Source organism: Allobacillus halotolerans, assembly GCF_018967645.1.
GTDB lineage: Bacteria > Bacillota > Bacilli > Bacillales > Alkalibacillaceae > Allobacillus > Allobacillus halotolerans.
On record NZ_JAHLZF010000010.1, the window covers coordinates 1 to 57,671 of the forward strand.

Annotated in this window: 56 protein-coding genes (1 of these 56 running past the window's edge); 46 read left to right on the top strand and 10 right to left on the bottom strand. The window is 38.8% G+C overall.

Annotated elements, in window-relative coordinates; genetic code table 11:
- Positions 1-263: 263 nt before the first annotated feature.
- The 10 genes from KQ486_RS07865 to KQ486_RS07910 all read left to right on the top strand — a co-directional run bounded on the left by KQ486_RS07865 (position 264) and on the right by KQ486_RS07910 (position 12,750).
- Positions 264-1,148, top strand: coding sequence for a sensor histidine kinase (locus KQ486_RS07865; RefSeq protein WP_216687282.1), 885 nt, complete (start codon positions 264-266; stop codon positions 1,146-1,148).
- Between the two features lie 366 nt (positions 1,149-1,514).
- Positions 1,515-4,505: a SpaA isopeptide-forming pilin-related protein gene (locus tag KQ486_RS07870; protein WP_216687283.1), complete on the top strand. Its 2,991-nt coding sequence runs from the start codon at positions 1,515-1,517 to the stop codon at positions 4,503-4,505.
- Between the two features lie 15 nt (positions 4,506-4,520).
- Positions 4,521-6,098 (top strand): SpaA isopeptide-forming pilin-related protein, encoded by a 1,578-nt coding sequence (locus KQ486_RS07875; RefSeq protein ID WP_216687284.1) that lies wholly within the window; start codon positions 4,521-4,523, stop codon positions 6,096-6,098.
- 298 nt (positions 6,099-6,396) lie between these two features.
- On the top strand, positions 6,397-7,245 hold the full coding sequence (locus KQ486_RS07880; protein ID WP_216687285.1) for a class C sortase: 849 nt from the start codon (positions 6,397-6,399) through the stop codon (positions 7,243-7,245).
- The gene (locus tag KQ486_RS07885) at positions 7,242-7,964 is read left to right on the top strand and encodes a class C sortase (RefSeq protein ID WP_216687286.1); all 723 of its coding nucleotides are present in this window, start codon (positions 7,242-7,244) and stop codon (positions 7,962-7,964) included. Before KQ486_RS07880 ends, KQ486_RS07885 begins: the two co-directional genes overlap by 4 nt.
- 4 nt (positions 7,965-7,968) lie before the next feature.
- The gene (locus tag KQ486_RS07890; protein WP_246569243.1) at positions 7,969-8,697 is read left to right on the top strand and encodes a response regulator transcription factor; all 729 of its coding nucleotides are present in this window, start codon (positions 7,969-7,971) and stop codon (positions 8,695-8,697) included.
- Between the two features lie 342 nt (positions 8,698-9,039).
- Positions 9,040-10,092: a nuclease-related domain-containing protein gene (locus KQ486_RS07895; protein ID WP_216687287.1), complete on the top strand. Its 1,053-nt coding sequence runs from the start codon at positions 9,040-9,042 to the stop codon at positions 10,090-10,092.
- A 396-nt stretch (positions 10,093-10,488) separates the two neighbouring features.
- Positions 10,489-11,205, top strand: a complete 717-nt coding sequence (locus KQ486_RS07900; protein WP_216687288.1) for an MOSC domain-containing protein — start codon at positions 10,489-10,491, stop codon at positions 11,203-11,205.
- Between the two features lie 159 nt (positions 11,206-11,364).
- Positions 11,365-11,868 carry a hypothetical protein gene (locus KQ486_RS07905; RefSeq protein ID WP_216687289.1) on the top strand — a complete coding sequence of 168 codons (504 nt, stop codon included), beginning with the start codon at positions 11,365-11,367 and terminating at the stop codon, positions 11,866-11,868.
- 129 nt (positions 11,869-11,997) lie between these two features.
- On the top strand, positions 11,998-12,750 hold the full coding sequence (locus KQ486_RS07910; RefSeq protein WP_216687290.1) for a DUF6710 family protein: 753 nt from the start codon (positions 11,998-12,000) through the stop codon (positions 12,748-12,750).
- 7 nt (positions 12,751-12,757) lie between these two features.
- Here KQ486_RS07910 and KQ486_RS07915 read toward each other — a convergent pair whose 3' ends face one another.
- Entirely contained in the window at positions 12,758-13,138 is a 381-nt protein-coding gene (locus KQ486_RS07915) for a hypothetical protein (protein WP_216687291.1), read from the bottom strand.
- On the bottom strand, positions 13,122-13,496 hold the full coding sequence (locus tag KQ486_RS07920; RefSeq protein ID WP_216687292.1) for a hypothetical protein: 375 nt from the start codon (positions 13,494-13,496) through the stop codon (positions 13,122-13,124). The genes KQ486_RS07915 and KQ486_RS07920 overlap by 17 nt, the downstream gene beginning before the upstream one ends.
- Before the next feature lie 599 nt (positions 13,497-14,095).
- On the opposite strand from KQ486_RS07920, the gene KQ486_RS07925 reads away from it, so the two are divergent.
- Positions 14,096-15,829: a DUF6119 family protein gene (locus KQ486_RS07925; RefSeq protein WP_216687293.1), complete on the top strand. Its 1,734-nt coding sequence runs from the start codon at positions 14,096-14,098 to the stop codon at positions 15,827-15,829.
- Positions 15,830-15,965: 136 nt separating this feature from the next.
- Here KQ486_RS07925 and KQ486_RS07930 read toward each other — a convergent pair whose 3' ends face one another.
- Both KQ486_RS07930 and KQ486_RS07935 read right to left on the bottom strand, forming a co-directional pair.
- Positions 15,966-16,355: a type II toxin-antitoxin system death-on-curing family toxin gene (locus tag KQ486_RS07930; RefSeq protein WP_216687294.1), complete on the bottom strand. Its 390-nt coding sequence runs from the start codon at positions 16,353-16,355 to the stop codon at positions 15,966-15,968.
- A gap of 8 nt (positions 16,356-16,363) precedes the next feature.
- A complete protein-coding gene (locus KQ486_RS07935) occupies positions 16,364-16,639 on the bottom strand; it encodes an AbrB/MazE/SpoVT family DNA-binding domain-containing protein (RefSeq protein WP_186278572.1) in 276 nt (91 codons plus the stop codon).
- Positions 16,640-16,789: 150 nt separating this feature from the next.
- Between KQ486_RS07935 and recQ the strand changes: the two genes are divergently transcribed.
- Positions 16,790-18,937: a DNA helicase RecQ gene (recQ, locus tag KQ486_RS07940; protein WP_216687295.1), complete on the top strand. Its 2,148-nt coding sequence runs from the start codon at positions 16,790-16,792 to the stop codon at positions 18,935-18,937.
- 220 nt (positions 18,938-19,157) lie between these two features.
- Here the strand turns inward: recQ and KQ486_RS07945 are convergent, their stop codons facing one another.
- Entirely contained in the window at positions 19,158-19,331 is a 174-nt protein-coding gene (locus KQ486_RS07945; RefSeq protein ID WP_186278569.1) for a hypothetical protein, read from the bottom strand.
- A gap of 118 nt (positions 19,332-19,449) precedes the next feature.
- On the opposite strand from KQ486_RS07945, the gene KQ486_RS07950 reads away from it, so the two are divergent.
- Positions 19,450-20,928, top strand: a complete 1,479-nt coding sequence (locus KQ486_RS07950; protein WP_216687296.1) for an RsiV family protein — start codon at positions 19,450-19,452, stop codon at positions 20,926-20,928.
- Positions 20,929-20,974: 46 nt separating this feature from the next.
- On the opposite strand, the gene KQ486_RS07955 is transcribed toward KQ486_RS07950, so the two are convergent.
- A complete protein-coding gene (locus tag KQ486_RS07955) occupies positions 20,975-21,148 on the bottom strand; it encodes a hypothetical protein (RefSeq protein WP_186278568.1) in 174 nt (57 codons plus the stop codon).
- A 124-nt stretch (positions 21,149-21,272) separates the two neighbouring features.
- Here KQ486_RS07955 and KQ486_RS07960 point away from each other — a divergent pair, with 124 nt between their 5' ends.
- Positions 21,273-22,283, top strand: coding sequence for a dipeptidase (locus KQ486_RS07960; RefSeq protein WP_216687297.1), 1,011 nt, complete (start codon positions 21,273-21,275; stop codon positions 22,281-22,283).
- A gap of 52 nt (positions 22,284-22,335) precedes the next feature.
- On the opposite strand, the gene KQ486_RS07965 is transcribed toward KQ486_RS07960, so the two are convergent.
- The 3 genes from KQ486_RS07965 to KQ486_RS07975 are packed head-to-tail and all read right to left on the bottom strand — an operon-like array spanning position 22,336 to position 25,366.
- A complete protein-coding gene (locus tag KQ486_RS07965; RefSeq protein WP_216687298.1) occupies positions 22,336-23,850 on the bottom strand; it encodes a tripartite tricarboxylate transporter permease in 1,515 nt (504 codons plus the stop codon).
- 15 nt (positions 23,851-23,865) lie between these two features.
- Entirely contained in the window at positions 23,866-24,348 is a 483-nt protein-coding gene (locus tag KQ486_RS07970) for a tripartite tricarboxylate transporter TctB family protein (protein WP_216687299.1), read from the bottom strand.
- Between the two features lie 46 nt (positions 24,349-24,394).
- Positions 24,395-25,366, bottom strand: a complete 972-nt coding sequence (locus tag KQ486_RS07975) for a Bug family tripartite tricarboxylate transporter substrate binding protein (RefSeq protein WP_216687300.1) — start codon at positions 25,364-25,366, stop codon at positions 24,395-24,397.
- 248 nt (positions 25,367-25,614) lie between these two features.
- On the opposite strand from KQ486_RS07975, the gene KQ486_RS07980 reads away from it, so the two are divergent.
- A complete protein-coding gene (locus KQ486_RS07980; protein ID WP_216687301.1) occupies positions 25,615-25,926 on the top strand; it encodes a hypothetical protein in 312 nt (103 codons plus the stop codon).
- Between the two features lie 166 nt (positions 25,927-26,092).
- Positions 26,093-26,422, top strand: coding sequence for a hypothetical protein (locus tag KQ486_RS07985; RefSeq protein ID WP_144161794.1), 330 nt, complete (start codon positions 26,093-26,095; stop codon positions 26,420-26,422).
- Position 26,423: 1 nt separating this feature from the next.
- On the opposite strand, the gene KQ486_RS07990 is transcribed toward KQ486_RS07985, so the two are convergent.
- Entirely contained in the window at positions 26,424-27,563 is a 1,140-nt protein-coding gene (locus KQ486_RS07990) for a glycerate kinase (protein WP_216687302.1), read from the bottom strand.
- Positions 27,564-27,689: 126 nt separating this feature from the next.
- Between KQ486_RS07990 and KQ486_RS07995 the strand changes: the two genes are divergently transcribed.
- From KQ486_RS07995 to KQ486_RS08140, 30 genes are all read left to right on the top strand, one after another.
- Complete coding sequence (locus tag KQ486_RS07995; RefSeq protein WP_216687303.1) at positions 27,690-28,895, top strand: benzoate/H(+) symporter BenE family transporter; 1,206 nt, start codon at positions 27,690-27,692, stop codon at positions 28,893-28,895.
- A gap of 72 nt (positions 28,896-28,967) precedes the next feature.
- On the top strand, positions 28,968-29,723 hold the full coding sequence (locus KQ486_RS08000; protein WP_216687304.1) for an IclR family transcriptional regulator: 756 nt from the start codon (positions 28,968-28,970) through the stop codon (positions 29,721-29,723).
- Positions 29,724-29,861: 138 nt separating this feature from the next.
- Entirely contained in the window at positions 29,862-30,944 is a 1,083-nt protein-coding gene (locus KQ486_RS08005) for a TRAP transporter substrate-binding protein (protein ID WP_216687305.1), read from the top strand.
- A 52-nt stretch (positions 30,945-30,996) separates the two neighbouring features.
- Complete coding sequence (locus KQ486_RS08010) at positions 30,997-31,497, top strand: TRAP transporter small permease (protein WP_216687306.1); 501 nt, start codon at positions 30,997-30,999, stop codon at positions 31,495-31,497.
- A gap of 14 nt (positions 31,498-31,511) precedes the next feature.
- Entirely contained in the window at positions 31,512-32,816 is a 1,305-nt protein-coding gene (locus tag KQ486_RS08015) for a TRAP transporter large permease (protein WP_216687307.1), read from the top strand.
- 18 nt (positions 32,817-32,834) lie between these two features.
- Entirely contained in the window at positions 32,835-34,097 is a 1,263-nt protein-coding gene (locus KQ486_RS08020) for an acetyl-CoA hydrolase/transferase family protein (protein WP_216687308.1), read from the top strand.
- The gene (locus KQ486_RS08025; protein WP_216687309.1) at positions 34,088-35,251 is read left to right on the top strand and encodes an acyl-CoA dehydrogenase family protein; all 1,164 of its coding nucleotides are present in this window, start codon (positions 34,088-34,090) and stop codon (positions 35,249-35,251) included. The genes KQ486_RS08020 and KQ486_RS08025 overlap by 10 nt, the downstream gene beginning before the upstream one ends.
- A 14-nt stretch (positions 35,252-35,265) precedes the next feature.
- Positions 35,266-36,303, top strand: coding sequence for an acyl-CoA dehydrogenase family protein (locus tag KQ486_RS08030; protein ID WP_216687310.1), 1,038 nt, complete (start codon positions 35,266-35,268; stop codon positions 36,301-36,303).
- Positions 36,304-36,375: 72 nt separating this feature from the next.
- Positions 36,376-37,146 (top strand): enoyl-CoA hydratase/isomerase family protein, encoded by a 771-nt coding sequence (locus tag KQ486_RS08035; RefSeq protein ID WP_216687311.1) that lies wholly within the window; start codon positions 36,376-36,378, stop codon positions 37,144-37,146.
- 14 nt (positions 37,147-37,160) lie between these two features.
- Positions 37,161-38,309, top strand: coding sequence for a thiolase family protein (locus tag KQ486_RS08040; protein ID WP_216687312.1), 1,149 nt, complete (start codon positions 37,161-37,163; stop codon positions 38,307-38,309).
- Positions 38,310-38,322: 13 nt separating this feature from the next.
- Positions 38,323-39,096: an SDR family NAD(P)-dependent oxidoreductase gene (locus tag KQ486_RS08045; RefSeq protein WP_216687313.1), complete on the top strand. Its 774-nt coding sequence runs from the start codon at positions 38,323-38,325 to the stop codon at positions 39,094-39,096.
- 23 nt (positions 39,097-39,119) lie between these two features.
- Positions 39,120-39,551, top strand: coding sequence for an FAS1-like dehydratase domain-containing protein (locus KQ486_RS08050; RefSeq protein WP_246569244.1), 432 nt, complete (start codon positions 39,120-39,122; stop codon positions 39,549-39,551).
- A complete protein-coding gene (locus KQ486_RS08055) occupies positions 39,552-39,944 on the top strand; it encodes a MaoC/PaaZ C-terminal domain-containing protein (protein WP_216687314.1) in 393 nt (130 codons plus the stop codon).
- A gap of 4 nt (positions 39,945-39,948) precedes the next feature.
- Positions 39,949-42,066, top strand: a complete 2,118-nt coding sequence (locus KQ486_RS08060; protein ID WP_216687315.1) for an acetate--CoA ligase family protein — start codon at positions 39,949-39,951, stop codon at positions 42,064-42,066.
- Positions 42,067-42,078: 12 nt separating this feature from the next.
- Positions 42,079-43,059, top strand: a complete 981-nt coding sequence (locus KQ486_RS08065) for an NAD(P)H-dependent flavin oxidoreductase (RefSeq protein ID WP_216687316.1) — start codon at positions 42,079-42,081, stop codon at positions 43,057-43,059.
- Positions 43,043-44,197: an acyl-CoA dehydrogenase family protein gene (locus KQ486_RS08070; RefSeq protein WP_216687317.1), complete on the top strand. Its 1,155-nt coding sequence runs from the start codon at positions 43,043-43,045 to the stop codon at positions 44,195-44,197. Before KQ486_RS08065 ends, KQ486_RS08070 begins: the two co-directional genes overlap by 17 nt.
- Positions 44,197-45,282, top strand: coding sequence for an acyl-CoA dehydrogenase family protein (locus KQ486_RS08075; RefSeq protein WP_216687318.1), 1,086 nt, complete (start codon positions 44,197-44,199; stop codon positions 45,280-45,282). The genes KQ486_RS08070 and KQ486_RS08075 overlap by 1 nt, the downstream gene beginning before the upstream one ends.
- A 14-nt stretch (positions 45,283-45,296) precedes the next feature.
- Positions 45,297-46,103, top strand: a complete 807-nt coding sequence (locus KQ486_RS08080) for an enoyl-CoA hydratase/isomerase family protein (protein ID WP_216687319.1) — start codon at positions 45,297-45,299, stop codon at positions 46,101-46,103.
- A 902-nt stretch (positions 46,104-47,005) separates the two neighbouring features.
- Positions 47,006-47,725, top strand: a complete 720-nt coding sequence (locus KQ486_RS14615; protein WP_216687320.1) for a GntR family transcriptional regulator — start codon at positions 47,006-47,008, stop codon at positions 47,723-47,725.
- 99 nt (positions 47,726-47,824) lie between these two features.
- The gene (locus KQ486_RS08090; protein WP_216687321.1) at positions 47,825-48,076 is read left to right on the top strand and encodes a 2Fe-2S iron-sulfur cluster-binding protein; all 252 of its coding nucleotides are present in this window, start codon (positions 47,825-47,827) and stop codon (positions 48,074-48,076) included.
- Positions 48,066-48,872 (top strand): FAD-dependent oxidoreductase, encoded by an 807-nt coding sequence (locus tag KQ486_RS08095; RefSeq protein WP_216687322.1) that lies wholly within the window; start codon positions 48,066-48,068, stop codon positions 48,870-48,872. The genes KQ486_RS08090 and KQ486_RS08095 overlap by 11 nt, the downstream gene beginning before the upstream one ends.
- Entirely contained in the window at positions 48,865-49,158 is a 294-nt protein-coding gene (locus tag KQ486_RS08100; RefSeq protein WP_274236147.1) for a (2Fe-2S)-binding protein, read from the top strand. The genes KQ486_RS08095 and KQ486_RS08100 overlap by 8 nt, the downstream gene beginning before the upstream one ends.
- A complete protein-coding gene (locus tag KQ486_RS08105) occupies positions 49,158-50,255 on the top strand; it encodes an NAD(P)/FAD-dependent oxidoreductase (protein ID WP_216687323.1) in 1,098 nt (365 codons plus the stop codon). Before KQ486_RS08100 ends, KQ486_RS08105 begins: the two co-directional genes overlap by 1 nt.
- The gene (locus KQ486_RS08110) at positions 50,248-51,600 is read left to right on the top strand and encodes a M20/M25/M40 family metallo-hydrolase (RefSeq protein ID WP_216687325.1); all 1,353 of its coding nucleotides are present in this window, start codon (positions 50,248-50,250) and stop codon (positions 51,598-51,600) included. The genes KQ486_RS08105 and KQ486_RS08110 overlap by 8 nt, the downstream gene beginning before the upstream one ends.
- A gap of 249 nt (positions 51,601-51,849) precedes the next feature.
- The gene (locus tag KQ486_RS08115; protein WP_216687326.1) at positions 51,850-53,421 is read left to right on the top strand and encodes an ABC transporter substrate-binding protein; all 1,572 of its coding nucleotides are present in this window, start codon (positions 51,850-51,852) and stop codon (positions 53,419-53,421) included.
- Positions 53,422-53,630: 209 nt separating this feature from the next.
- On the top strand, positions 53,631-54,548 hold the full coding sequence (locus KQ486_RS08120; RefSeq protein WP_216687327.1) for an ABC transporter permease: 918 nt from the start codon (positions 53,631-53,633) through the stop codon (positions 54,546-54,548).
- Between the two features lie 11 nt (positions 54,549-54,559).
- Complete coding sequence (locus KQ486_RS08125) at positions 54,560-55,465, top strand: ABC transporter permease (protein ID WP_216687328.1); 906 nt, start codon at positions 54,560-54,562, stop codon at positions 55,463-55,465.
- Between the two features lie 15 nt (positions 55,466-55,480).
- Positions 55,481-56,458, top strand: coding sequence for an ABC transporter ATP-binding protein (locus tag KQ486_RS08130; protein ID WP_246569245.1), 978 nt, complete (start codon positions 55,481-55,483; stop codon positions 56,456-56,458).
- The gene (locus KQ486_RS08135; RefSeq protein ID WP_216687330.1) at positions 56,455-57,507 is read left to right on the top strand and encodes an ABC transporter ATP-binding protein; all 1,053 of its coding nucleotides are present in this window, start codon (positions 56,455-56,457) and stop codon (positions 57,505-57,507) included. Before KQ486_RS08130 ends, KQ486_RS08135 begins: the two co-directional genes overlap by 4 nt.
- On the top strand, positions 57,504-57,671 hold the 5' end (the start) of the coding sequence (locus KQ486_RS08140) for an NAD(P)/FAD-dependent oxidoreductase (protein ID WP_216687331.1). It continues 936 nt past the right edge of the window; only the first 168 of its 1,104 coding nucleotides appear in the window; the start codon lies at positions 57,504-57,506; its stop codon lies off the right edge, out of view. Before KQ486_RS08135 ends, KQ486_RS08140 begins: the two co-directional genes overlap by 4 nt.

A 57,671-nucleotide genomic window follows, 5' to 3' on the forward strand; every position in this document is an offset into this window, starting at 1 on the left:
CCTCCTTCATATCAAGATAGTTATAGTATGGAGGAGTGAGATGTGGAATTATAGGTGTGGTTATCTTTACGCTTACCTAAGAATTATGAATAAACCCTGAAGAATGGCGAATTAACACTGAACATTGACACTAGCCGTACCTGAATCGCAGAGATGTGATAACATTATTTCCTTCATAAATACAACGAGATTGGTCTATTATCATCAATCAATGCATAAAATGGGTAGGTTTCAAACGATGTATTGTGAGAGGATGCGTTGACATGAAAGACGAATCGAAGTTCAATAATCATACTGACTCTATGACTGAGATGATCAGTGAACAATATGAATTAGACATTAAAAACAAAAGGCTAATCGAAGAAAACGATCAATTAACCTCAATGGTTGATGAGCTTCAGGCGAGACTGGAGGCTCAACGTACATACCGTGCGATGTTGGCGCATGAGATCGGCACGCCTCTGACGTTGATTCAAGGGTATTTGCAGCTGGTGGAGGATGGGGCGGTTGATCCGACAACTCATCCGTATCATAAACTGGCAGTCGAGAAAGTGGGAATGTTAAGCCGGCTGGTTGGGGAGCTGCAGGAGTTATCGGTTATTGAAAAGCAAGAAGCGATGGTACGGTTGGAACGAATGAACGTATCTGATTGGTTAAAGCGTATTGAACGGTTAGGTTCGTTTATGGTCGAACAATCTGGACGAATTTTTCGTTGGAATGTATTCGGCCGGCCGCAAAACGATCTCGATGTTTTTATGGATTTTTTTCGGATGGATCAGGTGTTCCAGAATTTATTGTTTAATGCGATTAAGTTTACGGATGAGGAGAACGGTTGTATTGAATTTTACGTTTATTGGGAAGGACCGGATTCTATCAAGCTCGTTGTGAAGGATAATGGCGTTGGGATTGCAAGTGAAGATTTAGCTTATGTCTTTAAGCGTTATTACCGAGGGACGGAAGGTTCTAGTGACACGACGGCTCATGGAGTAGGTCTTGGGTTGGCAATTGTCGATGAGATTGTGCGTGCACATAGTGGTACGATAACTGTTAAAAGTCACGAAGGTCAGGGGAGTTCCTTTATCATTGAATTGCCGTTAAAGGATGAGGCTGATTACGATGATAACAACGACTATTTAGAAGGAAGATAATTGTAGAATATTTTTGGAACGAATCGAATTAAATTTCATATTATTACAAGAACCATTTACGAATTTGTAAATGGTTTTTTATTTTGCCTTTTCACGTTTTAGCTTCTTGATCAGCGTGTGGAAAGCTTGGTTATGAAGGTAAGTTATTGTTTTCGACAAAAATATACTAATTATTCAAAATAATTTAATAAAACTTAACCTTGATTTAACCTTCGCATCTTAGGATGAATATAGTGCTTTGAATACGGTTGTCTAAAAAGGAGGTCCTGCTCTTCGAATAATCCGATTTGTTCGTATGACGCTACTGTTTTTCACCGACGAACAAAAACATAAAGCAACGAAACTTTTCAGAAAGGAGGAAAGGATATGCGCTCTATTAAAGGAATTTCGATGTTGACAATCGTGGTGCTCATCTTTCATATTTTTGGGCTTAATGCAGGTATATTGGCGACTTCGGATCCATCGACCTCAAACGAAGTGATGGTCGAATATGTTACTCATTCGGATGAGGACATTCAATGGAACTTGGGTGTTGATGTCACGGGTGAGTCTGAGGAGAGCGAAGTGGAAGTCGAGGTTCACTTTTCGCCGGGGTTGAGTCGTGGGTCAATCGACGTCTCGAAATCGGTCGATGTTGAACAAACAACAAGCGGTTACGTGTTGAAGTCGGCTGAGTCGATTCAAGAAGAAGTTGAAATCACAACCGTGAGAACGGATGACCTTGTTGACACCTATCAGGTAGAGGCGGTCGCTACTTTTGATGAACAAACGATTGAAGATTTTGCTGAGAAGTCGATTGAACTGCCTGTTGTGACTCAATCAACTGAAGAAGAGTTGAACGAGCAAGCGGATGACGTATCGTTTGATTCGGATTCTGACGAAGAGGATGCTGAACAAGCGGAATCAACTGACGAAGTAGATGAGGCTGATACCGATCAAGAAGCAGGTTCATCTGAGGAGGAATCTCAATCAGAAGGAGAGGAAGAATCATCTGAAGTTTATGAAGAAACTGACGAAGATGATGATTTTGAAGAGAAAGAGGAGGGTTCTTCAGAAGAGGAGAGCCAAGATGAAGGTGAATCCGAAGAAACAGAGGAGGAGGATTCTTCTGATGCAAAAGACGTAGAAGAAGATGCTGAAGAACAAGATGAATCGAATGAGCAACTGTCTGAATCTGAGGATGTAGAAGATGAGGGCGAACCAACTGAAGAAGACACGTTAGAGAAGTCGAAGAAGGATGAAACAGCCGATGAACTGATGAAGAAAAAGAATGAGCCAAGAGGAAAGAAACACCCTCCGTTTAGGTCGACGAGTGTTTCGAATGCTTTGCCAGGGCAGCCAATGGGCAGTCAGTGGCCAGAACCAGGTACGTTGAAGTTGACAAAGGATGCGAGTGATACCGGTACTTATGCAGAGTGGGAAATTGATTTATCTGTTGAAGGTAAGAACTTACAAAACAGTTCGGATATTGTTATCGTGTTTGACCGTTCTGGAAGTATGGCTGGTGATCGACTAGCACAAGCAAAAGTAGCGGCAAAAGAGTTTGTCGATGAGTTGTTAATTGAAGGTTCATCGACCCAAATTGCATTAGTAGAATTTAGCACGTATGGTGCGCTGGTTAAAGGTTTCACCGGCTACTCAGGAAAGCAGCAATTGAAAAATGAAATCAATGCCATTTATGCAGATGGAGGCACGAATATTCAAGCGGGCATACATCAAGCGAAACTGCTATTTAAAAACAATAATGCTAGTCAAAAAACTATTGTGTTATTAAGTGATGGTGAACCGACGTACAGTTTTAAAGCAAATACAGCATCGGGCTATTCATGGCCTGATCAGAAGTATAATTTTATTTTATCGGATTTTAATTACAATGTGCAGTTAGGTTCAGGAGCTAATTATAATTATCCTGGTAACTGTTGGTTGTGGTGCAGTGGAGATATGTATAGAGTTAACGGCTATACAGTAGGCTCAAACGGCATCCCAACGATTTCCGAAGCGAAGCATATTATGAACAGCGGAATCGATATGTATTCGATTGGACTATCTGTCGGAAACAACTCAGACGCAAATTACGTACTGCAAAACAGCCAAAACAAAGGATATTTCTCAGGAGGTACGGATGACTTATCGCCGATTTTTAGTGATATCGCGGCACAACTAGCTTTTGCAGCGACAAACGCAGTGGTTACGGACCCAATGGGCGATATGTTTGATCTAGCTGAGACGGGAGCCTACCAAGGAAATCATTACACCGCTTCCCACGGAAGTGTCAACTGGGATGCTTCTACCGAAACATTCACTTGGAATATCGGAAATATCAAAGAAAATGAAACATATACTTTGACGTATCGCGTGAAAATCGACTGGAGTAAAAATCCGCTCGGTCATGTCGATTATCCGACAAATGATGTGACACCGTTGGATTACACAGATTCAAACGGCTCGCAAAGTCAGAAGTTATTTCAAGTGCCTGAAGTGGCCATTGATACAGGAATCATCGATGTTTACGGTTATCGAGTCAATATCAATGGTGATCCAATTGATTCCAATGGCAATATTGTCGCAAAGCATCAGGCCGAGTTGCTTTACTATGATGTTCACGGAATGAATTTACCGTTCGGTCAGGCAGAAAGTGTCGTCCCGGAGGCGGTTACTGATTACACGCTGTTAGTAGGTGATGACCCGACAGCTGTTACACCGACACCAAGCGAACCTTATCCGTCGGTTTGGTTTGGGTACGTGAAAACTTCTGAAATGGTTGCAGGTGACGTAACGGTCCGCCATGTCGATGAAAATGGGCAAGCGTTAGCAGCCGATGAAGTGCTTTCCGGCCTGATTGGTGAAACATATTCGTCGAATGAAGCACAGATTGAAGGGTATGAATTCAGCCATATGGATGGTTCGAGTGCACCGGCATCAGGCGAGTTCATTGCCGATGAACAAACGGTGATCTATGTGTATACGAAAAAGCTCGGTAGCTTAACGATTACGAAAGTTGATGAATCTGGCGAGCCACTAGCAGGAGCGGAATTTGAACTTTCTGGTCCGAATGGATTTTCTGAAACTGGAACATCAGATGAAAATGGCTTGATCGTTTTTGACGATTTGGATTGGGCTGAGTATACGTTAACGGAAACGAAAGCACCAGAGGGTTATCGAATGCTTGAAAGTGAGCGAACCATCACCATTTCAAGTGATCAATTGCACGTCAATGAAACCATTGAAAATACGTTACAAGATTGGGAGATTCCGAAAACAGGTGGAATAGGAACAATTGGATTTTACGGTGTCGGGGCTATTCTCATGGCATCTGCGCTGTTCCTGTTATGGAGAAGACGAAAAGAAAACGATTAGGGGAGGAATTATTTAATGAAGAAAATAGCCAAAAGTTTAATCATGCTGTTGGTTGTCAGTTTGTTACTTCCATTAAGTGTATCCGGGCAGGAAGCAGCGACACAAGAGGGATCGCTTACGATTTATAAATTTGAACAGGATCCAGTTGACGGTCCGTATGACGACGAAATGCCAGAGCTTATGAGTGCGTCTTTAGGTGACCCGCTAGAAGGAGTTACTTTTGAAATAACACAAACGCATGAATATGATGCAGCAACCGACACGTGGTCACCTGTCGGCAGCAACCCGGCATCATTCACAGAGATTACGGACTTAGATGGGAAAATTGTGATTCATAACATCCCGCTTGGCCGCTATAAAGTCCAAGAAACAGCTGGTCCGCCTCATGTTAATTTAAATGAAGAAGAATTTTTTGTAGATGTGCCGATGACTTCAGCAGATGGTACAGATGTGAATTACGATGTCGTCATTTTACCGAAAAACGAAACGATCCGAAATGACGTTGAGTTGACGAAGAAGGATGGTAGTAATGATTTCTTAGGACTGCCAGGCGTTGTATTCGAGCTTTACGGAGAAGATGACGAGTTAGTTGATGGCTCGGAACCTTTCACAACAGATCAAGACGGAAAAATAGTAGTGGAGAATTTACCTTATGGTGAATATTATTTTAAAGAGACGCATACGCTTGAAGGTTATGTCTTGGGGGATCAGCGAATCGAATTCTCAGTCAAAGATAGTGAAGAAAATATTACGGTAGAAGCGGTGAACTACCGGGAACCAGACATCGAAAAGGACGTCAGCGTCGATTCCAGCAACCGCGGGGAAGAAGTCACCTATTCGATTACCGTAGATGTACCGGGTGACATGCATGAGTATACAAACTTTGAAATTACCGATGTGTTGGATGAGGACTTAAGTTATGTCGGCAGTTGGAGTGCTACAGGTGTTGATGAGAGTGTGTTTGATTTCAATCAAAACGGTCAAACGTTGACGTGGACGGTGAATGATTTCGGAGCTTTCCAATCGGTCAATCAAGTAGTCATTGAATTTGACGTCTTGATTTCAGAGGAAGCGACGGCAAACGAGGAAATTTCAAACGACGCGACCTTAGACTTTACGAACAAACATGATCAGTCCGGCAGTAAAACGACTGACCCTGTACCACTTTTACCGACTGCGGGTTCTGTGGTCGTCATCAAGCAAGATGGAGACACGAATGAGTTCCTATCTGGAGCTGAATTTAAGTTAGTCAATGTGAATACAGAAGAAACGTTTACAGGTACAACGGACGCTAATGGTAAACATGATTTCGGCGAACTCGACTACGGAGAATATGAGTTGATCGAAACGAAAGCTCCGATGTACGAAGAAGATGGCGAAATGAAACCTTACAATAAATTGAACAATCCAATTAGCATCACGATTGACGATCAAAAAGCCCACCATGACGTAGAGGTTGATAACTATAAATCTGGTTGGGAACTGCCACAAACAGGCGGAATCGGTACGTCACTCTTCACGCTGATCGGTGCGTTGCTGATGGGAACAGCGTTAGTATTGTATATTCGTCACCGCAGAAAAGAAATGGTTTAACTAGCTTGTGATTTTCAGTTAAGGTTTAGTGTTTATTTTCGAATAATGTAGCACTGAGTTGTTGAATTGTGAGAAGCGAAGGTGGCGACTCCTGCGGGAAAAGCACGAGTCTCGAGACCCCGCAGGAAGTGCCTTTTTACCGAGGAGGCTCGAGCCGTGCCCGCGGTAAAGAAGACACTGCGATTTATCGCAGATGTCGCCCTTATGCCCTTTGGGTAAAAGCGTCCACCGGCAGCGGATCACAAGATCAACAACGGACCTTAACAAAGCCAATTTTTAAAAGAAAAAGGTGAGTGGTATGTTCCGAAAATTCATCGTGGCAGCGATATTTGTCGTTGGGCTCAGTATCTTTTTTTATCCAATTGTCAGTGATTGGTTAAATACACAGGCGCACCATTCATCGATTACCAAGCATAATGAAGCATGGGAAAAAATGTCGAGTGAGAAGAAAGTGAAAGAGAGACAGAAGGCGGAAGAATATAATGCTTCCATTCAAAAACAAACGGTATCGATTGAAGATCCGTTTGCTGAAGAAGTAAATGGCGAAGTTGAGGAAGATCAGCATTATTTAAATGTCATGGATATCGGTGAGGCGATGGGAAGTATTGAAATTCCCTCGATTGATGTCCGTATCCCGATCTATCATGGGGTGAGCGAAGATGTGCTCAGCCAAGGGATTGGTCATATGCCGAATTCATCTTTGCCCGTTGGTGGGAAAGGAAACCACGCGGCATTAACCGGACATCGCGGCTTACCGAGCTCAACGTTGTTTAGAGATTTAGATGAAATAAAAGTAAAAGATAAGTTTCAAATCCATACTTTAGGGGAAACGTTAACGTATGAAGTGGACGATATCCAAATTGTCCTGCCAACGGAAACGAGTTGGCTCGAATTCAACCCTACCGAAGACCTCGTGACGTTGATCACTTGTGAACCGTATATGATCAACACCCACCGCCTACTTGTACGAGGTAAACGTATCCCTACTGAAGAAACCAAAGAAGCAGCCGCACTAATCACTCCAGACGGACCAGCCATTGAAGCTGAAAAACCAACATTTTTACTATGGATTGTTCTATCAATTTTACTGATGGCGATTATAACGTATTGGTTTATTCGACGTCGGAAAAGGTGGAAAAGACGATGAACAAGAAAAAAGGATTCATTGTCGGCCTGTTCGCAATTGGAGTCATCATACTCATTTACCCTAACGCAGCTCAATTCATCAACAATCAAATCCAACAATCATATGCAGAAGATTTTCATGCGGAAGCGGAAACCACCCCAACAACGACAAAACAGAAAAAAATTGAAGATGCACGTGAATGCAATACAGCGATTTTTCGCAATGACGAAGGACTCAGTGACCCGTTCACGGAAGGATATAATCCACATGAAAATCCTGATTGCAGTCAGGTGCTAAAGGAGGGAAGCTTAACCGCTGATTCTCAAGGCAATACGACCAATATTGATACATTCGCAACGCTTGAAATCCCGAAACTTGGCTTACATATTCCGATTCTCCTAGGTGCGAGCGACTATACATTATCCCAAGGAATCGGCCAAGTCGAAGGCTCATCACTACCCGTTGGAGGCCTCAATTCACATACCGTACTGGCGGGCCACCGCGGAATGGGCACGAAAGAAATGTTTCGAAACTTAGACGAACTTCAACCAGGGGATGTCTTTTATATTCATACATTGGACGAACGGCTCGTCTATCAAGTTGAGAGCTCTGCCGTCATTTTACCTTATGAAACTGAATCATTACGAGTGGAGGAAGGAAAAGACCTAGCAACCTTGTTAACTTGCCATCCCTATCGTTCCAATACTCACCGGCTCGTCGTCTACGGTGTGAGACGATGAAGATTTGAAAAAGGAGGAGAATACAATCGGAAAACATAAACTGTTAATCGTTGAAGATGACCGTGATCTTCGTGAGATGACCGCGCTTTATTTGAAGCAAAAAGGATTCACCGTTTTAACCGCTGAAAACGGCGACGAAGCATTGGAAATCATATCGCACACCATCCCGCAACTCATCTTATTGGACATCGAAATGCCCGGACGTGATGGCTTCGAAGTTTGTCAGGAAATTCGCAAACAATTAATTGTCCCGATTATTTTTGTCAGTGTACGTCAGCAAATGGTCGATAAACTCACCTGCTTCGAACTCGGTGGCGACGACTACGTGACAAAACCCTTTGACTTCAACGAACTCGAAGCACGAATCCGCGCCAACATCAGACGTTACCACGTCAACCTCGCAAAAGGCGCTAAAGTATTAAAATACGGCGACCTAGAAATCCACATCGACAACAAAAAATGCTACTTAAACGGCGAAATGATTCCGTTGACAGCCAAAGAAATGAAACTACTCATCCAACTAGCCCAGTACCCCAAACGAATCTGGAGCCACGACCAACTCTATGACGACATCTGGAGCATGGACGCCACCGGCAATATCCAAACCGTTAAAGTCCACATCCGTAATTTGCGAAAAAAACTAGAGAAATCGAAAGACGTTAGATACATCCACACCGTAAGAGGCTTCGGCTATTCCTTTTCAATGGAAAAGAACGATCGCGCGAGTAAGTAGGCACTGACTTTGGTTGGTGTCTTTTTTGTTTTGGAGTGGGTTGGGCTGGAGTTTTGTAGGTTAATGCTGAAGGTTTGTGAATTAACACTGAAGACGAGCGAATTAACCCTGGAGCTTTGCAAATTAACCCTGAAGGATCGTGAATTAACCCTGAAGGTGCGCATATTAACACTGAAGCCTAGCGAATTAACCCTGAAGGATCACAAATTAACACTGAAGAAATACGAATTAACCCTAAAGCTTTACACAAATTGAAGCAACGCTAATCTAGTAACCTACTTGCCATTTAACTAGATTTAGCTATACTTAAAAGTACAACAAAATAAAAGGAGCGATTGACTCTTGTCTACGCGAAAATTAACCCTCTATCCCTCTCCCCACATTCTTATGTTGCTCGCTTTGCAACATCGATTACCGACCCGCCATGAGCGTTACCCGCAAATCCAAAAGAAGGTACGCAATGAATTCGCTGGCTTCCACGGTGAAAAACGATTGCTTTATCCACTCAGCAAATTTCCATCTTATTGTAAGGTCTTACCGAACATCCGGCTAAATTTTTATTCGAATCATTTCCAAATGGATTTTATCTTAATTTCCTCTAAATTTATACTCATTCTCGAATCTAAATATTATAGTGACGACCTATTATTTGATGAAACGGTACATCAAGTGATCCAGACAAAGGGCGAGGAATTCAAAGTTTTTGAAGACCCTGTTTTGCAAGCCGAAGAGCAAGCGTTTCAACTAACGAATTGGCTAGAGTATTTCGGGCTAAGTAACGTACCAATCGAATACTATGTTGTCATGACCAACTCCAACACGAGATTACGTATCGAATCCACCAACACCCACCACGCATCACGAGTTATCTCCCTTCAGCGGCTGCCATCATTATTTCGGGAATTATCCAATGAACACGACAACCACCTCACCGTCAAACAGATCAACCATCTGTCCAATCAAATCACACACCACAATACCCCTTATCTACCAGACATCTTAAAACAAAATCGAATCCAACCAAGTGAACTCAAACGTGGAAACTTCTGCATGAACTGCGGAAACCTTGGCATGAAAATGACTAGACGCAGATGGCAATGCCCGCGATGTAACCACCGAGATGCGTTAGCCCACGAAAATGCACTCAAAGACTATTACTTGTTATATGGAAAGGAAATAACGAACCGAGCATTCCGTAAATTTACTGGACTAGAATCAAGCCATACAGCCCGAGACATGCTGAAGAAAGTGGCTACAAGTCACGGAGATAAATATTTACGAAAATATCAGCTCGCATACAACTATCAAAGTGACGACTTCGATTACTTGTTTCATTTAAATAAGATGTTGAAGGAGGAAAGTGTAGAGCGGAGGATCCGAGCAGCTCAGCGTTAAAGATTTTTGTGTTAATGTTGAAGGAGAGCAGATTAACACTGAAGAAGTGCAGACAAACCCTGAAGCTTCGTGAATTAACCCTGAAGGAAAGCAAATTAACCCTGAAGCTTTGCGAATTAACCCTGAAGCAACGCGAATTAACGCTGAAGTTTTGCAAATTAACCCTGAAGAAATGCGAATTAACCCTGAAGAATTTTGAAATAACCCTGAAGAAATGAAAGAATTATGCCTTCAATCAAAACTATAGTTACCGTGACCAGTGCCTATTTTTTGTGCATACCAACGTTAGTGCCAAAATCATTCAAAACCTCACAGACACAGCACGGTATTTATTCGTTATAATGTAGATATACAAGGTCTTTTTGGGTAAAAAATATTTGTGAAAAGGTGAAATAAATGAGTCAGCCATACATAGATCAACTTTTTAAAGGTAAAGTCAAACAACTAGGCGACCCCAACGCCGAAAAACGAATCAATCGTCAGTGGGAGACCGGCATGTTCAAGAAGCCGACTGAAGAAAAAATATGGTTAAGCGAGACCGGATTGATCGGCGATGAAGTAGCCGATAAAAAGAATCACGGCGGTCCGGAAAAAGCGCTCTTTGCTTATCCGACAAAGCATTACGACTATTGGCAAAGAGAAATCGAGCATACAACAATGGAAGTTGGCGGCATGGGTGAAAATTTAGCCATTCAAAATGCGGATGAACAGTCAATTTGCATCGGAGACACCTATCGCTATGGAGAAACGCTCATTCAAGTCTCTCAACCACGACGTCCGTGTTGGAAACCAGCTCGCAGATATAATCAAATCGATTTGGCGCTCCGCATACAAAATAGCGGTCTAACCGGTTGGTACTTTAGAGTGCTTGAAGAAGGGTATGTTACTGGAAATACATACTTGGAATTGATCGAACGACCTTACCCTCAGTGGTCAATTGAAGCCTGCAACAACGTCATGTACAAACAGAAAGATGATTTAGACCTAGCAAGTCAGCTGGCATCATGTGAACTGCTCGCACCTAACTGGAAGCGAACGCTTGAGAAGCGGCTTGAAGGGAAACAGTCGTCGGATGTTAAGCGGGTTTATGGGCCGAATGTAAGGGATGAGTAAATTATACGAAGACTGGCTAGTCTCTTTTTTTATCGCTATTAAATCGCTTCGTTAAGCTTAAAGCTAGGCGTTACTTTAATATGCTTTCCCATCATTGCAAAATAGTTGTCCTAATTTCCAAAACAAAGAAATATATATAGAAAAAAGGAGGGAAGTAAGATGAGTGACTCTAAAATGTTTTTGATGAGTATTGCGATAGTAGTAGCATTGAGCTTACATACGTGGGCAGACCATTTAACTAAACCTATTCAGGGGAAGAATGCCGGTGATCTTTCTTCAGAGATGATGGACAGTATTGGATCGACTATTTCTGCCTTCTTTCTATCAGTATTTGATAAACCTTATGAGCTAGCAGAGACTTCATATGATTTAGTGTGGAATTTAGGTTTACCTTTAACATTATGCCTTGTGGCAACATCTATATTCGGTTATATTTTGTATTTATTAGGGGCATCAATTTTTGATGAGGAAAATACTAAATATACATATACATGGAAAGTGCCACTGTTACTTTTACTCATTTATGTTGTCTATTTATCTGCAATAAAAACCTTTGGATTATTAGTTTTAAATATTGCAGTAGCTGGGGTTATTATATTTTCCTTTGTTTTAATTGGCAGTATTCTTAGTGCTTCAGGTGAAAAAGAACAAGCGAGAAGTTAGTTGAAATACTTTCCGTCTGTAGAGTTTCTAAATTAGAAAATAGACATAGTCATTGTACATCTTTACATTGCAGAAAAATTGCGATATTCCTATTACTTCTTTCAAAGAATCTGAGGTGGGTGGGTTGAAATGCTCTTTAAGAAAAATATTAAAAAAGTAGAACAAAGATTAAATGAAATCAAGAAATCCAACAATAAAGCACAGAGCAAGAAGGATTTTGAGCAAATTATGTGGTTGGCAACCTCTATTTTAGAAAAAACAAATGAAAAATATCCTGTTGCTTCGGGTTGTGAACATCCATTGGTTGACTTGGTTAGATTAGTTGGAAGGAAACTCCAAACCGAATACTTAACTAACTTGTTGTACCAAGAAAATGAATCAGATTTGCCAGATTTGAATTATGAAAAAGTTCTTTTTAATAGTGAATGTACGCTTTCGAAAGATGGGGAATCATTAGAAGATCTTATAAAAGAAGTGAGCAATGAAGATGAACAGAGAGTTATGTTAGGTTGTGATTTAATACTACCATGGCCTTGGAAGACACAGAGGTTGATATATAGTATGGCTCGGATTGGTGAAGGAAGAGTCGGAAAAGCTTGGCGTCAAGATCGAAATCATTGGATAGAAACATGGTTGCCAATGGGAGTATCTTGGGTAAGGGGTGGAAATCATTCTATAACAACTGGTATTATCCAAGGTAAAGGTAGTATTACTCCAACAGTTATTAATGATATAAGCCCTGTCTACGATTATATTTACTGTGATGGAGTCAATTTTTATAGAATAGAGGACGGAGCAATTATTTCTGAAGTTAAAAATGTAGAATTTGCAGCTATATTTGAAATTGGAAGATTAATGCACGAGAATTCAATATGCTATTAACTCAATGTTACTTGCTATCATTCAATAATTGTCTACAACGTTTTCGAAAATGTTGTATAAGAATCTCGTCACTTTCCTTTATTATTTCGTCTAAGAATATTCGTTGTTCTTTAGGTAAAAGTCTTTCAACATCCGTGTCAACCCCCAATAGAACTGTCTTTATCTTATTCCAATCGTTCATCTTGAGGTTCTCACCTGGATAGTTACCAACAATAATATCAAGTAAGTATAATTCATTATCTTCGAATAAGATTTTATGCTTTCTAAAAAAGCGAACAACGTCTTCCACTATAGTGTGTTTTCTTTTTTTGATTGCTAGAACCCGATACTTTTTATATTGATCATCTTCGAATATTAATTTTGATATTTCACTAGGTTTTTGCAGCAATTTCCTCCATTGTCATGTATGTAAAAAGAAAATTAATAGCGGAATATTTATAACCTGTAGAGGAGCGAGCTTTGCTGAGGAGTAAGTGTTTAAGGAGCTCTAGATATCTTTCCGTGTAATTGTTAAATTCTTTTTGAATACAATCAAAAGGTACTTCAGGGTAGTGATCTTTGAAAAATTTATAGTTTTCGTGGATTGTTATCAATCTGTATTCCCCATCATTTATTTCTTCGACTACAGGTTTTCCTTCTAGGTAGCCGAATGATTTATAAAAATATCTTTGGAACTTTCTCTCATGTAAATCAGTTTCCATTAAAACATCTACAATTTGGTGAGCTTTAATCTTGATGGTATTCATAGCTGACCCTCCTATATGGATATATGCTTGGGCCAGTTTGTCCTATGACATGGTGTAAAAAAACGATTGAGATACCGAGCATCAGTCGTCTTAATTGCCATATAACCAATTTCGGTTTTAGTCAATTGATTAAGCAGTACTCTATTTATTTATAAGAAACAAGAAGTCATTGATGGGCCGAACTTTTACACATTGATCGGCTTGATTATAGTGGTTCTCGATAGTTGAGTGAGTATCACATTCACTTTTACTGGGTAAAAAACTTTAAAAATCTCTTATTAAACCTAACAAATTCACATATAGACAAATCCTCTAGGTTACTTGTTAAACGAGTGTCATGATCTAAATCGAGCGGAAAATAATATTGTGAAGTGTCAGGGGGAGTCAGAGGAATAAACTAATGTGTATAAGTTTTCTTGTCATTTTATATGGTTGAAACAAAAGTTGGCTATTATGAAAAAATAGTATTTTTGTCGTGTTTTGTTGCTTTTTAGATAATTTTAAGATGATATGAGATAAAAATCTTTCCCATTTAATAAAACTATTGTACGATATATTTACATAATATTTACAATGTTTTAAAATGGAGGAAACTATTAATGAGTGCTACACATTTCACCTTTTATAGGGTGAAAAATGAATTAGATTGGCAAGGAATCATTGATGATTTTAATGAAGGAAGGAGAAAAGATGAATGTTTCATAGAAAAAGAAAGTGCAAACTATGAATTCAACAATGTTTCACAATACAAGTTATACACAAGAAAGGCTACTTCTATTCCTGAATGGCAGAACACCTTAGATGTGCTAGTAAAAGATTTAGAACGAGATAAAAATGCTAGCCAATCTTTTGTTCTATTTATGAAAGTGAGTAATGTTACTTTTGTGGCAACAGCTGGACAAGGTTATAACGTATTATGGAAAGTGAAGGATTATGAGTTTGGATTTGAGTTACTATCAAGATTAATTGAAAAAAATGATGATGTTGTAAAAAGAGTAAATGATCGATTTTTTACAGGAAATGTTTTAGGAAGTAGTTCTATGTATAATCGACGTGTGACGATAAATACAGAAGCTGACTTCAATAACTTTTTTAAGGAAATTCAAGTCGCCATGCCCAGTGAGATAATTAAAGAAAAGCTAGGAATCGATATTAAAACAAAGAAGAAAGACTATCGGTTTCTTGCGAAAGATTCTATTAGGTTAGGTAAAGCAATTACTGTTAATGAAATGGATAAATTGTTAGGTTCAGTCGAATTATTGTTACAAGAAGAAGGATTTGACATTAATCCATTCTATAAATTAGATGATAAAGATCCGCTTCAAACAGTGTTGGATGAAAAACTAATCGACAGTTTTATTGATTTAACAAATTCTATTAATAATAGCAGGGATTTTACAATAGTACCCTATTATCAAGATTGTGATGTTCATTTTATTCACATCAATAATATCCCAGAACCATATGAAACTGAAGAGGAAATAATTGAGATATTTCAAAAACACGTAAATACTGATAAAGAATTAGATAAACTATTAAAGATAGTAAAAAGTATCAAATTAACTGGAATAGTTGAAGGAGCAGAAGTTGAATCTGCGAATTTATACCAACACTTTGATGTAAAGATAAGACATGAAGGTGAAACGTATTGGTTAATGGATGGTAATTGGTACAGAATAAAACGGATTTTTATTGAGGAAATGAACAATAAATTTAGAAACAAAATCTCAGACATAGATAAACTACACATTTATTTAGAACATATAAATTCCTGGCAGGAAGGCGAAAGTGAGGGCGATTTCAATCACGATCACAACGAAATCCCATCAGTTTATGTTCTAGATAAAATTCTTTACAAATACGTAGAATTATGTGATTTATTATTGGTCGAGGAAGATCATGTGTATTTCGTACATGTTAAAGATGGTTTAGCCGGCAACACAAGAATCCTTTCTGAACAGATTGAGCAAGCTATGCATATTATTGAAGACGCATTATTATCTGATAACACTATTTTAAAAGAATACTACAATTCAATTATTAATAAAATAAATGATGATAATAAAACTGAGTCTCAAATTTCCGAAGCGGCACGTAAGTTTAGAAATGATTTTCCAGAGTATGAAGATTTCCATGATACGTTGAAGAATAAGGATAATATTTCATTCATTTTTGCATTTAGACCTAAAGAAAGTAATGATATACGAAATCCTGAATCTATCCTGTCAACAGCGGCTAAAATGTCCATGGTTGCCTTAATTCAGTCTGTAAAAAAATTTGAAAAAAGTGATTTGAAATTTATGGAGATTGAGAGATCTACCAATAATTCATAGATAAATTTTTATTGATTGAAGAAAGGTTAAAGGTGAATTGATTGCCTATGAAATATGTTAGCAAAAAGAGGTAAGTTCGTTTCACATAATACAAAGCAACTTAGAAGCCCACCATAAGTCGGTGGGCCGGGATAAGTTATTTTAATACACTATATTTCTTAATCCAATCAGCAATTTCTTGAAGATCAGGCTTTTCAGTAACAACTTTGACGGTGAATTCTTCTGCTTCTTTTGGAGGTGCGATTAAGTTCATCCCATTTACCCACAAAAATTGTTTCATTGCAGCAAATCCAGTCCTTTTATTGGCATTATGGAAAGGATGATTTTGACAAAGACTTTCGAAAAGTGCTGCAGCTTTTAGATCGATTGTTGGGTAGGCATCTTTCCCGTAAAGGGTTTGTTTAGGCCGAGCTATTGCACTTTCAAGCAGGTTTGCATGTTTCACACCGGCTTGTTCTTTAGGTGAATATTGTTTAATCAAAAATATATTCAAGAAAACAACTTCTTTTGAAGTAAGGTATCTCATAGTAATCTCTATCTATCCTTCAAATTTCGCAAGGTTGTATGGTAATTCTCCATCAAATCTTTTACGCCATCAACGAATTCCTGATCAATTCCTTCAATTGCATCATAGTTTACCGGCTCATGTTTCTTAAGAGCAACTTTCCCATCTTCCTCTAAGATGAACCGAACTTCATCTCCTTTATTTAAATTTAAGTGCTTAATCACCTCTTGAGGTATAGTTATGCCACTGCTGTTTCCAATATTTGTAACTTTCCTTTTTAACATTTCTTTCACCACCGAAGACATCATCTTACCTCCTAGTATATTCAGTTATTCATTTTATTATAACTGTTATAACGCGTTATAACAAATTAAATGAATATTTTTTAACACGATGTACCTTCCATTCATAAATGCTACAATAAACAAAGAACAGACCACTCAAGGAGGCCCCCAATGCCAACAAAAGAACAACAAATTCTACAAACTTATTTCGGTTATGAGTCGTTTCGTCCGGGTCAGGGGGAGACGATTGACTATATATTAGATCAAAAAAATACGCTTGCTGTCATGCCGACGGGTGGCGGGAAGTCGATTTGCTATCAGATTCCGGGGTTGTCGATGGATGGGACAGCGGTCATTATTTCGCCGCTCATTTCATTGATGAAGGATCAGGTGGATGCGCTTCAGTCGCTTGGTATTGCGGCAACTTACATTAATAGTTCGCTTACCACGAGCGAAATGGCTAGTCGGATGAAAGATATTGAAAGGGGTACTTATAAATTTGTTTATGTCGCCCCGGAACGTTTTGAGTCGGATTATTTTGTTCGTACGTTGAGGAAAATATCGATTTCACTCGTTGCCTTTGATGAGGCGCATTGTATTTCACAATGGGGGCATGATTTTCGGCCGAGTTATCGTTCGATTGTCCCGAATCTAAAACGGATTCCGAATATCTCCGTGTTTGTCGCGTTAACCGCAACAGCTACGGATGAGGTCATCGCGGACATTCAAGATCTTTTACATATTGAAAATGAGCATGTGATCAATACGGGTTTTGAGCGCGAAAACTTGTCTTTCCACCTTGTGAAAGGCAAGAATAAGTCTTCCTATGTCCGTTCCTTCATTGAAGAGCGTCCGAATGACTCGGGAATTATTTACGCAGCAACAAGGAAACAGGTGGATTCGTTACATAGTGAGTTGGAGTCTCGTGGCTTTCAAGTGGCGAAGTACCATGCTGGATTGACGGAAGAAGAGCGGCAACAGGCACAGGCTGCTTTTATTCATGATGAAAAAACGATTATGGTTGCAACGAATGCGTTCGGTATGGGGATCGACAAATCGAATGTGCGTTATTGCCTGCATTATGCGATGCCGATGAACATCGAATCGTATTACCAAGAAGCGGGGCGTGCCGGTCGTGACGGTGAGCCGAGTGATTGTATTTTGCTGTTTTCACCGCAGGACGTTCAGCTGCAGAAATTTTTGATTGAACAGTCGAATGCCGATGAATCGGCGAAACAGAATGAGTACCGCAAGCTTCAGGAGATGATCAATTATTGTCATACGCACGGTTGCCTGACGTCTTTCATTTTGGATTATTTTGAGGGTGAAATGCCGAAAGAACCTTGTGGGCATTGCAGTAATTGTGTTGAGCGGAACGAGAAGGCGGATGTGACGGAAGAAGCGCAAATGATTTTGTCGTGTGTGAAGCGAATGGGCGAGCGCTTTGGCGTTGGAATGACCGCGAAAGTGTTAAAAGGCTCGCGCGACCAAAAGCTCAAAAACTTTCGACTGGATGAGCTGTCGACGTACGGAATTCTATCGGCTTATACGGAAAAAGAACTGACGGAACGCATTCATTTTCTCGTCGCCGAGCAACTGCTGACGATGGTCGAAGGGAAGTTTCCGGTACTCCGGCTCAATCAAAATTCCGTCGATGTCTTGATGGGTAGGCGAACCGTTGAAATGTTCGTTGCTCCAATTCCGACAAGTGAAGATGCGGATTATGAAGCGGATCTTTTCGAAGAACTACGAGCGCTACGAAAACAAATGGCCGATGAACGAAATGTTCCGCCGTATGTCTTGTTTTCCGATGCTACACTGAAAGAATTGAGCCGTTATTTCCCAACGACTGAGGAAGACATGCTTGAAATTAAAGGTGTCGGCGAGCGGAAATTCGAGCAATATGGCGAAGCATTCTTAGCCGTGATTAAACAATGGCGGGCGGAAAATCAGGACGTGAAGAAGCGGGTTAAAATTTCGGATACATCCACACCGAGAAAAAAAAACGCTGACCCACAAGACGACCGCCCGAGCCACATGATCAGCTATGAAATGTTCAGGTCCGGCAAAACGATCAAAGATATCGCTGTCATTCGCGGCGTCCAGGCTCGAACAATCGAAAGCCATCTGTTTAAAGCTTATAAAGAAGGCAAGCCAATTCAATGGGGAATATTTTTTACCGATGAAGAAGAAACAGCGGTGTTGCAAGCACGTGAGCAGGTTGAAGAGCCCAGATTGAAGCCACTGAAAGAAGCTCTATCGGATGATTATGATTATACGAAAATAACAGCTGTTTTGGTGAAAAATGGGTTGATGTAGAACAATCAGCACGACGGAAGCCTAGCGAATGACGTTAGGCTTCCGTTTTGCTTTGTTGAACTTCAATATTTATTCGTCTGGCTTCAGTGTTAAAAGCGTTTTCTTCAGTGTTGAGTGATGAAGCTTCAGTGTTAATTTCGATTCCTTCAGTGTTAATTGATGAAGCTTCAGGGTTAATTTGGCTTTCTTCAGTGTTAAATTGCCGGGCTTCAGGGTTAATTCAGCTTTCTTCAGTGTTAAATATCCAAGCTTCAGTGTTAAACTCGCTTTCTTCAGTGTTAAATTGCCAAGCTTCAGTGTTAAACTCGCTTCCTTCAGTGTTAATCCACAAGTTTTCAGTGCTTATCCCGATTCCTTCTACATCAACCCACCAACCTTCAACATTAATCTGCACATCTCCCACATTCCACCCGAAACTACATTCCATCCTTTCAAAAATATGTTAATATGAATGTATATTCATTAAAAATAGAAAGAAATCGGGGAAATATTTTAGGGGGTCTTTTAGATTGATGAAGAGGAAGTATTTAGTTTTGTTATTACTTTGCTTTGGACTGGTTTTGTCCGCTTGCAATAGCGAAGATAATGCTGAAGCTGAAGCGGAAGAAAAAGAAAATGAAGAAGAAACTGAAACAGTAGAACAGGAAGAAGAATCAGCTTTTGAAGAATTAACGAAAGACGAAGTGAAGGGGATTATCCAGAATAACGTTGAAGAATTAATGAATCGATTCATTGATACAAAACAACAAAACATGGACTGGTATGAATTGGATTTTTCTAATGATAGCTCTGAAGAAGTTTTGGCGGCCGTCGATGAAACGAATGAATCACTAACCGACTTGGCAACAGAGCAATACAAGGATAAATACACTTCTTACTATTTAGAAGCATTTTATTGTGATTGTGATGCTTATGAAATATTGGACCCAAGCATGGTAATCGCGGGATTTGATGTTCTTGAACAAGATGAAGATTCTTTTCAAGCCACATCGATCGTGATTGGAAATCATCTTTATCCCGGCCCTGGGTCAACATATTATTGGACGTACAAAAAAGAAAATGAAAAATGGAAAATTGATGAAGTCACAGCTGAATCTGCAGATAAGCAGCCATTAAACTTAACGACAGAAGATTTAAAGAATCTATATGGTGATTCAATCGAAATCGTGGATGAGATTGAATTGGATGGTGAGAAATTCATCGTCACAAAAGAACACGACATGGACGCTAATTATGCGTACAGTGTAGATACAGGCGCGATCAATTATGAAATATCCACTGAGTATCAAGAGAATTCCACGAATGAGAATAACGAGACAGAAGAAACAGGAACAGAAGAAGTGAAAACAAACGAACCTACGGAAAAGACTGAAAAACTGGAAGCACTAAGCAATCCGACGTTTATTCATAAATATGAAGAAACTGAGCTTGAAGGTGAGTTTGGCGGATTAGTAAAAAGTGAATTCAAGGTCCCTCAATTTGGTATTAACGTTTTAGACGACTTTTTATATGAAGAGTATGTAGCTAAAAATGAAGATATGCCGAACATAGAAGACGTAACGCCAACGGAAGATTCAACTAAATTTATTGAACAATACGTAATCGGATATCGAGATGTTTACCAGTATGGCGATTATGTTTCCATTTTAATGAGTGAATATCTATATGAAGGTGGAGTGAATGGCACCTCTGCAATCAATTCATTCCATTTCGATTTAGATCGTGATGAAATGGTCCACCTTGAGGAGGTTTTAGCAGATAAAAATATTTCATATGAGCGTTTAGACGAACTCGTTAAAACGAAGCTTCGTGATGAACAGTATCGGGAGAAGTTATTTGCAGATTATGAGTCAAACTTGACGGCGCCAGAAGAAGACTACAACACTTTTTATGCGACCGATGAACATCTCGTCATTATTTTTAATGTTTATCACATTGGTCCTAAATCAAGTGGACCGATTGAAGTTCCAATTGGTTGGAATGAGTTTTAAATGAACAAATAAACCACTATCGATTTTTCGGCGATAGTGGTTTAATTTATATTTGCTCACGAACAGCCCGCATATGCCCTTGATGATAAATCTGTTTCAGTTCCATTCGAAGTCGCTTGAGCTCTGCCGGCGATTTCGTTTCTTCAATTAATAACTTCAAAAATTCCGCTCGCTCGTATTCATCAGTGGTCAACGTTACTTTCTTTTTGTCATCACTCATGTCTAACCCCTCCGTATGTTCATATACTTTATATGTATGCTTTCTCCGTAAATTCGATGTCGCAATCACAAATTCCTTCATTATGTTATTGTTGAATTAACGAATTTGATAAAGGTGTGATGAAATGGACAAATTGATTCAAGAAATTCACGATGAAGCGTTTATTATTGATGCGCATTACGATCTACTTTTTGATGTAGCTAAACAGCGGGCACTCGGGCGGACCAAAGTTATCGAGACCGACCACTTGCCAAACTTCAAAAAAGGTGGATTCAACCTGATCGTCTCGTCTATTTTTGAGGATGATGAATTTATTCCTGAGATGGTGCTTCATAAGGCGCTGAATCAAGTGAGTGCGTTGTATGCAGAGATTGATGAGTCACCGGATGAACTGATGTTTTGTAAAAGTTACGAGGATATTTTAGAAGCGAAACACACAGGAAAAGTCGGGATCATGCTTTCGTTTGAAGGCGTGGAGCCGCTTTATCAAGATATATCTTTGTTGCGGGTCTTTTATGAATTAGGTGTTCGGTTTGTCGGGCTTACATGGAGTCGCCGGAACTTTGCAGCAGACGGTTGCCATTTTACGATGGAAGAAGAAGACCGAGGTGGTGGTTTGACGCAGTTTGGCGAGGCGCTCGTCAAAGAAGCCGAGCGGTTAGGCATGCTGCTTGATATTACGCATATCAATGACCGCGGATTCAAAGACGTGTTTCGCTTTGCCGAAGGGCCGATTATTGCCTCACATTCCAATTCGCGTGAAGTCGCCAAAACACCGCGAAACTTAACGGATGAACAATTGAAAAAAATTGCGGAGCGGGGCGGTGTTGCAGGCATCAACATCCTAAGTCGAATCGCATCTGGAAAAGCCGGTGAAGGGGATATCGATTTGATTGCTGACCATGTCGAGCATATGAAGCAGACAGTTGGTGTGGATTACATCGGACTCGGGCTGGATTGCTGCGACATGCTTCGTAAATACTTCCCGCCAAGTGATGATGAAGCCTTTGATATTCTTAAGCATCAAAACTTACAGGATTTGACGAAAAAATTGTTGGAGAGAGACTTTGAGAAAGAAGAGATTATGAAGATCTATGGTGGGAATTGGTTGAAGGTTTATGGGAAGGTGTTTTAAATTAAAAATCCCGACTGCACAAAATGCAATCGGGATTTTCCTATATCTATATCTATGCTTGAGCTTTCTTCCTCGCATTTCTCGTCTGCCAGATCGTAAACAATATCGACAAAACGGTAAGCACTAAAAATGTAAGCGAGATTGGACGGGATAGGAAAAGTGTCCAATCTGGGTCTGTCATGAATGCGCGTCGGAGGTTTAGCTCGGCAATCGGTCCGAGGATGACTCCGATGATCGCTGGTGCAAGAGCGTATTTATATTTCGTAAATAAGTAGCCGATGATGCCCATCGCAAGTAAAATGTATAGGTCTGTTGTCCGGTTGTTCAAGACGAATGTACCGACGACGCATAGTACTAAGATAATCGGCACTAAAATATGCGTTGGTACTTGGGTGATTTTTACAAAGAATCGCATGCCGGCGAATTGTGTGATCAGCATCGCGAATGATGCGATGAAGAACGCGACGAATATGCCACCGACGATGTTTGGCTCGTCTACAATCAGTAGTGGACCGGGTGTTATGCCGTGTACCATCAATGCGGATAACAATACGGCTGTTACAGCTGAACCTGGGATGCCTAATGCGACGGTAGGGATCAAGTCACCACCGACGGTTGAGTTGTTCCCGGCTTCCGATGCGACGACGCCTTCTTCACAGCCTGTTCCGAATTTTTTCGGTTCTTTGGACCATTTCTTCGCTTGGTCATAGGCGACGATGTTGGCGATACTTCCGCCAGCTCCCGGAATGGCGCCGATAATCGATCCAATCACAGAAGAGCCGATCAACGTCATCGGTTTTGAAATGACTTTTTTCAAGGTTTGAAAAGGTTTTAGTGTGAATTTCATTTCTGCAGCATCTTCATTCAAGCGTTCAAGTCGGTCTTTTTCCAATTGGCTTTTTTCCAATGATTGCATCAATCGGGAAATCGCGAACATTCCGATCAATACGACCAAAAATGGAATGCCTGCACGAAGGACATCGAGGTCGAATGTGAATCGAGCGAAGCCCATAATCGGATCGGCACCGACCGTTGAAATGAGTAAGCCGAACAGTCCTGCAATCAATCCTTTGATAATGGAATCTCCTGTGACACTTGCGATAATCGTCAATGCCAAACAAATGAGCGCGAACATTTCCCATGGTCCGAATTTCAAGGCGAATTGGGAAACCTGTGGTGCAATGGTCACTAAAATGAACAAACTAACGATTGAACTTAAAAAAGATGCCCAAATGCCGATCGATAACGCTTTTCCGGGTTCTCCTTTTTTAGCCATCGGGTAAGCGTCAAAGGTGGTCGCGACCGAGGAGGGCGTTCCTGGTATGCCGAGTAATGCCGCACTGATCAATCCACCGGACATCCCGCCGACGAATACGCCGATCATTGCAGCAATTCCTGTGACTGGTTCCATCCCGAATGTAAGCGGCAAAGTTAGCACAATCGCCATGGCGACGGTAAACCCTGGAATCAAGCCGGCGACGACTCCGACGACAACCCCGATAAAGATAACGAGCAATATTTTTACTGTGAAAATTTCACCGAATCCTAAGAATAGTAAATCGAACATTGTTTGAGCCTCCTCTTAGAAGAAAACGCCTGTTGGGAATCTGACTTGAAGAACGTTTTGGAAAAAGAAATATAAGCTGAGTGTCAAAATTACCGCAATACTGGAAACTGTTACGATACTCTTTTTCGTCCGCGGTCCAATGACCAAAGCCGTGACAATCATAAATATAATAGAAGATAGAATAAACCCGAGTATTTGGATTGCTAGAATATATAAGAATAAAAGAGCCAACGTGATGAAAACGAGTTTGTGTTCTTTCACTATGTAAAGCAATTGTTCTTTGATTGATGTTTCGTTATTTTGTTGACGTGCTTTTACTAAGACGATTGTTTGTTTGATCGCTAAAATGAGCGACAGCCCACCAAGTATAATCGCCACAAACTGAGGGAAAGATCCTGCATCCAATTGCGATTCGTTCATGGATGGTAGGTCGTCGGTTTGTGTGTAAATCAATACGGATAAGACGATAAGTGCAATGGCAACGATTAATTCACCCAAAATTCTTCCTCCTAACAAAGATAGAGGGAGAGGCTCCCTCTATGATTTATTCTGCTGCTACTTCTTCGATGACGTCACTGATGATCTTGTCTTGCTTGTCTAAATACTCTTTGTATTCATCCGTGCCCATGAAGTTAACACTTGAGCCAGCATTTTGAACGGCTTCGACGTAATCTTCATCTTTTGATGTTTCTTCAAGAGCTTTTTCGAGTTGCTCAACGATTTCTTCAGGTGTTCCTTCTGGTGCAACATATCCACGGTTGATTCCCATCGTGATGTCATAGCCTTTTTCTTGGAAAGTTGGTAGATCTGGCGCTGTTTCAATTCGTTCTGTTGTACCAATCGCAACGAAGTTAATCTCGTCTGCTTTTACAAAATCAATACCAGATTTATAGTCGACGATTGCTGCGTCGATGTGTCCTCCAGCGAGTGCTTGAATGGCTTCCGTAATCCCTTCATATCCGACGAGGTTATGCTGGACATCGAGTTCTTTCGCCATTTGCTCAACCCATACACGTGGGATTCCAGCAACCGTACCACCGAATTGGATGGTATTTTCCTGTCCGTATTCAACTAATTCCTCTAACGTTTCAACGCCCATGTCGGTTGAAACAGCAAGAATCTGATCTGAAGATGACATAGAAGCAATAGGTTCAAAACTATCATAATTAATTTCTGTTACATCTGAATGGTGGGCAACAAGTAACCCTTCATGAATCTGTCCGATATTGTATCCATCAGCATCTTTCTTCGTTAAATCTTCCAAACCGACCGTACCACCGACACCTGGTACGTTAACAGGTACGATATTTTCACCAATATATTCAGATGCATGCTCTGCAACGAAGCGGCCTTCGATATCACTTCCGCCACCCGGTGACCATGGAATCGTCAATTCAATTTCCTTTGACGGAAACGCTTCTGCTGATTCAACTTTCTCTTCGCCACCACATGCAGCAAGTGATACAACTGCCAATGGAATAACGGCTACCCCGATCATACGCTTTAGACTTTTCACTCTAATCTCTCCCTCTAATGATTTTATGTGATAAAGATTTTCTAATAATTTAAACGTTTTAAAATAGTATATAAGATATAGAAATGTCAGTCAAGCTGTTTTTTTACTTACTTTTAAATGGAAAAACTTATAAAACCACTTACATTTTGTAAAATGAAATAATGAAAGCGTTGTCAAAATGAAAATCTGAATGTTGTGTTATTTTGTGGTGTGGGAGAAGGGGGAGAGACATATGTGGTGGAGCGTGGGTGAGCGTTCGAAGGAGAGCACTGAGTGTTCAAAGAGATGCGCTGACCGTTCAAAAGGGTGAGCCGAGTGTTCAAAGAGGTGCGCTGATCGTTCAAATGAGAGCGTTAATCGTTCAAGGAAATGCGCTGACCGTTCAAAAGGTTGAGCCGAGTGTTCAAAGAGGTGCGCTGATTGTTCAAAAGAGAGCGCAGATCGTTCAAAGAAGTGAGCTGAGTGTTCAAAAGGTTGAGCTAATCGTTCAAAGAGGAGAGCTGAATGTTCAAAGAAGCGCTCACCGTTCAAAAGAGAACGCAGATCGTTTAAAGAAGTGAGCTAATATACCAATCTAACTTAGAAGCTATTCGATATGCGAAGGAGATCTTTATCTTTTATTATTAAACCTTGTCAGGTGAGCATTTCAATCCAGTTTCTCGAATAAAATTACCTGTAAATGGATATCTTATTTGTAGTATTTATAAATTTTGTGGAGGCGGCTAAATGGTTATTTCCGGTGTGATGAAACTTATAGGATCTGGAATGGAATTCTTTTTAGTTATTCCAGGAATCGGTGGAACATTTATTCTTTCGCTTTTATGGATTCCATTATTGTTTATGCTAGTCTATCACATTGTTACATTGGTTCTTTCTAGGAATTCAAATCAAAAGATATGGGGCCCCGTTGTTGGGATTGTAGCTAGTACAATCGGTATTATTCCTTTGCTCGGCATGCTACTTCATTGGGCAGCGTTTATCTGTTTATTGATTGACGGGATCTTGACATTGAGTAGAGGTCCTAAAGATTCACCAGAAACAACAAAGGTAGTTTGAATTATTTTGAATATCTAGCGGAAAACGCACCCACAAGCTTAATGATTTGTTTTGTTTGTTCATATAGTAGTGTCTTTACTTCATTCATACTTTCCTCTAATGAAAGCGGACGATTCACGATGGAAAAGCAGCTGGTGAATGCGTCATTTAATGATTTTTGATCACCAGACAGACTGCCGGAAAGGAGAACGACAGGTACGTGATGTTTATTGGCTAAGGATGCGACATAACCGGGTGCTTTTCCATATAGTGTTTGTTCATCGCTCTGTCCCTCACCTGTGATCACTAAATCTGCTTCTTGAATTTCTTTTTCCAAATGAATTGTCTCGGCAATCAGTTTTGCTCCTGAATCGAGTTGGCCGCCGATGGCTAGCAAGGCGAAACCTAATCCACCAGCTGCACCGGACCCAGAGATGTTTTGATAGGATTGACTGAGATTGTTTTCGATGAGCTCGGCGTATTGATGGAGTGACTGATCGTATTTTTCTACTTGTTGATCGGTTGCTCCTTTTTGAGGTCCGAAAACGACACTCGCCCCTCGCTCGCCACAAAGTGGATTCGTAACATCGCATGCTACTTTAATTTCAATATCCTTCAAACGTTCATCGATATCTTCAAAATGGATGCTATGAACACGATGCAAATCCGAACCATAGCCGTTGAGTGACTGGCCATCTTTATCCCATGCTTTCATCCCAAGAGCCATCAGCATCCCTAAACCACCATCATTCGTAGCACTTCCGCCGAGTCCAATCATGATCGATTTCGCACCTCGGTCAATCGCATCTAAAATCACCTCACCCAATCCATAAGTTGTTGTATGATCTGGATTTCTTTTCGATGTTGGGACGAGTGTGAGTCCAGCAATTTCCGCCAGCTCAATGACCGCTTCATTTGAATTAAAAAGGACATACGAACTCTCAACCGGCTCACCTAACGGCCCAGTGCATCGTACGTTCACTTTCCTTCCTTTTCTCGAAATTAACATGGCCTCAATCGTACCTTCGCCGCCATCAGCCATCGGTTTGGAAACGACGGTATGAGTTGCGTCGACATCTTTAATGGCCCGTTCCATCACTTGAGTCACTTCGCTTGAAGACAAACTTCCTTTAAATGAATCTGGAGCTAATACGATTTTCATAGAAGGAGTCTCCTTTTTATCGAACATCTTTTTCCTAATTCTATCATATTTAATATTTATTCAGAATTGTCGAGAAACATCATGTTATAATAATAAACACTACATAAAAAAAGAAGGACCTGTGTTATGAGATGGAAAGAGTTATTTAACTATAATTATATGATGTACGGCGTTTTGGCCGGAATTTTAACAGCAATCGTTCCAACAATGGTTATATTCGAGGTTAGCCAACAACTCGGCTGGTCAAGTGAACTGATGAAAAATTGGATTTTCGGGGCGATCGTGCTTGCGGGCATTGCGGGATTAATCCTGTCGTTAACAACAAAGCTACCGTTGAACGTGTCTTCTTCGATACCGACGGCGGTGTTTGTTGGTTTTACCGTGCATCGATACCCAATAGATGAAGTGTTTTTTGCTTTCAGTATGGCTGGTGTTGTGCTGATTCTCATCAGTGTGCTCAAGCTGTACCGGCGGATCGAACGGTTCATCAAACTTGAGATCGTGATGGCTATGTTCGCTGGAACGATCATTCACTATGTTCTGTACGTCGTGGAAGTTACGGCTAGTCACATTGAGTGGGGAATCATCGGCATAGCCACATTTATCCTTGCGACAAAACTGTTTCCGAAATTTCCTGCAGCGATTGTCGTGTTCTTTGTTTTGTCTTTGACGTTGTTCGTCGATGGAACATTTCACACGAATTCATTCAGCTCTGTATCATTCAATCTCTTCCCAACGGTTGGACCTGTTGCTGGTAGCTTGGAGGTCATTTTTACCGTTTCTATTCCCTTAGCGATCATTAGTTTGTTTGGTGAGGTAACGATCGGAAATTCAATATTAAAGGCAGAAGGATATCGAACGAATATGGATTTATCGATTTTGGTTTCAGGGATCGCAACGTTTTTCGGCGGATTTTTCGGAAGCCATAGTGTAACCAGCGCAGGTGCACCGGTTGCTGTCGTTTCAGACCCGGCCGTCGGGGAAAAAGACAAACGATATTATGCAGCCGTTTGGGCATCCATCTTTGCTCTTATCTTCGGCCTTGTCAGTTACCCGGCAATCAGCATTTTGATGATTTATCCAACGAGTATTTTGAAATTCCTCGTCGGCCTGCTGTTATTACCGATACTAATCAAAACATTTACGATGTCGATCGGAAGTGGCAAATTTAAATACGCTGTCATGGTGGCCTTCCTGATCCCTCTCGCAAATATCACGATCTTCGGGATTGGCGCACAGTTTTGGGCGTTAATCTTTGGTGTGATGGTTGCTTATTTGATGGATGGGGAGGATGTGAGACGGGAGAAGGTGGAAGGAGAAGTAGTTAACTAGTGTAATTGTTAAGAAGTTAAGTTATATTTTTACATAATATAGTGGTATATTAAATGGGACGGGGGTGCAGTAATGAAAAGTGGTATGCAAACAATCGATCGGGCAATGATGATTCTTAAATCATTTACAAACGAGAAGACAGAGTACTCTCTAGCTGAACTACACAAAAAGTTAAACGTTTCAAAATCTAGTCTTCAACGAGTTTTAAATGCGTTAGTTGAACATAATATGTTAGAAAAAAACGAAGAAAATAAGACCTATAAACTCGGAATGGAAGTTTACTTCTTAGGTCAAATGGTAGAAAAAAACTCTCATCTTCTAACGTTTGCTAGACCTTATATGAAAGCACTTGTAGAAAAATACGGTGAGTCGATTACGCTCAATGTCATTCTAGACGGTCAAAGGACTTGTATTGAGTGTATACCGGGAAAACATGAATTAACAACGCTCTCTTTTGTGGGTCAAACATCACCTTTGTATGCGGGAGCATCAGCAAAGCTGTTGTTAGCTTATCTACCACAAAAAGAAATTAACAACTACTTAGAAACTGTAAATCTTATACAAATTGATAAGAATACTATTATCGATAAAGAAAAACTACTAAGTGAACTGAAAAAAATCAGAGAACAAGGCTATACAATTAGTATAGAAGAAAGAGTTTCAGGTGCATGCGCTATTAGTGTACCAATTAAAAATAGAGTGAATGAAGTGCTGGCCGGATTGACTTTTAATATTCCAATTGCAAGACTCGATGAAGATCATATTGCAGACTATGTAAATGAATTGAAAAAAGCAGCCAATGCTATTTCTGAAAAAATTAAGTACTAAATAATACAGTAATTTACTGTATTATTTTTTTAATTAAAAAATTCAGAAATATAATTGAATTCTGATTACAGTGTGTTAAAATAACCATAACGTTAATCAATACGATATACCGTTTAACGGTATAGGGGAGGTAATGTGATGAGTAAAAAGTATTTATTTGTTGTAAGTTTGTTGTTAGCAATTACGACTTTTTTAGTTGCTTGTTCTGAAACTGAAGCAGCTGATGATCAAAATGGAAGCGGTTCCAATGGTGAAGGAGAATATGAATTAGTGGTAAATAACTGGACTAATTCAAACCACCATTATTCCTATAACGTTTACGAACCGTGGAAAGAACTTGTCGAAGAAAAAACTGATGGTCGTGTTACAGTTACAATTCACCATGGTAGTTCAATAGGTAAATCAAGTTCAGTTTACCAAGACGTAAGTGGTGGGTTGTATGATTTAGGTTTTATCGTTGCTAACTATTTTTATGATACTGGTTTCTTTCCGTATACAATCGGCAACTTGCCATTCGCTTTCGAGGGACCTGAAGAAGCAGCAAAAGTATTAAGTGATTTCGGAGATAAATATGCTGCCGAAAAATTAGAAGATGTAGAAGTTCTTCCAGGAACTGCTACTGATGGCTATGACTTATTTGCAACAGAACCAATAACAAGTGTAGATGATTTACAAGGAAAGAAAATGAGAGTTAACGGTAAAAGTGAAAATGCTTATGTTGAGGCACTTGGAGGTACACCTGTCTCATTGTCAACAGAAGACACATATGAAGGGTTAGAGAGAGGGATGGTCGATACAGCTTTTTATACACCAATTGGAGCGGTAGGATTAAGTTTACATGAACCAGCTCCTTACATTACTAAATTTTCTGTTTCGGTTACTCCAATAATACCAATTATGAATAAAGAATTTTTAGCAAGCTTACCAGATGATCTTCAAACGCTTTTTAAAGAAGAATTAAATCCGAAATTAACAGAATTATTGACAGAGAGTTATGCAACAGAACTAGAATCTTCCCATGAAGAATTAAAAGGGTTAGTTGAGGACAGAGGTGAATTTATCGAACTTGGTGAAGATGAAATGGAAGAATTTAGAGAGTTAGGAACATCTGCATGGGATGCTTGGATTGAAGATGCAAATTCGAAAGGATATGACGGGCAGCAGATGGTTGACGATTTCATGAAAATGTTGGAAGAAGAAGGATTAAATAAACCATTTTAAAGTATGCGACCACTTTTTGGAGTGAAGCATCATAAGTGTTCGGAGTGATCGAATGAAAATCATCCAAAAAATAATTTCATTTTTAACTTATTTAACTAAGTATCTCGCGCTAGCCACTATTACTTTTATGATGTTTTTTATAACAGTGGCTGTTATCGGGCGCCTATTCTCTAAACCGATTGTGGGAGATATTGAAGTAGTTCAGCTAAGCATGGTTGCCTTGATAGCGTGTGGGTTGGCTTATGCGCAACAATCGGAGAGTCACATCTCGATCGGAATCGTGGTGGATAAATTTCCAAATAACCTTCAAAAGGTATTTGACGTAATTGCGTATTTGTTTGTTGCCGTTGTAACAATCATGATTGCTTACATTTATGTAGGTGTAGGATTAAACCATAAAAACAACATGGTACTGAGTACAAATTTATTAGAAATTCCTTACTTTCCTTTCGACTTTCTTATCGTAGCTGGATTCTTTATATGGGGGCTCCAAGCTTTATTAAAAGCGATAGAAGTAATTATCGAACTAACTACCAAAAGGACTAATCATTAGAAAGGGGGAGGGATATGCAAGTAGAATTCATAGGTTTTTTAGGGATTATTCTCATGTTTATAATGATGTTCTTCAGAATCCCTATTGCGATTTCAATGGCTGTTCCGGCAATTTTAGGAATTCTTTATTTGAACGGCTGGGATACGTTGACAACAGCTGTCGAAACAATTATTTGGGATCACAGTTTTAACTACACATTGAGTACGATTCCGATGTTTGTTTTAATGGGTGAACTCTTGTACGTCTGTGGAATAAGTACTGAGTTGTTTAATACCTTTCGAATGTGGCTGATGAGGGTTCGTGGAGGACTCGGTATGGCAACAGTAGGGTCCTCTGCAATATTCGCTGCTGCATCTGGTTCCAGTTTAGCAAACACAGCGACAATGGGAGTTATTGCTTCAAAAGAAATGTTAAACAACGGCTATAGCAAGACTTTGACTAGTGGGTCAATTGTTGCCGGAGGTACGTTAGGTGTTTTAATCCCTCCAAGTACATTATTCATCATCTATGGAACAATGACTGAGCAATCAATTGGGCAGTTGTTAATAGCAGGGATTATACCGGGGATTCTGCTGATGGCTTTATACATGTTAACCGTTTATGTCATTGCTTTACTCAGCCCTGGATCAGCACCGCGTTTAAAAGAAAAGTACTCCTTTAAAGAGAAGATTTATTCGTTAAAATCTACTATTTGGATAATAATACTTTTCTTAGTTGTAATTGGAGGGATGTATTTAGGTTGGTTCAACCCAACCGAAGCTGCCGGAATTGGTGCTTTTAGTACTTTTGTCATTGCATTAATAAGAAGAAGGTTAAGTACTCAAGTGTTTATCGATGCAGTGGCACGAACATTGAGAACTACCGGTTTCTTATTTGCCATTATCATCATGGCTTTTATCTTGAATTACTTTTTAACGATCACAAAGGTTCCAATTGTTATGGCAAGCTTCCTTAATGGATTAACTTTGCCTGATGTAGCAATTTTTGCCTTGATTATACTGATCTATATCATTTTGGGTTCAGTCATGGATGCGTTAGCAATGGTTGTGGTAACAATCCCGATCATTCTACCTCTAATTGAGAGTATGAATTTAGATTTAATCTGGTTCGGAGTTATTATTGTTTTAGTTATGGAGACGGCAATGATTACACCTCCGATAGGGATGAATTGTTTTGTTCTACGAGGGGCAGCCCCTGAGCTAGAGTTAGGAGAGATTTTCAAGGGAGCAGCAATTTTTATCATTCCTATATTGTTATTGATAGGGATATTATATTTATTCCCTGACATTGCATTGTATTTACCGAATAACATGTATTAAGGAAAGAGAAGTGTAACGATGTCGAACTGGCAAAGTATATACGAGGAGAAAGTGATCGATTGCACTGAAGCGGTACAAATGGTGAATTCAAGCCAAAATCTTTTCTTGTCTGCATATGTGAATGAACCACAATCATTAGTTGATGAATTGATCGATCAAAGAGAGCGATTAAAAGGATTAACAATGTTCGTCAATGTAGTGGGTAGTCAAGCAAAATACGCATCAGAGAAAGTAAGTGAATATTTCAACATTAAAACCTTTTTATCAAATATCAGTTTAAATGAAGCGTTCAAGAGAGGAAATTGTGACTATATTCCAATCAATGTTTCTCAAATACCTCGTTTTATCCATGAACAACAAACAGATGTTGCATTTATTCAGTTAACCCCACCGAACGCAGAAGGATATTGTTCACTGGGGACATCTGTTGATGTAAATCACCATCTGATCAAGAATGCTTCATTGGTGATCGCAGAGGTGAATGAAGGCATGCCCTTTACCCATGGGGATAGTCTTGTCAATGTAAGAAATGTTGATTACTTTGTTCTATCAGATAAGAAGGTAAATTATATTGAATTCAAGGAACCTGACGATATTGCATTGAAAATCGGCCGGTTAGCAGCTGATTTGATACCCGATGGTGCAACAATTCAATGGGGAATCGGTAATGTCCCCAACAGTGTAGTAAGTCAATTAACAAACAAAAGTAATATCAAGGTACATTCAGGTTCGATATCTGATTCCATTATTGAAATGATTCAGGAAGGTAATGTAGTTGAACCAATTATCGCAACTTCAATAATAGGAACAAACAGGTTATATGAATTCGCTCATAATAATGAAGCGATTCATCTTTTGCCTGTTGATGAAACGCATAATGTTCATGTACTTGGCTCTAAAGACCAATTTTTCTCCATTAACTCAGCAGTTGAGGTAGACATCAGCGGTCAAGTAAATGCAGAAAAATTGAATGGTCAGACAATTGCTGGTGTAGGAGGTCAGATGGACTTTATCGTAGGATCCAATTTATCTAGTGGAGGTAGGTCAATGATAGTGTTGCCATCTTCTACAAAAAATGAAAAGCACTCCAAAATTGTTCATCGGATCCAAGAAGTCACGAGCTTAAAAAGCCATGTCGATTATGTTGTAACAGAATATGGAATCGCAAAATTATTTGGGAAAACACTAGCCGAGCGAAATGAAGAAATGATAAAAATTGCACATCCAAAGTTCAGGGATAAATTAAGAAGAGCACAAAAAGAGGTGGACAAATGGACTTAAAATTATCTGAAGACGTTGAATTGTTTAAAAGTGAAGTAAGAGAATGGCTGAAGTCAGCCTTGCCAGATTGGTGGAATGATATTGAACAACGAACTGCTGACCAAGCACGTTATGAAGAGTTTGTAGATTCTTGGGATTACAAATTATATGAAGCTGGTTATTCAGGATTAACTTGGCCGGTAGAGTATGGCGGCCAAGGCGAATCGGCTATTAAGGAGATTATGCTTGAAGAAGAACTTGGTCGAGCAGACGCTCCGAAAGGTCATAGTTTCCTTGGTAAGATCTTGCTAGCACCTACATTAATGAAATATGGGACGGAAGAACAGAAACGTAGATTCTTACCAAGATTAATTTCCAGTGAAGATATATGGTGTCAAGGGTTTTCAGAACCGAATGCAGGGTCAGATTTGGCTGCTTTGGAAACGAAAGCGGTTCTTGATGGAGATGAATGGGTAATAAACGGACAAAAAGTTTGGACGACATCAGCTAGTAAAGCCAATTGGTGCTTTTTATTAGCACGCACAGATTCTGAGCAACCGAAGCACAAAGGCATCACCTATTTACTTGTACCAATGGATGCAGAAGGTGTATCTATTAGACCATTACAGAAAATTTCAGGAGAAGCTGAATTTAATGAGATCTTTTTTCAAGATGTTCGTATACCTAAAGAAAATCACATTGGAGAGATAAATGCTGGTTGGAAGATAGCTATGACGACATTATCTTATGAACGTGGAATTTTAGCGCTTGGTCGACAAGCTCGATTTGAAACGGAACTATCTCGTGCTATTGAACATTACATTAGTGCACAAGATGAACCAGTGATGGACCAACGAGTAGCGGAATTATTTGTAGAGTTGCAAATCATGCGTTATCACGGTTTGAAAACAATAAGTAATTATGTGAATAACGATGGGAAAATAGGTCCTGAAGCTTCACTACAGAAACTCTATTGGTCAGAGCTACGTTCAAAGTTAGGGAAATTTTATATGGATATGCAAGACAATGAGGTATTCACCAATCAACATACTTCATTTACAAATGATTATTTTACAAATATTTATTATACGACGTTAGGCGAAACTATTTATGCGGGAACCTCGCAAATCCAGCGAAATATTATTGCTGAAAAACTATTAGGATTGCCAAAATAAAAGGATGTGTAAAAATGGCATTTAATTTTGACTACGGTTTTGAAGAAAAATTATTCAGTAAAACGATGGATGAAGCATTAGAAAGTTTTCAATTTTCATATGAAGACAACTCATTAAACTCATCAGTTAATCAATTTTTATCAGAACAAGGATTACAAGACTTGATTAACCCTAAATCAACTGGAGAAATGAACTTGTTTTTAGGATCACTTTTAATGAAACAAGTCGGAAAGTATCTACCTGCTTTTCCAGTAATCGAAAACATCTTGGCGAGATATATTATCGGAAATCAAAGTATAACCAATATCACAGAGGAATCAATATTCAGTTTAGCGTGGAAAGCAAGCCTCGAGATAGCTGAAGACGGAGAGCAACGATATATAAAGGGTGAAATCGGACACATACCATTTGCTAATAACGTTAATTGGATTCTGGTTCCTTTGGAAACAGAAGTTGTATTCATCAATACCGACGTACTTGAAGATCAATTTTCTAGTGAAAATTCAATTGACTTAACTCATCCTCTATATAAAGCGAAATTAAATCAATTACAAATAGATAATGAATCAATTTTTATACAACCGTACGATCATTCAGAATTTAAGGTGATCAGTAAGCAATTGATTGCGTCTGAGTTAAGTGGAATGGCAGAACGTGTTTTTCAAGAAACTCTAAATTATGTGAAAGAAAGAGAGCAATTCGGAGTTATAATCGGAAAATTTCAGGCAGTCAAGCACATGTTAGCAGATATGTATTTACTAAAGGAAAGCATCCAAACATCTATAGAGTATACAGCTTGGTCGATTGAAAACAGCACTGAAGACCCAAACCTTTTAGCAACGATTTCTAAAACTTATGCATCTTACTCAGGGGTAAAGTTAATTGAAGATGCAATCCAGTTACACGGTGGAGTCGGAATGACTTGGGAACACATGCTTCATTATTACTTGAAAAGAGCTTATCGTTTATCAACAATGTTAGGCACAGAACGATTAGAAAAACGATTGATTGCGGATGAATTAAAACGTAATAGTGTTTTAGTCGGACAGTAAGATATTTTTTTGGAGTTTTCGTACCGGTAATCAATTCATTGTACCGTTAAACGGTATTAGGAGGTGTCGTTTGTGTCTAATAAAGTCGATTTGTCCATCAAAAATAAGGTTGCGGTTATAAAACTGAATGATCCAAGCAAATTAAATGCTTTATCGGTAGATGTAAAACGAGATCTAAACTTGTTTTTAAAGGAATTAGAAAACCGTGACGACGTTGAAGTCATTGTCTTAACTGGATCTGGTAAAGCATTTTGCGCCGGAGGAGACGTTAAGGGGATGGGTGAGAGAACGACAATTGAATCGTTAGAAAAAATCAGTAATACAACAAATATTTCACTGATCATCCAATCGATAAAGAAACCAGTTATTGCAGCTGTAAACGGTTACGCTTTTGGTGCTGGATTTGGATTGGCTCTATCGTGCGACATTGTATTTGCTAATCCGTCTACTAAATTTGGATTGACATTTAATAAAGTCGGTTTAATTCCAGATTTCGGAACGTTGTATTTTCTGCCAAGGATTGTTGGTCCGTGGAAGGCAAAAGAACTTATCTTTTCAGGTGCAATTATCGATGTAAACGAAGCGAAAGAATTAAACATTGTAAATCAAGTTTCTGAAGATGTACTGGATTATGCAATTGAATTTGCCGAAGAATTGGCAGATGGACCTGTACAGACGTTGAAATTTGTTAAAACAATTTTAAACCAAACGACTAATTCTGATTTAAAAGGAACAATCACTTATGAAAATCAAGCACAGGTCATTTTACAACAAACAAAAGATCATTTAGAAGGAATTCAAGCTTTCAAAGAAAAGAGAGAACCGAAATTTGTAGGGAAATAAAGGAGGAATCAAAAATGAGAGAAACAAACCACGCCGTAATTGTTGATGCTATAAGAATACCTATTGGGCGAAGAAAAGGAGTATATTCCGATACAAGATCAGAACATTTATTGACTCACGTCATAAAGGGCTTAGTTGAGCGGGCGGGATTGTCACAAAACTCAGTTGATGATGTGATTGTTGGTTGCGTTACACAAAATCAGGAACAAGGAAATAACATTGGGAGAATTGCTACTTTAATGTCAGGGCTTGATCAATCTACTCCTTCAATGACATTAAATCGAAAATGTATATCTTCTCAGCACGCAATACATCAAGCCGCGCAAAGCATCCTCAGTGAAGATCACGATATTGTCATCGCTGCAGGGATTGAGAATATGACTCGTCACCCAATGGGTTCAGATAAGGTAGAAGAACCTAAAGAGTTAACAGATTTATATGAAATAGTGCCTCAAGGTGAATCGGCTGAGCGAATAGCAGAAATATGGGGATTGAATCGGAATGAAATGGATGAATATTCTTTGCGGAGCCATCAACTGGCTGATCAAGCAACAAAAAATGGAGATTTCCAAAATGAGATCTTACCTATCGAAGTAGAAGTAAATGGTGAAAAGAAAAATGTTACTAAAGACGAAGGAATTAGACCTGAGACAAATGTAGAAAAATTAGGTAGTTTGAAAACTGTCTTTCGAGAAGATGGGAAAATTACTCCTGGTAATTCTAGTCAAATAAGCGATGGAGCTGCAGCTGTCTTAGTAATGTCAGAAGAGAAAGCAAAAGAGTTGGGGTTAAAGCCAAGGGCTAAAATTATTGCAAGGACATTAATTGGCTCTGATCCGACGTTAATGCTAACCGGACCCATTGAAGCGACCAAGAGAGTTTTGAAAAAAGCCAATCTAACAGTAGAAGACATAGGATATTTTGAGTGTAATGAAGCATTCGCACCGGTTGTTTTGTCGTGGATGAAAGAGTTAAATGTTCCTCTGGATAAGGTGAATGTTAGAGGAGGAGCAATCGCTTTAGGTCATCCTACTGGTGCGAGTGGGGCACGTCTAATGACTACCTTGGTAAACATTCTAGAAGATAAAAATGCGAAGTACGGACTACAAGTTATGTGTGCTGGTGGTGGGATGTCAGCAGCTACGATTATTGAAAAAGTTTAAGGAGTGATTGTATATGAATTTAGATGGAAAAGTAGCTATTATCACGGGATCTGGGCAAGGGATTGGTCGTGCAGTTGCTGAAGATATGGCTAGCAAAGGAGCAAGTGTCATTATAAATGACATTGATGAAAATGAAGCTCAAACAACGGCTAAAGCTATAAAGAAAGATGGAGGTAAAGTCGATTACTTTGTTGGAAATGTAGCGAAACCTGAAGATGCCCAAGGGTTAGTTGATAAAGCTCTAGATCGATTCGGCGATGTAGATATCTTGGTCAATAACGCCGCAATAACTGAACCTGCAATGATTCATAAAATGTCTGATGAGCAATGGGACAGAGTCATAGATATTGATTTAAAAGGAGTATTCAATTGTATTCGCGCAGTTACACCTACATTTAAAGACAAAGGAAAAGAGAATCCAGATGCTTTTTCAAACGGAAAAATTATTAACATCACTTCTGTAGCGGGGTTAACTGGTACAATCGGTCAAATTAATTATTCAGCAGCAAAGGCTGGTGTAGTTGGAATTACGATGTCAGCGGCTCGTGAGCTAGGTAGATACCGCGTTCAGTCAAATGCTGTGGCTTTTGGAATTGTTGAGACACGTATGACTGAAGTAATCCGTGGAGAAAAATTTGTTGATAAATATAAAGAAAAAATTGTTTTGAACAGATTTGCTCGCAAGGAAGATGTGGTTCCAGGTGTTACTTTCTTAGCGTCTGAGGGATCAGATTATATGACCGGTCATGTCATGAACATTTCAGGTGGTTACCATATTGGATCTTAAAAAAATCGGACGGAGGTTTGTAAATGAATAGCTTAATTGGACAAAAAACAGAATCCAGATATTTTAATGTTGAAAAAGAAGCGATAAAGGATTTTGCGAAAGCAATTAATGAAGATAATCCACTTTTTTTAGATGAAAATTTTGCTGCAAGGAATGGGTACTCATCAATTGTCGCTCCAATGACGTTTCCCACGACGTTTCGAGATAAAGTACCTGAGTGGTTTGAGAACTTGGATAAATCTAAACTTTTACACGGTCAACAAAAGTACCGGTATAAGCGTCGAATTGTGGCTGGGGATCAGATTAAGTATATAGAAAAATTAAAAGATATCTATGAAAAAGAAGGTAAAAGCAGTAAATTAACATTCTATGTGAGGGAACGAATCGGTTATGACATAACAGATGAAGAGGTATTTACAGAAGAATCCACTTTTATCATAAGGGAGGCAAAGTAAATGAGTGTTTTTGTAGATCAAGAATTGAGAGAAATAACGCATCCACCAATTACAAAAGAGCAGCTTATTAATTATGCTCATGCTTCCGGTGATAAAAACCCGATTCATATTGATGAGGAATTTGCAAAAAACTCGTCGATTGGAAGAGTAATTGCACACGGAATGATTTCGGCAGGGTTTCTAGCTTCCCATGTAGATAAAATAGCTAAGGAACCAAATCGGATAAAGAGTTATAGTTCAAAATTTAAATCAATCGTATATCCAAATGATACCGTTTCCACCGTTGTCGCAGAAGAAAGCGTGAATGGAGAAGAAGGTTATTTGCAACTTCAAGCCAAAAACCAACATGGCGAAGTTGTCACAGAAGCAGAAGCAATTATTGAAATGAGGTGAGGGAATGACTAAAACAGATAATCTCAAAAATATGTTACGGCCAAAATCTATTGTAATAGTTGGTGCATCAGGAGACCGTTCCAAGATTAGTTATAAACCAATTTCAAATTTAAGAGATATTGGTTTTGAGGGTGAAGTATTCTTAGTGAACCCTAAATATGAAGAGATAGATGGTTATCCATGTTATCCAAATATTGATAGCATTCCAGATAATATAGATGTCGCACTTGTTGCAGTTGGCTCTAAGTATGTAGAAGAAGTATTACATCAGTTGAAAAAGAAAAATATTAAAAGTGTGGCTTTATTTAGCTCTGGGTACTCTGAAACTGGTGAAAAAGGTCAAGAATTAGAAGATAGGATTGCTGAATTCTCAAATGAAAATTCTATACCGATTTGCGGTCCCAATTCATTAGGTTTTGCCAATGTTAAAGACAAAACAATTGTTTCATTTTCTACTTTAGAAATAGGAGATTATGATCCGGTTGCCTTTATAACGCAAAGTGGTGCATTAGGTTCATTAAGTTATACATCGGCAAAAGAGCTCGGTTTAGGCTTTCAATACTTTGTTTCCTCTGGTAATGAAACAAGTGTTGATTATTTTGACTATGTAAAATTTATGGCACAGCAAGATGACATTAGAGTGATTGGTGGTTATTTAGAAGGAGCAAGAAATTTTGAAAAAATGTCATCAGCAATCGACTTATGTCACCAGAATAATAAACCTTTAGTCCTTATGAAAGTAGGTAATTCCTCCAAAGGTGCAGAAGCGGCAAGTTCTCACACAGCAAGCTTGGCAGGGGATTCCAATATATATCGGAATTACTTTGAACAAAAAAATGTCGTTCAAGTTTCTGATGAAGACGAACTGATCGATACGATGTCCGTTTTCAACAAAACTAAGAAGAGTCCTCAACGAGGTGGATTGGCTGTTGTCACTCAATCAGGTGGTGCAGGAATAATTATTGCTGACCAAAGTGAAATTAAAGATGTACAGCTAGCAGAAATAAATGAATCAACCAAGGAGAAACTTCATGAGGTTCTACCGCCACATTCAACACTAAAAAACCCAATCGATTTCACTGCTCAAGTTAGTCAAAATCCACAACAAATTGTTGATTCTACTAAGATTACATTAGAAGATCCGAATGTTGAGTCAGTCATTTTGTATTTACAAATGACCGATGAAAGGTTTTTACCAATAATACCTGAGCTATCGAAAGTAGCAGAAGAAACGGATAAGACATTAGTGCTTTGCTGGTCAGGTATTAAACCAGAGACTAAAGAAAAAATATTAGCACAAAAAAATATCTGTTGGATACCTAATCCAACGCGAGCAATTAATGCAGTTGCTAATGTGATGAAATTCTATGAGAAACAAGAGCAACAACTAGATGAAGTAAGCTACTTAGTTGATCATGATAACCTTACTGAAAAGAAAGATCTTAAGGAGTTAGATGAACATCAAAGTAAAGAATTGTTAAGAAGTTATCAAATTCCTATTCCGAATAACTTTTCGATTAATCACTTTGAAGAACTAACAGACCAATTCGTAAATTATCCGATTGTGATGAAAGCCCTCCACTCAGAAATTCAACATAAAAGTGATTATGGGCTAGTTGAGATTAATATTAATAATCATGCAGAAGCACAAGAGGCATACGAAAAAATTATCAGCAACTGGGAAAAGCACTTTCCAGAGCATCAGAATAAAGAAGTGCTTGTCGAAGAGATGGCCGACGAAGGAGTAGAGGTTTTTGTCGGTTGCGTAAACGACGAAGTGTTTGGACCTTGTATTATGTTTGGTCTCGGTGGAATCTTTGTAGAGGTTCTAAAAGACACTGCAATCTTACCAGCTCCTTTAACATATAACCAAGCATCAAAAATGATTCGCTCCATTAAAAGCTTCCCAATCTTGGATGGAGAGAGGACTGGTATTCAATACGATTTAAAAGCATTGACTGAAGTAATTGTTAAAATTTCTGAGTTCTGTGCAATTCACAGTACGGAAATTTCTGAACTAGATTTAAACCCTGTTATTGTTCACGAACAAGGTAAAGGGGTCAGCGTTGTAGACGCTGTAATTGTAGATAAAGAAAGAGATTTAGAGAAAGTTAATCAATAAGGGGGGCAGGTGATGTATTCGTTAGAATCTATTAAGCCTCAATTGAAATTACCTATCATTATTGCTCCCATGTTTTTAATCTCGAATCCAAATATGGTCATTAAATCTTGCGAACAAGGTGTTATTGGATCATTTCCTGCGCTAAATGCCAGAACGAATGCAGAGCTAATAAATTGGATGAGATACATTAAGTCAGAGTTGAATGAATTCCAAAAGAGAACAGAGGAGAATCCTGCACCTTGGGCAATCAACTTTATATGTCATCGAACGAATAAAAGATATGAGGAAGATTTGCAAGCAATAAGTGAATTACAGCCGCCTATTGTCATCACTTCATTAGGGGATCCGTCTCCGGTAGTCAAAATTGTTCATGCATATGGAGGTCTTGTGTTTAGCGATGTAATTAATGTTTCATTTGCAAAAAAAGCAATTGAAAAAGGGACAGATGGATTAATCTTAGTGTCTGCTGGGGCAGGTGGCCATGGAGGAGAGTTAAATCCAATCTCTTTCTTAAATGAAGTGAGAAGCTTTTGGGATGGACCTGTAGTTCTGGCTGGAGGGATATCAGAGGGCAAAGATATCTTGGCCGCCCAAGTATTAGGTGCTGATTTGGTTTATATGGGTTCCAAGTTCATCGTTGCGGAAGAAAGTGATGCTGAAGATGAATATAAACAAATGATCATAGACTCTTCCATCGAAGACATTATTTATACTAACTATTTTAGTGGTATAAGTGCCAATTATTTAATTCCTAGTATAGAAAATGCAGGGATTGATTTAGTGGAAATTAAAAATGGAATGAAAGATAAAAATGAATTAAAAAGAATTGGAGTACGCACCTGGAAAGATATTTGGGGTGCAGGACAAGGAATAGGGCCGATTCAAAAGATCGAACAGATTGAAGAAATAATTAACGAATTAACAGTGACATACCATGATGAAGCCAAAGACTTAGGAAAGAAATGGAGGGGCAATTATGTTAGCAAGTCTTAAATTGCCAAAAGCAACATTAAGTAAAGAACATAATGAGTTTCGTTTAGAAGTTAGAAGTTTTTTAGAAGAAGAAATTAAAAAAGGAAGCTTTCACCCAAGTGTCGATTCTTGGATGGGTGGTTATTCGATCGAATTCTCCCGAAAACTAGGTGAAAAAGGTTGGATAGGAATGACCTTACCTAAAGAGTACGGAGGGCAAGAGAGAACTTCAATTGAACGTTATGTCTTAATCGAAGAACTATTAGCTTATGGAGCTCCAGTGGCTGCCCATTGGTTTGCTGATCGTCAAACTGGTCCACTCCTGTTGAAATACGGAACTGAATCTCAAAAGAATAGATTTTTACCTAAAATCTCTAAGGGTGAATGCTTTTTTTCTATCGGACTTAGTGAACCGAATGCTGGTTCTGACCTAGCTTCTTTAAAAACAAGAGCTACTAAAGTTGAAGGCGGATGGCTCTTGAACGGATCTAAAATTTGGTCAAGTGGCGCTCACTTGTCACACTATATGCTTACATTATGTCGTACAGAGGAGCAAAAAGAGAATAATAAACATGCTGGATTAAGTCAGCTTATTGTTGACTTATCTGCTGAAGGGGTAAGTATTCGTCCAATTAAATATCTCTCTGGGGAAAACCATTTTAATGAGGTGTTTTTTGAGGATGCATTTATTCCAGAAGATCATCTAGTAGGGGAAGAAGGTAATGGTTGGGTGCAGAGTATGCAAGAACTGGCTTTTGAAAGAAGTGGGCCAGAACGTATATTAAGTACTTATCCATTAATTGAAGAAGTATATCAAGATTTGTTGACTAATAATGATTTTGAAGGAATGAAGAAGTTAGTTCCAATTATATCTGAGTTGATTTCCTTAAGGCAAATGTCTTTAAGTGTCGCACAGTTGCTAGAAGATGGAGAAGACGTCAATATCGCTGCAGCAATAGTTAAAGATATGGGAACGCGATTCGAGAAAAATGTAGCCGAAGAAATCCGTTTAATAGTAAATCAAAAACCCTCGCAGTTTTCATCCAACCAGATTGCTAGATTAATATCAGAATCTATTTTACATTCCCCAGGGTTTACGTTAAGAGGAGGCACAACAGAGATCTTAAGAGGAATTATAGCGAAGGGAATGAATAAATAATGAGTGAAATGCAAGATATTATTATTCAATCAGCTGAGAAAATTTTTAAACGACATACGACCAAGGAATTGGTTGATGAGTTAGAAGAAGGCAAGTTTGATGAGAAGACATGGAAGCTATTGGTTGATAATGGACTCACGACAATTGGTGTACCAGAAAGTCTCGGTGGGGTAGGCGGGGACTTACAAGATGCATTTCAAGTAATTAAGTTATCAGGAAAGTATACACTGCCAGTACCTTTAGCTGAGACAATTCTTGCAAATCTAATGTTGTCACGCATCGAAGTTCAAGTAGATACTACATTGAGGTCTATTCATTTTAATGAATCTGATGGTTTAAACTTAGAGAGCGATAAAGAACAATTTTTGATGAATGGACAATTAAATAATGTCACTTGGGGTAGGTTTCTAGAAGAATTGATCGTTGTCACAAAATATAATCATAAGGATTATGTAGTTAAGGTTTCTCCACAACAATCTAAAATTGAAAAGCGTCAAAATTTAGCTGGTGAACCAATGGATGATCTTGAATTTAGAAATGTTCAAATTAACCCAGAAAATATCACTGAAATTAATCGTGAGTCATTTATCAAAAATCTAATGGATTTAGGTGGAGTAACAAAAGTTTCTCAAATGTGCGGCGCTTCTGAAGAAATACTTAATCTATGTCTATTCCTCACAAATGAAAGGAAACAATTTGGAAGACCGTTAAATCGATTACAAATCATTCAACAATACCTAGCAACTTTAGCAGGTGACACCGTTAATATTACAACCAATTTTGATTACGTGGTTGATGCTTTAGAAAAACATCAAATGACATACGAAGTGGCGAACTCAAAAATTATAACGAATACTGCTATTCGGAGAATTGCTGAAACAGCACATCAAATTCACGGTGCAGTTGGGGTGACACATGAACATAAATTGCATCAGTTAACAAGACGATTGTGGTCTTGGAGAGAAGAATTTGGTAACGAGCAGTTTTGGACTCAGTTATTTGCAGAGAAGTTGATGGACGAACCTAATGAATTATCACTGTGGAAAAAAATCAATAATCAGAAGGAAGAATTAGTAAACACATAAGAAGGGGTGGAAAGATGTCTGATTTGCTATTTTCAGTTAAAGATCATGTGGCTTATATTACAATGAACAGGCCGGATTCATTGAACGCTTTTAGTGAGGAAATGATTGTTGAATGGATTAAAGCCCTGGAAGAGGTAAGAGATTCGGATGATATTAGAGTGGTAGTATTGTCTGGTAACGGTAGAGGTTTTTGTGCTGGCGGTGACATTAAAGAAATGAGTAAGGGAAGAGGATTTTTTAACAGTTCTGAAGATATCAGTAGTACAGCACTTAACCGAAAAAATTCAATCTGGAAAAAAGTTCAACGAGTACCCCTACTACTTCAAGAAATAGATAAACCGGTCATTGCTAAAATGCACGGATTTGCTATCGGAGCAGGTTTAGATATGGCATTAATGTGCGATATTCGTATTGCGGCTGATACGACGAAGCTATCAGAAAGCTACGTTAAAGTAGGTATTGTTCCGGGTGATGGAGGAGCTTATTTCTTGCCTAGAATAGTAAATTTCGATCAAGCATTAGATATGTTATGGACTGGTAAAGTATTAACCGGGGACGAGGCAAAGGAAATAGGCTTGGTCACTTATTCGGTTAAAGAAGATCAGCTAGATGAATTTGTAGAAGAATACGTGCAAAAGCTGGTTAAAGGACCTCAGCAAGCAATTCAGTTAATCAAAAGAGCTGCTTACCAAGGACAACGAATGGATTTAAGATCTCATCTAGATCAAATCTCTTCACATATGGGGATTGTCACAGAACTGGATGATCATAAAGAAGGAGTCAAAGCAGTAATTGAAAAAAGAAATCCCAAATTTAATTAGAAACTAAAGTAGGCCCACCCACAAGCAAACCTTGCGGGTGGTCTTTTTGCATTGTATGTCGGTTGGCTCATATATTTAGATTTTGGTCAAATATTTAAGTGGTTAGGGTGCATATAATGATATGTTGGGCGTATTTCACCTAAATTAGGTTACAAATACAGATATCAAGGCTTATATTTTTATGGTAAGGGCACATAGGAAGTAGGAAATGTACTATATTTATAAAAAGTGATGTATAACTGTTAGTTCGTAATATACAAAAAAGAATCCAAGTCTTTTAAGGATTTGGTGTTTTTTTGTTTAATTGGAGAGGATTTCTTAATTTGTCGTATTTCTTTTAGATTCAGGAGTATATATTTGGGTGGCGGGCGTATATCTGATGGATTCGGTCTCATATCTTCTTTGTAAGGTCTCATATTGACGTGATATGGATTATATATTTTAGATTTGGCTGCATATATCCTAGCGTTCACCTCATGAATCATTGATACGGACTCAATATATATAGCTAAAGTGGAATCATAATTTACTAAATCATCTGATATGGCACACTGAACGCGAATTTACTCAGCTCAGTATCATTCAATCTTTTTCAGACGGTGCTTTTGTTTTCATAGCAAAGAATGACAATACATTTGTCTTCCTCCATTCCTTAGGTGGAGGATAATGCTTTTTTTGAACATGTTTGAAATGAAAATCCATACTCAATAATCACGAAGAATATTTTTTGCACTTAGTTACTGATTCATCCTTAAATCCAGTAATGCTTAAATAAAAGTAACTATTATAACAATTTATAATAAAAATAATTTTCTAAAAATTCTCTTGACTTATCATTTACATTCATATAAGATATTCAATTAATAAGTTATAACTTTATATTTATTGGAGGCACGCTAGCAGTGATTAACAAAAATGCGCCTCATCCTTTATATCATCAAGTGAAAAATCTAATTGAAGAGAAAATCATTTCAAATGAATGGCCAAAAGGTTTCCAAATTCCTACGGAGAAAGAATTAGCAAAGCGATTTGATGTTTCAACGATTACTGTAAAAAGAGCGATTTTAGACATGGTTCATGAGGGGCTTTTATATCGACAACGCGGAAAAGGAACATTTGTAACTTCCAAGCGCGAGACAGATCTCCAAAGCTTAGTCACATTGAAACATGACGCAGAAGATGAAGTGAAACATCCTCACCGAATGTTAGGGTTTGAGCGTATAAATGCCAATCCATTAATCGGAAAGAAGTTAGATATTGATGAGAAGGATGAGATTTTTAAAATTAGTCGAGTAAAGCTAAATGGTAAGAAGCCAGTAGTAATTGAACACACTTATTTACCTACAGAGCTATTTTCAGGTTTGTCGGAGGAAATGCTTCAGGATGAATTGCTTTACAGTGTGCTTCAAAACAATTTTGGATTTGAATTAGATCAGGCCAAAATATACTTTTCTACATTGACAGCAAATTTTGAAGAAGCAGAGTTATTGAATGTACCTGAGGGTGAGCAACTGTTCGTTATTGAACGTACAACACGGACTAAAGACGGGACATTAGTCGAATACTCGAAATTTATTATTCGGCAAGAGGAATATCAATTTTATATAGACGTAACAATTTAGAGAATTGCACACTCAAGGTTGTTCTTTAATTAACTAAAGTTATAATATTATATTTTTATAATCATATTTATAAATATGAATAAAAAAGTGGTGAACTAAATGGCAACCTTTAAATTTGAAGAAAAAGATATACCTTATCAAGTGGGTCAATCTATTGCAGGAGCACTTTTCGATTCAGGGATTTATGGAATAAGCCACTCAAAACAGTCGAAAAAATTACGAGGGGCATTTTGTATGAACGGTGATTGTTGTGGTTGTTATGTGAAGGTGAGTGATGTGCAAGTGTTGGCATGTCGGACACCAGCTACTAAATCGATTACTGTGAAACGAGGTGGTACTGGTGAAATATGATGTGTGTATTGTTGGAGCGGGTCTTTCAGGACTAGCAGCGTTACATACTTTATCAAACGAATCACTGCGGGTGGCTATTGTAGACGATCGAAGTGAAATTGGTGGTAATTTTCTAAAAAGAAAATGGTTACTTGATGAACCGGAGAGATTTAATTGGCTTGTAGAAAAGGAAATAAGTGATTCAGTTGATGTCTATTTAAATCATGAAGCGATTGGCGTTTACGCTGATGAATCGCTAGGAATTACAGATCAACTATCACTCAAACAAATCCAAGCTGAGGTTTACCTACAGTGCACAGGTTTAAGAGAACTCCCTTATCTATTTGATGGGTGGCAATTACCAGGTGTAATCACACTAGATGCATTTTTACAACTTCGACTTATTGAACAAGTTAACTTTCCTCACCATATAGGAATTGTAGGTCAAAATCCCCTTCTTGAAATTGCAGCAGACAAATTAGCCTCAGAAGGTTTTAATCTCATACGTACTACAACCGAGCAATCAGTCCAAACGGTAGGGAACAAACAGGTTGAGTACTTAATGTTAGATGGTGAGCCGTATCCAGTTGACATTGTTATTACGAGTAAAGGTTATATTCCAGTGAATGAGTTAGCCCACTTGTATAAAAAGCCTGATGCATTTGATTACCGACCACAAAATCATCCAATGACTCTTTCTGAAAGAATTTATCGAGCAGGACAGTCTGCTGCTGTTACAACACCGGAACTATCCATCCAATCAGGTCAAAGAGTTGCAAAGGAAATCATAAGTAATTTGCAGAAAGAAGGTGTTTGATATAGTCACACATAATGTCTCTAATCAAACAATTATATGTCATTGTGAAGAGTTAACTGTAAACGATCTTCAAGAGGTATTCGCATTTGGCGCTCGGTCTTTCGATGACTTAAAAAGGATGAGCCGATGTGGCATGGGACATTGTCAAGCGAAATATTGTTATCACCATGCGAATGAGCTATTAGCAACATGGATGGGAGTAGCAGAATCTGAATTATCTGGAACCAATCATCGAATACCAATTCGCCCCTTACCGTTAAAGATGTTAATTGGAAGTGATCTTTGATGAAAAGTGAAGTATACGACGTCATTGTTATTGGCGCTGGTGTTATTGGATTAGGTATTACATTCGAATTATCAAAAGTTCCGGGATTAAAAACATTAACAATTGATCAAGGTTATCCCATGAGCGGTACTTCGGGAGCAACTCAGGCCTGGGTTTGGGTACACAGTAAGACACCGTCTCATTATGGAAGATTAAGCAAAGAAAGCGCTGATCGATATTTAGAACTGCAAGATGAACTAGGAGATATAGAATATATTCGTTCCGGCGGAGTCACGCCTATTTTTTCAAATGATAAGCTTTTTGCTGCTAAAACTTTACAGGATGAAATGAGTAAAGCGAATATACCGGTAGAGATTTTAACAAAAAGAGAAGTTTTGGAGCTCGAACCAAATTTGTCTCCAAACTTAATTGGAGCAACCTATTCGGAAATCGACGGAACAATTAATCCGTTCAAGTTAATTCAACGATATCGCAAACAATCAGAAGAAAACGGGGCTGAATTTTCATTTTATAACAAAGTCATCGGACTAGAAAAAACATCTTTTGGTTACCGAGTAATGACTCAAAAAGGCACATTTGAAACTGAAAAATTGGTTATAGCAGCAGGACTTTGGTCGAAGGATATTGGTCGATTTCTTGATGTTGAGATACCCACCTATACATCGCGAGGCCAAATTCTAGTTACCGAACCAACAGAGCGACTGATTAATCGAGTGATTGTTGGGATGCGACAGTTAAATAACGGCATTATTCTCATCGGTTTTTCTAAGGAAGACGTAGGTTATGATCGACGAACAACTCTGGACATTTTACAAAACTCAGCAAAACGGGCGGTAGAGTTAGTCCCAAAGCTAAAGGATGTAAAAATTGTTCGAACGTTCTCAGGCATTCGTGTGATACCAGATGATGGTTTACCGATCTTTGGTGAAGTACCTGGTGAAGAAAATCTTTATGTTGCAGTTACTCATAGTGGAATGACATTATCAGCAATTCTGGGCAAGCGAATGAAGGAATTAGTGACAACTGGGCAAACGAGTGAGCAAATGGATGCCTACTCAGTTAAACGATTTGAAAAGAGGGGGATGGTCAGTGGATAAAGTTCATCAGTATATTGTTGAGAATCAGGATAAATATCTCGAATGGTTAAAATTGGTTTGTGATCAACCGAGTGTTTCTGCACAAAACCGTGGTATGGAGAAAATGTTTCAGTTGTTAATAAAACTTTTCAAAGATGTTGGGGCTGAGACATCGACCATTCAAACAGATGGATACCCAGTATTGATTGCAAAGTTTCCAGGTGAAAAAGATCAGCAACTTGCCTTTTATAATCATTATGATGTGCAACCAGAGGACCCACTGGATGAGTGGGAAAGCGATCCGTTCGAAACAACATACAAAAATGATTTGATTATTGCTAGAGGAACGGCGGACAACAAAGGTAATATCATTGCTCGGCTTGCGGCTGTAGATGCGTATCAAGCTGTACATGGAAAATTACCAGTAGGAATTAAATTTATCATTGAAGGTGAAGAAGAAGTTGGTAGTCCGCACCTGGAAGTACTTGCAAAAGATTTGACCGATCAGATTAAAGCGGATGCGATTTTATGGGAAGGTGGCTTACGAGAGTATAACAACAAAAGATTGCATGTTGGTTTAGGTGTTAAAGGAATCGCTTATGTCGAGCTTGTGGCCAAAGGAGCAAAACATGACTTGCATTCTTCAGAAGCAGCAATTATAGAGAATCCCGCATGGGAGCTAACGTGGGCATTGTCATCATTGAAAGACCGTAATGACAAGGTGTTGATCGAGGGATTCTATGATGATATTGAGCCATTATCAGAGCGATCAAAAGAATTTATCAAGACGTTAGAATACGATGAGGAATATGTTAAAGCCAGCTATGAGATTGATAGGTTTCTTGATAACGTCACGGGCTACGAGCTGAATAAACGATTAATTGCAGAGCCAACGTGCACGATTTGTGGCATTAAATCCGGTTATATAGATGAAGGTGCGAAAACCGTACTCCCATCTCAAGCAGAAGCAAAATTGGATTTTAGGCTGGTACCTGGTCAAACACCAGAAAAAATTGTAAAGCTATTAAGAAAACATTTAGATGAAAACGGATTTAAGGACATTGAAATACGAGAATTAAATCATTTACAGCCATATAATACGGATCCAGATCATCCCTTCGTTAAGCAAGTATTGGAAGCGGTAGATGCTACATATGATGAGGAACCTATTATATATAGTAACTTAGCTGGGTCCAGTCCAATGCATAAACTGCTTTCCAATTGCCCAATGCCAGCAGTACAAATTGGTGTTGCGAACACGAGTTCAAAGTTCCATGCACCTAATGAAAATATTACGAAACAAGATTTTATTCAAGGAACTCAAGTTGTTTCTACTATTATTAAAAATTTCACTGTTGAAGTTTAGTTTAAAGTTTTTAATTAAGATTTTAAGTTCTATTAAAGTAGATAAGTTGTACAATTCGAGGATAGAAGCTGTGTAAAAGGAGTTTTTAAAATTATATGTCTTCCTAAAAATGACATATAGACTTTAAAACGGTACACTTTAATTTTTCTTTGAAAACAAGTAGTTCCAATCAATCCGCCCTTCGTATAAAACAACTACCTACTTTAATAAAGCTAAAAATATATAAAACCTTATAGGAGGTCAGGCTAAATGAAACTTAAATATTTTTTGTCAGGTGCGCTTCTTGCAATTGTCTTATTTCTAGCGGCATGTAGTGGGAATGGTGAAGAAGAAGTAGAAGCAGAGTCACAAGGTGAGGAAGAAAGTGGTGAAGTTGAAAAAGATGATAAGAATCTAGTGATTGCGCAGGCGTCCGACTTAGTTACCATGGATCCACAAGATTCATTGAGTACCACTGGAGATCGTTTCTTCAGAAATTTAAATAACCGTTTATTTAAACGAAATCCGGATATGGAAATCGTTCCTGACCTAGTTGAATCTTCTGAAAATATTGATGAAGAAACTTGGAGGTTCAAATTAATTGAAGGTGTAAAGTTCCATAATGGTGAAGATTTAACGGCGGAAGATGTGAAGTTTTCACTAGAACGAGTGATGACTGATGATTCGTTGAAAGAATACCCATATTTTACACAATTAAAAGAAGTTAATGTTATCGATGATTATGAATTAGAGGTTGTTACAGACGGTCCGATGCCTACAATACAACATGTATTGGCAAAAAGTGGTTCTGGTATCTTGCCCAAAGATTATGTTGAAGAAGTTGGAATGGAAGGTTTTATGGAACAACCGATCGGTTCAGGCCCTTACAAATTCGTGGAATGGAAAATTGATGATAAAGTCGTCATGGAGAGAAACGAAGACTACTTTGGTGATGAGCCTACATGGGATACTGTAACGATTCGTGCTATAAATGAAGGCTCCACACGTGTTGGTGAGTTGTTGACGGGTGGTGTTGATCTAATCACAGATGTGGCACCAAACGAATGGGACCGTGTTGAAAATAATGAAGGAACCTCGTTGGTTTCTGGGGAGTCCACACGAGTTATGTTGCTAATGAACAGAATGACAGAAGGTACTATCACTGCAGATCCAAAAGTTCGAGAGGCAATTGATTTAGCTATTGATCAACAAGCTATAGTTGATTCTGTCTTACAAGGTTCAGGTGTTCCAGTGCGGTCACGAGTACCTGAAGGAGTTCATGGTTCCGATCCTGATTTATACGATGCTTATGTGCATGATCCTGAACGTGCAAAAGAATTACTAGAGGAAGCAGGATATGGAGATGGCTTTGAACTAACATTGACTTCTCCAAAAGGACGTTATCCTATGGACGGACAAGTGGCTGAACTAATTGCGGTCATGCTTGGTGAAGTAGGTATTGACGTAAACCTTGAACTGCTTGAATCAGGAACGTTTATCGAAAAATATTCGAATAAAGATAATGAAGAATTAATCATGATCGGTTTAGCAGACGGTTTACTGGATGCTTCTTATTCTCTTGTTCACTATTCAATCGATAGAGCAGCTGGTCAAACAGATTATAACAATGAGGAAATTGATCAGTTATTTAAAGAAGCTTCACGTAACCTGGATAAAGAAGAACGCGTAGAACAATTCAAACAAATCCAACAAACCGTTGCAGAAGAACGGCCACATACATTTCTGTACCAGAGCAAAGTAAATTATGGTGTTTCAGATGCAATTGATTTTCAACCTCGATTAGATGAAAATATTATTTTTGATGATGTCTCAGTTAAATAGAAAACGATTGATGCCCGGCAGATTAGTATTAGCTAATCTGCCAACGGGCTATTTTCTTAACCGAATGAAAAATTGTTCTCTAATAATCTCGAGGTTAATAATAAATCTTGTCAAAGGTTTATTCTACTACTCAAATATAGATAAGAAGATATTGATTTGGATTCCACGTATAAAAGCTTGACTAACTTTATTGACTAGGTGGGAGAGATATGAAGAAATATATAACCAAAAGGCTTCTTGAAATTATTCCTGTATTGTTCATTATTACATTTGTCGTTTTTGTTTTGATGTACCATGCAGGTGATCCTGTAGCGATGATGTTACCAGATGAAGCGAGTCAAGAAGATCGTGAAAACATGAGAGAAGCACTTGGATTAAACGATCCATTCATCGTTCAATACGGAAACTTCCTTAAAGATATTTCAACAGGAAATTTTGGTGAGTCGATTCGTTATAATACTCAGGCTCTGCCACTTGTTATAGAACGATTACCAGCATCATTTGAATTAGCAGGGGTAGCGATGTTAGTCGCAATTTTAATTTCAATACCACTAGGTATATGGTCTGCAAATAAAAGAAATACGGTCACTGATCTTTTTATCACAGGTGGCTCTGTATTAGGAAAAGCAATGCCAAACTTTTGGTTAGGAATTATGTTGATATTAATCTTGGCAGTCAATGTACAAATCTTCCCAGTCTCCGGTCGTGGAACACTCGTTCATTTAGTATTACCAGCAATTACTCTTGGTACATCTATTGCAGCGGAAATGACACGATTAGTTCGTTCATCCATGCTGGATACTCTTGGTCAGGATTACATAAGAACAGCATCCAGTAAGGGTGTTCCTTATTTCAAAGTTGTCGTTTCACATGCATTTCGAAATACACTAATACCTGTCATTACAATCACTACATTACAACTTTCTATTGTAGTGAGTGGTTCTATTATTACCGAATCAGTTTTCCAATGGCCAGGTCTGGGTCTATTGCTAGTACAAGCTGTCAATGCGCGTGATATGGCTGTTGTGCAAGCAGCTGTATTCATCATTGCAATTTTAGTGATTGTAGTGAACTTAATTACAGACTTGATCTATGTTCTTATCGATCCGCGAATTAAATACAGCTAGGAGGTGTCCGTATGAGTGAGGCAGCAGCTAATCTTGAACAAAAAGAAAAGAAGTCTTCAAGCTCGATTAGTAATTTATCGATTTTTGTAAAGTTATTATTGAAAAGTAAAACAGGAATGCTCGGATTGATCATTCTTCTGATTGCTACGTTCGTAGCAATATTTGCTGATTTGCTTGCACCTTATGACCCGGTAGAACCGCATTTGTCTTATATTTTGACTCCGCCTGCTTGGCAAGAAGGTGGAACGAGTCAGTTTATACTTGGCACTGACAATCTAGGTCGTGATGTATTAAGTCGACTAATCTTCGGAACTCGCGTTTCTTTGATTGTAGGGGTTCTATCAGTTGTTGTAGCTGGGGCAATCGGCTTGTTCTTTGGAGTCATTTCCGGTTACTTCGGCAGATGGGTTGACCAGGTAATGATGCGAATTGTCGATGCGTTTCTATCCATTCCGAGTATTTTATTCATTATGGTCATCTTAACAGTATTTTCTCCAAGTCTCTGGATGTTGATTATCGTTATTGGATTAACGACATGGGTTAATTATGCTCGGATTATTCGCGGAGAAGTACTCAGTTTGAAAGAACGAGAGTTTGTGAAAGCCTCTCAAACAATTGGCACAAGTCATTGGATCATTATTTGGAGAAATTTAATTCCAAACGTGATGTCTACGTTTATTGTAATTTCAACATTGAGTGTCGCAACAACAATAATTTTAGAGGCATCACTCAGTTTCTTGGGATTAGGAATTCAACCACCCGATATTTCATGGGGAGGCATGTTGAATGATGGTCGTGATTATTTAGCTACACACTGGTGGATGGGAACTTTCCCTGGCATTGCAATAACAGTTACGGTCTTAGGCATTATCTTTCTTGGAGATTGGTTAAGAGATGTTCTTGATCCTAGATTATAGAAAAGGATGATTCATATGAACTTACTTGAAGTGAAGAACTTGCATACACATTTTCATACAGATCGAGGGCTTGTCCCAGCACTTAATGGAGTTTCCTTTTCAATAAAGAAGGGAGAAGTACTTGGGATTGTCGGTGAGTCGGGCTGCGGGAAAAGTGTTACATCATTATCAATATTGCAGCTACTGGGAAACAAAGGAAAAATTGAAAAGGGAAGTATTCAATTTAAGGGCCAGGAGTTAACAACATTTACAAAGAAGCAAATGCGAAAAGTTCGCGGTGATGAAATTTCCATGATTTTTCAAGAACCACTAACATCTTTAAATCCATTAATTCGCGTTGGGAAACAAATTGCAGAGACTATTTTGCTACACAGAGAGAACTATTCCAAAAACCAGGCGAAAGAGCATGCGATTAAAATGATGAAAATGGTCGGGATTCCCCAAGCAGAAGAAAAATATAGTCAATATCCACACCAGCTTTCAGGTGGAATGCGTCAACGTATAATGATTGCAATTGCGCTCGCTTGTAATCCTGATTTGTTGATTGCAGATGAGCCTACTACAGCACTTGATGTCACAATCCAAGAACAAATTCTTGGATTAATGAAAAAGATTGCTCATGAGACAGGGACTTCCATTATCTTCATTACACATGACCTAGGAGTTGTCGCTGAGATGGTCGATCGAGTAATTGTTATGTACTCAGGTCAAGTCGTAGAAGAAAACGATGTAGTTAGCTTTTTTGAAGCACCGAAGCACCCTTATTCTCAAGGCCTAATTAATAGCACACCAGCAATCGACCAAGGACAAAAACTAGAAGCCATCCGAGGAAATGTTCCCGCTCCTGCAAATAAACCTAATGGCTGCCCATTTCATCCACGTTGCCCAATGGCATCTGATATTTGTAAAACGACTGTTCCGAAAAACACTTACTTTGGTAAACAAGAGATGGTCAACTGTTGGCTATATGATAAGGAGGCGAAAACATCATGAGTAAAATAGTGGAGGAAACTGCGAAGGAAGCATTCGGAAAGGTAACGGACGAACCTATTCTAGAAGTTAAAAACCTCAAGACTTACTTTCCGATTTCATCAGGTAAGTGGTTTAACAAAGAAACAAAATATTTAAAGGCTGTCGATGAAGTTTCTTTCTATGTGAATCAAGGAGAGACTCTTGGAATCGTAGGTGAATCGGGCTGTGGGAAATCTACAACAGGTAACTCGATTATACGGCTTGTTGAACCGACAGCAGGGGAAGTTTGGTTTAAAGGAGAAAACATTGCAACAATGAAATCGAGGGAGTTTAAGCCATTTAAGAAAAATATTCAAATGATCTTCCAGGATCCTTTTTCATCTCTTAATCCTCGTATGCATGTGTTCGATATTATTGCAGAACCTCTTCGTACCAACAAAATGTATCAAGGGAAAGACTTAGAGCAACGAGTATATGAATTGATGGATACAGTGGGGCTAGACCCCGATTTGGCCAATCGCTTTCCTCACCAATTCAGCGGGGGTCAGCGACAAAGGATTGGCATTGCACGAGCTATAGCTGTCAAGCCTGAATTAATTATTTGTGACGAGCCAGTTTCTGCATTGGACGTTTCAATTCAAGCTCAAATATTAAATCTGTTGAATCGCTTGCAGAGAGACTTGGGACTTACGTATATATTTATTGCACACGGAATTCCAGCAGTGAAATATGTAAGTGATCGGATTGCTGTCATGTATATGGGTGAAATTGTTGAAATGGCTGACAAAGATGCATTATTCAAAGCAACACTGCATCCTTATACACGTAAACTGATTTCAGCAGTTCCTTCAACGGACCCTAAAAAGCGAACAATTGGTGAAGAACAAGCGATTGCCGACGAACTAAACCAGGGTGAATCAGATGTCGTTGGTTGTAAGTTTGCCGATCGTTGTCCACTTGCTCGAGCGCATTGTCGAGAAGTTCGTCCTGATCTGCGACAATTACGCAGTGGTCACTTTGTTAAATGTCATTACCCACTAGAACAAGAAGCATTGGAGGAGAATGTATGAAGTATATAGTTATCGGCTCAGGAGTTGTTGGTGCCTGTGCTGCGTATTATTTATCACAGAAAAAAGGTAATGAGGTTACTTTAATTGATGAAGCATTTGATGGAAAGGCCACTTCAGCAGGTGCTGGAATAATATGTCCATGGATTTCTCGGGTAGATGATCCT

Coding starts and splice junctions, on each gene's coding strand:
- KQ486_RS08125 (WP_216687328.1), top strand. CDS start 54,560: ATGAGTGAGGCAGCAGCTAATCTTGAACAAAAAGAAAAGAAGTCTTCA.
- KQ486_RS07910 (WP_216687290.1), top strand. CDS start 11,998: ATGCTCTTTAAGAAAAATATTAAAAAAGTAGAACAAAGATTAAATGAA.
- KQ486_RS08040 (WP_216687312.1), top strand. CDS start 37,161: ATGAGAGAAACAAACCACGCCGTAATTGTTGATGCTATAAGAATACCT.
- KQ486_RS08050 (WP_246569244.1), top strand. CDS start 39,120: ATGAATAGCTTAATTGGACAAAAAACAGAATCCAGATATTTTAATGTT.
- KQ486_RS08075 (WP_216687318.1), top strand. CDS start 44,197: ATGAGTGAAATGCAAGATATTATTATTCAATCAGCTGAGAAAATTTTT.
- KQ486_RS08080 (WP_216687319.1), top strand. CDS start 45,297: ATGTCTGATTTGCTATTTTCAGTTAAAGATCATGTGGCTTATATTACA.
- KQ486_RS07875 (WP_216687284.1), top strand. CDS start 4,521: ATGAAGAAAATAGCCAAAAGTTTAATCATGCTGTTGGTTGTCAGTTTG.
- KQ486_RS08010 (WP_216687306.1), top strand. CDS start 30,997: ATGAAAATCATCCAAAAAATAATTTCATTTTTAACTTATTTAACTAAG.
- KQ486_RS07920 (WP_216687292.1), bottom strand. CDS start 13,496: ATGAATACCATCAAGATTAAAGCTCACCAAATTGTAGATGTTTTAATG.
- KQ486_RS07930 (WP_216687294.1), bottom strand. CDS start 16,355: ATGAGATACCTTACTTCAAAAGAAGTTGTTTTCTTGAATATATTTTTG.
- KQ486_RS07885 (WP_216687286.1), top strand. CDS start 7,242: ATGAACAAGAAAAAAGGATTCATTGTCGGCCTGTTCGCAATTGGAGTC.
- KQ486_RS07870 (WP_216687283.1), top strand. CDS start 1,515: ATGCGCTCTATTAAAGGAATTTCGATGTTGACAATCGTGGTGCTCATC.
- KQ486_RS07985 (WP_144161794.1), top strand. CDS start 26,093: ATGGTTATTTCCGGTGTGATGAAACTTATAGGATCTGGAATGGAATTC.
- KQ486_RS07905 (WP_216687289.1), top strand. CDS start 11,365: ATGAGTGACTCTAAAATGTTTTTGATGAGTATTGCGATAGTAGTAGCA.
- KQ486_RS08130 (WP_246569245.1), top strand. CDS start 55,481: ATGAACTTACTTGAAGTGAAGAACTTGCATACACATTTTCATACAGAT.
- KQ486_RS08070 (WP_216687317.1), top strand. CDS start 43,043: ATGTTAGCAAGTCTTAAATTGCCAAAAGCAACATTAAGTAAAGAACAT.
- KQ486_RS08000 (WP_216687304.1), top strand. CDS start 28,968: ATGAAAAGTGGTATGCAAACAATCGATCGGGCAATGATGATTCTTAAA.
- KQ486_RS08005 (WP_216687305.1), top strand. CDS start 29,862: ATGAGTAAAAAGTATTTATTTGTTGTAAGTTTGTTGTTAGCAATTACG.
- KQ486_RS08065 (WP_216687316.1), top strand. CDS start 42,079: ATGTATTCGTTAGAATCTATTAAGCCTCAATTGAAATTACCTATCATT.
- KQ486_RS07950 (WP_216687296.1), top strand. CDS start 19,450: ATGAAGAGGAAGTATTTAGTTTTGTTATTACTTTGCTTTGGACTGGTT.
- KQ486_RS08135 (WP_216687330.1), top strand. CDS start 56,455: ATGAGTAAAATAGTGGAGGAAACTGCGAAGGAAGCATTCGGAAAGGTA.
- KQ486_RS07880 (WP_216687285.1), top strand. CDS start 6,397: ATGTTCCGAAAATTCATCGTGGCAGCGATATTTGTCGTTGGGCTCAGT.
- KQ486_RS07925 (WP_216687293.1), top strand. CDS start 14,096: ATGAGTGCTACACATTTCACCTTTTATAGGGTGAAAAATGAATTAGAT.
- KQ486_RS07865 (WP_216687282.1), top strand. CDS start 264: ATGAAAGACGAATCGAAGTTCAATAATCATACTGACTCTATGACTGAG.
- KQ486_RS07900 (WP_216687288.1), top strand. CDS start 10,489: ATGAGTCAGCCATACATAGATCAACTTTTTAAAGGTAAAGTCAAACAA.
- KQ486_RS08060 (WP_216687315.1), top strand. CDS start 39,949: ATGACTAAAACAGATAATCTCAAAAATATGTTACGGCCAAAATCTATT.
- KQ486_RS07960 (WP_216687297.1), top strand. CDS start 21,273: ATGGACAAATTGATTCAAGAAATTCACGATGAAGCGTTTATTATTGAT.
- KQ486_RS08030 (WP_216687310.1), top strand. CDS start 35,266: ATGGCATTTAATTTTGACTACGGTTTTGAAGAAAAATTATTCAGTAAA.
- KQ486_RS07990 (WP_216687302.1), bottom strand. CDS start 27,563: ATGAAAATCGTATTAGCTCCAGATTCATTTAAAGGAAGTTTGTCTTCA.
- KQ486_RS08020 (WP_216687308.1), top strand. CDS start 32,835: ATGTCGAACTGGCAAAGTATATACGAGGAGAAAGTGATCGATTGCACT.
- KQ486_RS08090 (WP_216687321.1), top strand. CDS start 47,825: ATGGCAACCTTTAAATTTGAAGAAAAAGATATACCTTATCAAGTGGGT.
- KQ486_RS08105 (WP_216687323.1), top strand. CDS start 49,158: ATGAAAAGTGAAGTATACGACGTCATTGTTATTGGCGCTGGTGTTATT.
- KQ486_RS08120 (WP_216687327.1), top strand. CDS start 53,631: ATGAAGAAATATATAACCAAAAGGCTTCTTGAAATTATTCCTGTATTG.
- KQ486_RS08115 (WP_216687326.1), top strand. CDS start 51,850: ATGAAACTTAAATATTTTTTGTCAGGTGCGCTTCTTGCAATTGTCTTA.
- KQ486_RS07935 (WP_186278572.1), bottom strand. CDS start 16,639: ATGTCTTCGGTGGTGAAAGAAATGTTAAAAAGGAAAGTTACAAATATT.
- KQ486_RS07995 (WP_216687303.1), top strand. CDS start 27,690: ATGAGATGGAAAGAGTTATTTAACTATAATTATATGATGTACGGCGTT.
- KQ486_RS07955 (WP_186278568.1), bottom strand. CDS start 21,148: ATGAGTGATGACAAAAAGAAAGTAACGTTGACCACTGATGAATACGAG.
- recQ (WP_216687295.1), top strand. CDS start 16,790: ATGCCAACAAAAGAACAACAAATTCTACAAACTTATTTCGGTTATGAG.
- KQ486_RS08015 (WP_216687307.1), top strand. CDS start 31,512: ATGCAAGTAGAATTCATAGGTTTTTTAGGGATTATTCTCATGTTTATA.
- KQ486_RS07965 (WP_216687298.1), bottom strand. CDS start 23,850: ATGTTCGATTTACTATTCTTAGGATTCGGTGAAATTTTCACAGTAAAA.
- KQ486_RS08025 (WP_216687309.1), top strand. CDS start 34,088: ATGGACTTAAAATTATCTGAAGACGTTGAATTGTTTAAAAGTGAAGTA.
- KQ486_RS08055 (WP_216687314.1), top strand. CDS start 39,552: ATGAGTGTTTTTGTAGATCAAGAATTGAGAGAAATAACGCATCCACCA.
- KQ486_RS08045 (WP_216687313.1), top strand. CDS start 38,323: ATGAATTTAGATGGAAAAGTAGCTATTATCACGGGATCTGGGCAAGGG.